Source organism: Acidovorax sp. FG60 (genome assembly GCF_057808995.1).
In genome coordinates, this window is the sequence record NZ_JBMDJC010000032.1 from 1 (window position 1) to 46,658 (window position 46,658).

Genomic DNA, 46,658 nt, shown 5'->3' on the forward strand with positions numbered 1-46,658 from the left:
GGCGGTCCAGCAGCAGGCGGCGGTTGGGCAGGCCTGTGAGGGCGTCGAAGAAGGCGAGGCGCTCGATTTCTTGTTCTGCGCGCTTGCGGTCTGTGATGTCGCGGCACACCCCCAGCACCCCCGTCACCCGGCCGGTCAGGTCACGGATGGGGGTCTTGATGGTCTCGAACTGGCCTCGGTAGCCATCTTCGGCAAAGGTCAGTGTTTCTTCGTAAACCAGCGGCTGCCAGGCCTGCATGGCGCGTTGGTCGTATTTGCGAAAGCGCTCAGCCTCGGCGGGGGCCACCAGGTCAAAATCGTTGCAGCCCACGATCTGCCGCTCCGACCTGCCCGCAAATCGCTCGAACACCGGATTGACGGACAGGTACACGCCGCTGGCATCCTTCAAGAACACCATGTCAGGCATGGCGTTGACCACGCGGGCCAGATGGGCCTTCTGGTCGGCCAGCTCGGCCTCCACGCGCTTGAGCCCGGTCAGATCGTAGGCAAACAGCACAACGGCAGGCACGCCTTGCTCGGTAACGCTCTCGGGCGCGATGGTGGTGTGGCGAACCTGCAGGCCGTCAGGCCCGTCCATGCGGTTCTCGAACACGGCCGTCTCGCCCGCAAAGGCCTTGGCGAAATGGGGTTGCATGCGGGCGAAAACATCGGCCGGGATCACCTCCTGCAGCAGGCGGTCTTGCAGCTCCTCGGGCTTGCGGTAGAGCCAGCTGGCCTGCTGCGCATTGACATACAAGACGCGCAGATCCCGGTCCAAGCGCGCCACACCGCCGGGCACCTGGCGCAGCATGTTGGCCATCAGGGCTTCGTGGGCATGCGCAGCCTCCTCGGCCAGGCGGTGGGCCGTGATGTCGGTCTGTACACCATCCCACAGCACACGCCCGTCGTCGAGCAGACGGGGCGATGAACTCAGGTGCATCCAGCGTATCTGGCCATCGGTGCGGCGCACGCGAAAAACGGCCTCCATGCTGGTCATGGTCAGAAAAGACTGCCGCTCGGCCTGTCGCAGGCGGTCGATGTCTTCGGGCAACACCTGGCGATACAACACCCGGAAATCGGCCATGACCTCTTGCACCGTCACCCCATTGAGCCGCTCGATCGCATCGCCCATGTGCACAAAGTGTGAGCTGCCATCCAGCTCGCGCACCACCTGGAACAACACGCTGTGGGGCAGGTTGCGCCCAAGCAGCGACAGACGCCCTTCACTCTCGCGCAGGCGCCGCTCGGCCTCCTGCACACGGGCGAACGGCGCCCGTATGCCCGCATCAAAAACGGCCTGGTACAACAACGCATACGCCAAAACCCGCAGACCGTGCGCCAACGGCCCCCCGATGGACGAATGCCCACCCATCAGGCCCACCACCAGCTCCCCCCCCAGAAAGGCCACGGCTGCCCAGGCAAACACCCGTTCGCGCCGGCCCGGATTGCGGTGGAGCCATACTGCGGCTACGCCCAGCGCCACCACGAGCACAAAGGCCAGGTATTGCCGCAATGACCCGCCCGCTGCAGCGGCAAACCAGCCCGGCAGGGGCCCCATGGCCGAGCCCACCAGCAGCAGCGCCACCACACCCGAGGCGGCCAGCCAGACCTTGGCCGGGCCGGGCATTGCCAGCCGCGCGGCTGTGAGCAGCAGGGTGACGACTTCGACCACCCGCGCCCAGCTGCTCAGCCACAGTGAGATGTGGGCCGTGCCCGATGGCATGTGCACGGGCGTGGAATGTGCCAGCACGCCGTGCAGAAAATTGCACACCGCCGCGACACCAAAGCCTGCCACCAGCACATTGGCCCGGGCCTGCTCGGACGGGTCCAGTGTGTGCAGGGATACCGATACCACCAGCAACCCCAACAGCACTGCCACCAGTTCCATAAATGGCTCCAGGCCGTGCTGGGAACCCGCCCCCGGCCCCAGCATCTGGGCCACTGGCACGATCACCAGCGTCAATGCTGCGACCACCAGCACCACCGTCAGGGCGGGCGCATCCGCCCACGGTGAACGCGCAGGCGGGGTGCGGGTGGGAGAGGACGACAGCGGCATGGTCTGGAGTGTTTCTACCGGGTTCTACATAGCGTCACAAGTGTATCGACGAGTAAGGCGCGGGGGTGCGTGTTTCCCCCCACCATCGGGCTCCATGCAAAACGGGGCCGAAGCCCCGTTGCCGACGATGCCGGTGCCCTGCACCGCCGACAGGGCAGTGTCACCCCTGCAACAACTGGCGCAGCACAAACGGCAGGATGCCGCCGGCCTGGTAGTAGTCCACCTCGATGGGCGTGTCGATGCGCAGCGTGACGGTGACTTCCTGGCGCGAGCCGTCCGCGCGGCGGATGACCAGTTGCGCGTCGCTTTGTGGCGTGAGCGCCGGGTCGGGCACCACATCGATCAGCTCATTGCCCGTGAGGCCCAGCGTCTCCCACGATTCGCCCGCCTTGAACTGCAGCGGCAGCACCCCCATGCCCACCAGGTTGGAGCGGTGAATGCGCTCAAAACTGCGCGCCACCACGGCCTTGATGCCGAGCAGCTGCGTGCCCTTGGCGGCCCAGTCGCGGCTGGAGCCGGTGCCGTATTCCTCGCCCGCAAAGATCACCGTGGGCGTCTTTTGCGCCATGTACTGCATGGCGGCATCGAAGATGAACATCTTCTCGCCCTGCAGCGCGCCTTCGTTCTGGAACACCGTCACCCCACCCTCTTCGCGCGAGCCGTCGGCAGTGGGCGGGATCATGAGGTTCTTGATGCGCACGTTGGCAAAGGTGCCGCGCACCATCACGTCGTGGTTGCCCCGGCGCGCGCCGTAGCTGTTGAAGTCAGCCTTTTGAACGCCATGCTGCCGCAGCCACTGGCCAGCGGGTGAGCTTTCCTTGATGGAGCCTGCGGGCGAGATGTGGTCAGTGGTGATGGAGTCGCCAAACAGCGCCATGATGCGGGCACCGATCACCGATGGAAGTTTGGCATCATTTTGGCCTCCAGCGCTTGATGGATCTGCGTTAACAGCTCCTTTTTCAAGAGCAAACTGTGCAAAAAACGGAGGCTCTGCAATGTAGGTGCTGGCGGGCCAGGTGTAGGCGGTGCCGCTCACGCCCTTGATCTTTTCCCACAGCTTGCCAGGGTCGGTGGCCACCTTGGCGTAGTTCTCGCGGAAGGCCTTGCCGTTCATGGCGAACTTGAGCAGGGCGTGCACCTCTTCGCTGCTGGGCCAGATGTCGCCCAGGTAGATGTCCTTGCCACCCTTGCCCTTGCCCACCGGCTCGGTCATCAGGTCCTTGAGCACCGTGCCGGCGATGGCATAGGCCACCACCAGCGGCGGACTGGCCAGGAAGTTGGCCTTGAGGTTGGGATGGATGCGCGCCTCGAAGTTGCGGTTGCCCGACAGCACCGCGGCACACACCAGGTCGTTGCTGGTGATGGCCTCGTTCAGCTCGGGCGTGAGGTCGCCCGCATTGCCGATACAGGTGGTGCAGCCGTAACCCGCCAGCGCAAAGCCCAGCTTTTCCAGGTAAGGGAGCAAGCCGGTCTGCGTGAGGTATTCGGTGACGATGCGCGAGCCAGGGGCGAGCGAGGTCTTGATGTGCGGCTTGACCTTGAGCCCCGCCTCCACTGCCTTCTTGGCCAAGAGGCCTGCGGCCAGCAGCACGCTGGGGTTGCTGGTATTGGTACAGCTGGTGATGGCGGCAATCAGCACGTCGCCGTTGCCCACGGTCACGTCACCCGTGCGGCTGGCTTGCTGGGCGGGGACTTCGGCATGCGCGGCCGCCAGCGTGGGCTTGTTCTGCTCCATCTCCACGATGAATCGCGGTGCACCCGATGGCGCTGGCACCTCTGCCGGAGCGCCCACATCGACAGGAGCATCACTGGCCCGGACATGGTGGCGCGTGTGCAGCAGCTCGGCCGGGCGGTTGAAACCATTTTGTGCATTGGGCTTGCTGAACAGGTCGGCAAACTGGCTGCAGACCTTGCCCAGCTCGATGCGGTCTTGCGGGCGCTTGGGGCCAGCCAGGCTGGGGGTGACGCTGCCAAGGTCGAGCTTCACCACCTGCGAATAGTCCACCTCGCCCGCCAGCGGCACGCCAAACAGGCCCTGGGCCTTGAAGTAGGCCTCAAACGCTTCGATCTCGGCCTTGGTGCGGCCCGTGCCCTTGAAGTAGTCGATGGTCTTTTCGTCCACCGGGAAGAACCCCATGGTCGCGCCGTATTCGGGTGCCATGTTGCCGATGGTGGCCCGATCGGGCAACGCCAGGGTGCGCGTGCCTTCACCAAAAAACTCCACGAACTTGCCCACCACCTTGTGCTGGCGCAGCAGTTCGGTCACCGTGAGCACCAGGTCGGTGGCGGTCACGCCCTCGCGCAGCTGGCCCGTCATCTCAAAGCCCACGACGTCGGGCGTGAGGAAGTACACCGGCTGGCCCAGCATGGCGGCCTCGGCCTCGATGCCGCCCACGCCCCAGCCCACCACGCCAATGCCGTTGATCATGGTGGTGTGGCTGTCGGTGCCCACGAGGGTGTCGGGGTAGTACACACCGTCCTTGCGCTTGTGCACGCCGCGCGCCAGGTATTCGAGGTTGACCTGGTGCACGATGCCAAAGCCCGGCGGCACCACGCCAAACGTGTCGAAGGCCTGCATGCCCCACTTCATGAACTCGTAGCGCTCGCGGTTGCGCTGGAATTCGAGCTTCATGTTCAGGTCGAGCGAATTCTTCTTGCCGTAGTGGTCGACCATGATGGAGTGGTCCACCACCAGGTCCACGGGCACCAGCGGCTCGATCTTCTTGGGGTTATTGCCCAGTTTCACGGCCACGCTGCGCATGGCGGCCAAGTCGGCCAAGAGCGGCACGCCGGTGAAGTCCTGCAGCACCACGCGGGAGACGACAAACGGAATCTCGTCCGTACGCGCGGCATTGGGCGCCCAGTGCGCAAGCTGTTGCACATGCTCGGCGGTCACCTTGCGGCCATCGCAATTGCGCAGCACCGATTCGAGCACGATGCGGATCGACACGGGCAAGCGCTGGATCTGGGGGAACTGCTTGGCCAGCGCGGGCAGCGAGTAGAACTGGCCTTCTTTGCCAGACGCTGTCTTGAAACTCTTGAGGGTGTTGGCAAACGCGTGGCGGGCGGGCTTGGGCGACAACTTGCGTGATACGGCCATGGCAAACTCCTGTGAAAGGCAACAAAGCCTATTCTGGCAGTCCTGCATGGCGGTGCAATCGTGGGGCTATGCAAACGCGGCCCCCAACCCTGTGCGGCGTGGTCGGGTCGCCCGATCCACGCCACCCGTGCCCGATATCGGCATAAAAAATGCCCCTGGCGCTTGATGGACAAGCGCAAGCAGCTATATTTTCAGGAGCACACAACCGATCTCCATCACGCCGCAGCCCAGGTTGGCAGGCGGCGCACGCCAAACCACTGCAGCTCGGCCAGCATGGCCACCGAGACCACATGCACCAGCAAATAGGCCTGGCCCAGCAAGGTGGGCGTGAGCGTGGAGCCCAGCAGCAGCAACAGGCTGGCCAACGCCCAGGCCAAGTTGCCCACGATCAGCACCCACAGCCAGCCACGCGGCATGGGCTCAGACCGGGCAATCGCTATGGCCAGGGCGGCATAGCCCAGCAGCATGGCGCCCGTCACCTGCAGCAGCCCGGGCGGCAGGCCCAGCCACTCGGCCAGGGGCGCTGTCAGCAGCAGGTGCAGGGCGCCGAGCAGAACCCCCGTGGAGGCATCGAACCAGACCACGGCACGCAGGAATCGGGGGGAGGACATCAGCTTGAACATGGAAAGCTCCTTGGTTGAGGAAGAAAGAAGGCTCCATCGTTCCCGCCCTGGCGCACCGCGTCGATGACCTGCCAGGTAATGGCCCGTGTGCGGTTAGCGCCTAGGATGGCGGCCATGACCTCCACCGCACCGTCCTCTCACCGCTCTCCGCGCCATCCTTTGCCGCACCGCGTGGCACCGGCGGGGCCCACCTCGTTTGGCGACCACCTGCGCACCTGGCGCCAGCAGCGGCACCTGAGCCAGCTGGAGCTGGCCGACGAGGCGGACATCTCCACGCGCCATGTGAGCTTCATGGAAACCGGCCGCACCAACCCCAGCCGCGACATGGTGCTGCGCCTGTGCGAGCGCCTGGCCATTCCACTGCGTGAGCGCAACGCCCTGCTGGTGGCCGCCGGCTACGCCCCCATGTACCGCGAACGCGCGCTGGACGACCCTGCGCTGGCCGCGGCGCGCCAGGCGGTGGAACTGGTGCTCAAGGGCCACGAACCCTGCCCCGCCATTGCCCTCGACCGCTGCTGGAACGTGGTGGCCACCAACCGCGCCGCGCTGGCCCTGCTGTCTGCCCACGTCAGTCCCGAACTGCTGGCGCCACCTGTCAACGTGTTCCGGCTGAGCCTGCACCCCCAGGGGCTTGCGCCGCGCATCGCCAATCTGGCGCAGTGGCGGGCGCACCTGTTTGAACGCCTGCGCCAGCAGATACAGGCCACGGCCGACCCGGCACTGATCGCACTGCAGGCAGAACTGCTGCAATATCCCGCCCCGCCGGAATCCGATGCCCTGGTACTGGCAGGTGAAATGCTGGGCGTGGTAATGCCGTTCTGCTTTGAAAGCGTGCATGGAATGCTCTCCCTCATCAGCACCACCACGATATTCGGAACGCCGGTGGATGTGACATTGCAGGAACTGGCTGTGGAATCCTTCTTTCCGGCGGACGATTTCACGGCACAGGTATTGCGCAAGATTGCTCAGGAAAACCCCGGGGTTGCAGAAGGCTGAACGTAATGCCTGTGCACTGTCAGGGTGCAATCAATGCGCGCAGTTCAAAATTAAAACGATGACCATCCGATTCACCAAATGGCTCCACAAAGCGCATTGCGCTGCCGATAAATCGCAGACACTGCGCACGAAGTTACCGCACATGCATTTCCTGTTCTTCGCACAGTGCGTACAGTTGTCGAGGCGCCACCCGCCTGAGCACCTTTTGTCCTGGCCAAGAGTAGCCCATTAAAAAAGCCCGCATCAGCGGGCTTTTTTAATGCAGGGCAAAGACCCTTAAATCACAAACTTTTCGCGGTTTTCGTTTTGAATCCACTTGGGAGCCTTGCCACGGCCTGTCCAGGTTTCGCCGGTGGCGGGGTTGCGGTACTTGGGCGCCACCTTGGTGCCGGCCGTAGAACTGCGACCTGTCTTGCCAGACGCCTTGCCGGTGGGGAACACGTCCTGGGCAGTCAGCCCATATTCGGCCACCAGTGAACGGACCTGCGACACAGCGTCCGACAGTTCCCGGCGCCGGGCTTCACTGATTTGTTGCTCAAGGGCTTCGCGCTGCTTCAACAGTTCTTTGTAGCTGGTCATGGTGTCTGGATTTTGGATAAGGGTGAAGACACGCGAATTATAAGAATAATGTGCCTTTTTTGTGCAACCACTTTCAGAATTTCATTAAAAATTCTTGGCATTAACCCCCAACACCCATTGATGCATGGTTTGCGTCTGGCTGAACAACCGGGGTATTGATGCTTGCTGGAGGCGATCGGGGTTCCGTCTTCTGGCTGGGGCAATACGTTGTCGATACGATTGCATTCCAGCGCCAGCACCTCAAATACCCAGCCCATGCACCGAATGCGGTCGCCCACTTCCATCAAATGCCCCGTTTCTTCCCTCAAACGGGCCGCCCGCGTGTTATAGCGACCACGGCCCTCACCCGGTAAATTGCGAATATCCAGGCGCGCCTTGAGTTCCGACACCGGTATCCAGGGATGACCTGCATAACTCCCCGCGGTCTGTGATAGCGCGGCCTCGGGCGGTTCGCTGCGTTGCTTTTCTTGCCAATAGCTGGGCTATTGGCAAGAAAAGACGCCTTGCGTCCCATCCCGATCCGCACTACCACCGCCTCGCGAGGGTTATGCAGGACATCCCCAGCCATCCAACAGCCAGCCTCCGTCATCGCGCTGCGGGGCCCAGGCATCGAGGCCCCCCGGGCTGCAATTCAACGGGAATGGCTTTCAGTAAATGGCGCGGGTCATGATGCATTGCGCCACACCATATTCATCGCCCACAACCACCATGCGCCCAGAACGGGCCCGTAACTGCTCCAGCAACTCCACCCCATTGAGGGTTTCGGGCAGAAATTTCGCCGCCCGTCCATGCGTACACAGCGCGTCCTCGGCCTCAATGACCAGCTCCGGCACATGCTGAGCAAGGTCGGCGACGCGATCAGCCGAAAATCCGTGCTTCACTCATAAAGATCACCATGGCGCTTTACTGTATCGGCGACATCCAGGGCTGCGACGCCGCGCTGGGCCGCCTGCTGGACACCATCGACTTTTCCCCTAGCCGCGACACGGTCTACTTGCTGGGTGACCTCGTCAACCGAGGGCCCGACTCGGCCGCCGTGCTGCGCCGCTGCATGCGCCATGGCGACGCCATCCGATGCCTGCTGGGCAATCACGACCTGCACCTGCTGGCCGCCGCACACGGTGCGCGCAAGCCCTCGCGGCGCGACACGCTGGGCACGGTGCTGGACGCTCCCGACCGCGATGTGCTGCTCGACTGGGTGCGCCAGCAGCCCCTGGCCCGCACCCACATGCATGCGGGGCAAACGCTGCTGATGGTTCATGCCGGTGTGCTGCCCACCTGGACGGTCGCAGAGACTCTCGCGTACGCGGACGAAGTACACGCAGCATTGCGCAGCCCCGACCTGGCCGGTTTTCTGCACACGATGTACGGCAACACACCCGACCACTGGCACAACGACCTGGTCGGCGCCGACCGCCTGCGGGTGATCGTGAACACACTCACCCGGCTGCGCTTTTGCTCGGCCGACGGCGTGATGGATTTTGAAAGCACCGAAAGCGCCAGCGCCGCCCCACCCGGCCTCATGCCCTGGTTCGACGTGCCAGGGCGGCGCACAGCGGACACGCTGATGGCCTTCGGTCACTGGTCCACGCTGGGCTGGCTCAACCGCAGCGATCTGCTCGGACTGGACACGGGCTGCGTGTGGGGCGGCTGCCTGAGCGCCGTGCGTTTTGGCGCGACGCTGGCCGAGCGTGAGCTGCTGCAGGTGCATTGCGAGCAGGCACAGGCCCCGGGCTGAATAAACCGCAGCAGGTTCAGGACGGCACTGGCTCCAGCAACGCCGACATGGCGGTGGACTGCCAGACACCACCGTCCTGCCCGGCGATCAGCACGGCCAGCCCCGGCATGCGCTGCGCCAGTGCCCTGCCCGCCTGCGGGCCCTGCACCATCAGCGCGGCGCCCAGTCCGTTGACAGCCGCCACGTCGCGCGCCACCAGGCTCACGCCATGCACGCCCGATGCCGGGCGCCCTGTTCGCGGATTGAGCACATGGTGCTGGCGCTGGCCTTGGTGGAAGAAGAAGCGTTCATAGTCGCCCGACGAGGCCACCACACCGGCGCCCGCCACGGCCACCACACCCAGCAGACGCTCGGGAGACCGTGGGTCGCGCAGCCCCACACGCCAGGGCCTGCCTTGCCACAGCCCGTGGGTCATCACGTCGCCACCGCCGTTGATCATGGCGTTCTCGACACCCTCGGAGCGCAACGTGTTCATGCCGGCTTCCAGGATCGGTAGTTTGGCGATGCCGCCCAGGTCCAGCGCCATGCCCTGGCGGGCCAGGAAGGCAGTGCCTGCTGCCACGTCCAGCACCAGGCCGCGCGCATCCACCAGCGGCAGTTGCCGCGCGATCTCGCTGGCGCCGGGCACCACCTTTTCGCCAGGGCCAAAGTTCCAGGACTTGAAAGCCCCCACGGTCACATCAAAGGCCCCACGGCTTGTTGCCGACACACGCTGCGCGCTCTGCAGCACCGCCATGACCTCGGCCGGAACCATCACTGGCGTCACGCCCGCTGCCAGGTTGATGCGACTGACCACGCTGCGTGGCTGGTAGCGGCTCATGAGCGCCTCCAGCCTCTGCATCTCTGCATAGGCCCGGTCCATGGCGCGGCGCAGCTGCGGGCCATCAACGCCCTCCACCGCCATATCCACCTGCGTTCCCATCAGGGGACGCGAGCTGCGTTCAGACACCACCCGTGCGCCCGCTGACGCGCCACCACCCCAGACCGCACCACCCAGCAAGGGCAATGCCATCACCATGCGACGGCGCGACAGACCCTGAGGGGGCAGAGAAGCTTGCTGCATGGCGCCTCCGCTCAGAGCGACTTGTCGGCCATGTAATCCACGGCGGCCTTGACCTCAGCGTCGGTCAGATTGGCGGAGCCCCCCTTGGCAGGCATCATGCCCTTCGCCCCGGTAAAGCCCTCGATCGCGTGCTTGTACATCGTGTCCTTGCCCTGGGCAATGCGCGGGCCCCAGTCGGCCTTGTCGCCCGGCTTGGGGGCACCGGCCACGCCAGCCGCATGGCACATGGCGCAAGTCTTGCCAAACACGCTCTTGCCCAGTTCATTTTCTGCGGCAGCCGGAGCGGCGGGGGCCACTGCGGGCGCTGGGGCCGTCACCGCAGCGGGTGCAGCAGCCGGTGTGGGCTCCGACTTCTTGTCGCCACAACCGGCCAGCAGTGCGGCCAAGATCGCTACGGCGACCATCACGGTTTTCTTTTGCATCGCATACATCCTGTTCTTGGGGGTTTAAAAATATCTGAGAGGGCCTGTGGCTGCGCGAGAAATGCGACGAAATGCGTCCAGCACCTGGCCCGAAAAACCCCTACGGGCATTGCACAGGCACCGCTTCAGACTGGTGCATTGACTGTAGGTGCAAGAGGCACTTTTGGGCAGATGCGAGCGCCGCCAAAGCATGATCCAGATCAAATTGATTCATATTATGTGAATCTATTATCCGTGCCATGCAAAGCCATCACAACCTGCGAACACTGCGCCTTTGGGTGCTGGCGTGGTTTGTCATGGCGCTGGCTGCTGCGGTGGCTTCACCGCTGGTAGTGCCGCGAAGCATGGAGCTGGTCTGCTCCGGCACAGGCAGCGCCAAGCTGGTGGTGAAGACCGCTGAGGGCCTGGTAGCGGCAGACGCCACGGGCCTCGATTGCCCTGTGTGCCTCGCGGCCGACACGCCACCCACCACCCATCTCGCAGCGGCAACCACTGCTGCAGCCCCCACCTTCCAGCCCCGTTTTCACACACCACTTTTTCCACGCACAGGGGTGGCGTTCAGCCCCCCTGCACGCGCACCACCCCTTTTCAACTGAGCGATCCCAAAGAGGAAAACCATGACCGAGAGAAAAGACAGTCCCCTTCCCGCTGCTGGCCTGGGCCGACGCAGCTTCATCAACACGGCGGCCCTGGTCGGGCTGACTGCAGGCGTCGCCGCATGCAACGAAAAGCCCAGCGCTGCAACGCCTGCGGCCCCCGCCCCTGCAGCACCTGCGGCCAGCCATGCCGCCGCTGGCGCCAACGTGCACCTCAAGCCCGGCGAGCTGGACACCTACTACGGCCTCTGGAGCGGCGGCCACACGGGCGACATGCGCGTCCTGGGCCTGCCCTCGGGCCGCGAGATCACCCGCATCCCCTGCTTTGTGCCCGACGCCCTGGTGGGCTGGGGCATCACGAACGAATCCAAGGCAATCATGGGCACCAAGGCCGATGGCAGCCTGAAGTACACGGTGGCCGACACCCACCACACACATGCCTCGTACAAGGACGGCAACTACGACGGCCGCTACGCCTGGATCAACGACAAGATCAACAGCCGCATCGCGCGCATACGCCTCGACTACTTCGTGTGCGACAAGATCACCGAGCTGCCCAACGTGCAGGGCTTTCACGGCATCTTCCCGGACAAGGCCGACCCGGTGGACCCTGCCATCAACTACACCACGCGCGTGTTCTGCGGCGGTGAGTTCGCCATCCCCCTGCCCAACACGGGCACGGAAGACTCGGGCAAATACCGTTCGATGTTCAGCTGCGTCGATGCAGAAACGATGGAAGTGCGCTGGCAAGTGCTGATCGACGGCAACTGCGACCTGGTCGCCACGTCATACGACGGCAAGCTGGCCGCCACCAACCAGTACAACGTGGAGATGGGTGCCAAGTACGAGGACATGATGTCCGCCGAACGCGATGCCTGTCTGTTCTTCAACGTGGGCCGCATCGAGGCTGCCGTGAAGGCTGGCAAGTTCAAGACCATCGGCACCAGCAAGGTGCCCGTGGTGGACGGCACGCATGAGGCCAACAAGGACCCCAAGACAGCACTCACTGCCTACGTTTCAGTGCCCAAGAACCCCCACGGCGTGAACGCCAGCCCCGATGGCAAATACTTCATCTGCGCCGGCAAGCTGTCGCCCACCGGCACCGTGATCGAGCTGGCCAAGGTGCTGGACTATTTCGAAGGCAAGCTCGAAAAGCTGGACTCCGCCATCGTGGCCGAGGTGGAGCTTGGCCTGGGCCCGCTGCACACCGCCTTCGACGGCCGTGGCAATGCCTACACCACCCTGTTCCTGGACAGCCAGGTCGTAAAGTGGAACGTGGAGGCCGCCATCAAGTTCCACGCGGGCGACAAGACCGCTAAGTACGTGGTGGACCGCCTCGATGTGCAATACCAGCCGGGCCACTTGAACGCCTCGCAGTCCGAGACCAAGGCCGCCGACGGCAAGTACCTGGCCGTGGGCTGCAAGTTCTCCAAGGACCGCTTCCTGCCCGTGGGCCCGCTGCACCCCGAGAACGAACAGCTCATCGACATTTCGGGCGAGAAGATGGTGCTGCTGGCCGACCACCCCGTGCGCGGCGAGCCCCATGACTTCATCATTTTCAAGCGCGACCTGGTGCGCCCCAAGCAGGTCTATACGCTCGACGAGTTCCCGCTGGCGGTCAAGGACCCCAAGGAGTCCGGCGTGTTCCGCAGCGGCAAGAAGGTCACCGTGAAGATGACCTCGCAAGCCCCGGCCTTCAGCCTGCGCGAGTTCAAGCTCAAGAAGGGTGACGAGGTCACGCTGATCCTGACCAACCTGGACAAGATCGAAGACCTGACGCACGGCTTTGCGATCCCGAACTACAACGTGAACTTCATCGTGAACCCGCTGGAGACCAAGTCGGTGAGCTTCGTGGCCGACAAGCCCGGTGTGTTCTGGTGCTACTGCACGCACTTCTGCCATGCGCTGCATTTGGAAATGCGCACTCGGATGATCGTGGAAGCTTGACAAAGCGATCCCCCTGAGGCGCTGCGCGCCTTCCCCCTTCTCTCGAATCGCTGCGCGATTCGGGAAGGGGGACGATGCACTCGCTGCGGGGCGGCCCTTGCTCTGCATCCCTGGTCTGGGGCGCGCCAGTTGTGACGACTGCGCCCCAATTTGAACAAAATTGGCCGCTAGCGCTTGATAGATAAGCGCGAACAGCTATCAAAAAGATAGTCTCATGATTTCCCTCCGTCGGCAGTTCGCCACGCTTCTTCTGGTCTTGCTGGCAGCACTTTGGCTGGCGCCGCGCGCGCATGCTGCAGCAGGCGCCTACGAGGCCGAGCTGCCTGCGGAACTCTCTACCGCGCGCGACATGTGCGCACTGGTGCCTTGCGCCGAAGTGTTTCCCGGCGCCCGCCATTTCTCAGAACGCAAGGGTCAGCCGCCCTACGTAGAGGCTTACGACAACGACTCCGCGCAAAAGAAGCTGCTGGGCTATGTGATGCTCTCCACCGACATCACAGACACCCCCGCCTACTCCGGCAAGCCTGTGGTCACGCTGATCGGCATGGACACGCAAGGCCGCTTTGTGGGCGTGAAGGTGCTCAAGCATTCCGAGCCCATCCTGCTGCTGGGCATTCCCGAATCCGCACTGCTCAAGTTCAACGCCCAGTACCTTGGCAAGTCGGTGGCCGACAAGATCGAGGTGGGCCAGTCGCGCCCCGATGAAAACGTGCTGGGCCTGGACGCCATCTCGGGCGCCACGGTCACCGTCATCGCGCAGAACCAGGTCATGATGGCCTCGGGCTCGGCCGTGGCGCGGCAGGTGGGCATCCTCGCGCCCACGGTGCGCGAGCCCGCACGCTATGCCGAAACCGGCAAACGCCTGAGCTGGGCCGAACTGGTGCAGCAAGGCACCGTGCAGCGCCTGCGGGTGGCGCCCGAACAAGTGGGCCTGGACAAGGGCCCCGACCCGTTCATCGAGCTGTGGTTTGGCGACCTGAACCACCCCGACATTGGCAAGAGCCTGCTGGGCGAGAACGGCTGGAACAACCTGCGCCTGCAGCTCAAGGAGGGCGAACACGCCTTCTTCATCATCCGCACCGGTGGCAAGGAATCGTTCAAGGGGTCGGGCTTTGTGCGCGGCGGCATCTACGACCGTGTGCAAGTGCGCCAGGGGGCGGATTCATTCACCTTCCGCGACCTGGACGCGCTCAACCTGTATGGCATCGAGGCCGCAGGCGCGCCCAGCTACAACGAATCGGTCATCTTCATCATCCGCTCACCCGCGTTCTCGGCCGCCTACCCCTGGAAGCTGAGCTTTCTGGGCAACCGCGTGGACCGTGCCACGGGCACGCGCAGCTTCACCAGCTTTGACACGCCCTACTGGCTGCCCGCCGCCATGCTGCAAGGCGGGCGCCCCACCATCAACGAGCCCGACGCCCCCTGGGTGCGCGTGTGGAAGTCGCGTGCGGTAGAGATTGCGATGTTCGCCGCGCTGCTGATTGCCGTCACCGTGGTGTACGCCCTGCGCGAGAAGCTCACCCGCCTGTCCACCCACAAGAACAAGTGGCCGGTCAACGCCTTCAAGTACAGCTTCTGGGCCCTCAGCATCGGCTGGATCGGCTTTGGCGCCATGGCACAGCCTTCCATCACGCAGGTGCTGACCTGGTTCCACGCGCTGCTGTTCCAGTGGACTTGGTCGCTGTTCCTGTCCGACCCGTTCATCTTCCTGTTCTGGATCTTCATCATCGTCACCGTGTTCCTGTTCGGGCGCGGGTTGTTTTGCGGCTGGATGTGCCCGTTTGGCTCGCTGCAGGAGGGCATCTACAAGATCGCGCGTGCGGTGGGCTTCAAGCGCTTTCAGACGCAGCTGCCGCAGAAGTGGCACGACCGGCTCAAGTGGGTCAAGTACGCGGTGTTCTTCGGGCTGCTCGCGGTGTCGATGTTCTCCATGGGCCTGGCTGAGAAGCTGGCCGAGGTGGAGCCGTTCAAGACGACCTTCCTGGTCGGTGTGATGAACCGCGCCTGGCCCTATGGCCTGTTCGTGGCGGCCATCCTGGGCGTTTCGATCTTCATCGAGCGACCCTACTGCAAATACATCTGCCCGCTGGGTGCCTCGCTGGCCATGCCCAGCACGTTCCGCTGGTTTGGCCTCAAGCGCAAGCAGGACTGCAACAGCTGCAAGGCCTGCGCCGTGGGCTGCGGTGCACAGGCCATCGACGCCGACGGCCGCATCGACCACCGCGAATGCCTGCACTGCCTGGACTGCATGATTCTGTACACCGACACCAAGGGCTGCCCGCCCCTGGCCAAGGAACGCAAGCGCCGCGAGAAAGATGGTCTGGAAATCACGCCCGTCGGCAAGAACGGTTATTTCATCCCGATCCACCCTGCCACGGTGCAGGACCAGATCTCGGCCAAGGCCGCGAAGGGGCCGGACCCACGCTGGCCTACGGCGCCAGTGCTGCCGCAGACCAAGGCAGGCTCGCGCGGCCTGCGCTGGATGGCGAAGGAGCTGGTGGACCATCTGTGGCCCTGGAGCCGCGAAGGCTGGGCGTCGCGGCGCGCGCTGCAGATCGCGGGCTTCTCGCTCGCCCTGGCTGCCAGCGTGGCCTGGGTGATGACCGCCCTGGGCACGTTGTCGTCGGGCGCCATCATCGGCTGGTGGTTTGGCTGGAGCGTGTACGAGGTGCTGATCCGCCTGTCGGGCAAGCGCTATGTGAAGGACGGCCCGTGGTGGCGCGACCAGTACCACCGGGCGGGCGTGATGGACATGCTGAGCTACGTGGGCTTCAAGAACCTGCTGATCGGCGCAGCACTCTTCCTGGCAATCAAGGCCTTGGTGGGACTGGCGTGATGAAGTCCCCTCTTGCTGCCACCGCATTCACCGCACTCGTGGCGCTGGCTGCGTGCCTGCTGGCCCTGCCCGCCCACGCTGCCACCGTGCAGGTGCGCCCCGGGCAAGACCTGCAAGCTGCCATCACGGCCGCCAAACCGGGCGACACGGTGGAGGTGCAGCGGGGCTTTTACCGCGTGAACCTGCGCATCGACAAGCAGCTCACCCTGCGCGGCATCGACCGCCCCACGCTCAGCGGCGGCCAGACGGGCGACACCATCCGCGTCACCGCGCCCGACGTGGTGATCGAAGGCCTGATCGTGCGCGACTCGGGCACCAGCTTGAAGGACCAGAACGCAGGCATCTACGTGTACCCCGGCGCGCACCGCGCCGTGGTACGCCACAACGACCTCACCTACAACCTCTTTGGCCTGTGGATCGAGAAGGCCAACGATGTACAGGTGCTGCACAACACCATCACCGGCCTGCGCGATGTGAACTCGTCGCAGCGCGGCAATGGCGTGCAGCTGTACAACACCACGGGCGCACGCATCGAGCGCAATCACATCAGCTTTGTGCGCGACGCGCTGTATGTGGACGTGTCGCACCACGCGGTGTTTCGCGGCAACCGGCTGCACCACAGCCGCTACGGCACGCACTACATGAACTCCTACTACAACCTGTGGGAAGACAACGATACCTACCTCAACCGTGGCGGCCTGGCGCTGATGGAGGTGCGCGACCAGATGGTGCGCAACAACCGCGCCTGGGGCAACAGCGACCACGGCATCATGCTGCGCACCTTGCAGGACTCGGTGATCGAGAACAACGTGGTGGCTGAGAACTCCCGGGGCTTCTTCATCTACGACGTGGAGTACATCACCCTGCGCGGCAACCTGGTGACCCGCAACACAGTGGGCGTGCACCTGTCGGCCGGCTCCAAAAACAACAAGGTCGAAGGCAACGACTTCATCGGCAACCGCGAGCAGGTGCGCTATGTGGGCGCCCGCGACGAGCGCTGGGGCACCGAAGGCGGCAACCACTGGAGCAACTACCTGGGCTGGGACCGCGACGGCAACGGCGTGGGCGACGTGCCCTACGAGGCCAACGACATGGTGGACCGCCTGACCTGGCGCCACCCCGCCATCAAGCTGCTGCTGGCCAGCCCGGCCGTGCAGGCACTGCGCCTGGTGGGCCAGCAGTTTCCGGTGCTGCGCGTGCCCACCGTGGTGGACCCAAAGCCCCGCATGCAACCGAACCAACCCCAACGGAATTTTCAGCGTGACACGCAACCCTCCCCCCATTGACCTGAGCGAGTCCCCCGCCATCGAGGTGCGGGGCGCGCACAAGCACTACGGCGCACTGCACGCCGTGGACGGCATCGACCTGCGCATCGCGCGCGGCGAGATCTTCGGCCTCATCGGTCACAACGGCGCGGGCAAGAGCACGCTGTTCAAGATGATCCTGGGCCTCACGCCCGCCACCTCGGGCGAGATCCGGGTGGGCGGCGCCACGGTGCAGGGCCGCGACTTTCGCGCCGCCCGCCGCCACCTGGGCTACCTGCCCGAGAACGTGGTGCTCTACGACAACCTGAACGGGCTGGAAACGCTGCGGTTCTTCGCCCGCCTCAAGGGTGCGCCCCTCGCGCAATGCCCCGCGCTGCTGGAACGCGTGGGCCTGGCCCACGCGGGCAACCGCGCCGTGCGCGAATACTCCAAGGGCATGCGCCAGCGCCTGGGGTTTGCGCAAGCCCTGCTGGGCGAGCCCCAGGTGCTGCTGCTCGACGAGCCCACCAACGGCCTGGACCCACAGGCCATCCGCGACTTCTACGCCACACTGCGCGAGCTGCAGGCGGGTGGCGTGACCATCGTCATCACTTCGCACATCCTGGCCGAGCTGCAGGAGCGCGTGGACCGCCTTGCCATCCTGGCCTCCGGCAAGCTGCAGGCCCTGGGCAGCGTGCAGGCGCTGCGCGAGCAGGCGCACATGCCGCTGACCATCCACCTCACCCTGGCTGCGGCCGACCGGCCTGCCGCGCTGGGGCTGCTCTCTGCAGTGCCCGGCATCACCGCAGCGGAAACGCCGGAAGGCCTGCATGTGGACTGCCCGCGCGGCAGCAAGATGGCCGTGATCGGTGCGCTGGCACCGCTGGGCGCGGCGCTGCAGGACCTGCAGATCCAGGAACCCTCGCTTGAGGATGTGTACTTTGACCTGCGCAAGGGCTAGCCATGGAATTTCAACAAATTTTCACCATCGCGGGCAAAGAGTTCCGCGACCGCATGCGCAACCGCTGGGTGCTGGCCGTGGCGCTGGTGTTCACCGTGTTCTCGCTGGCCATCGCCTACTTTGGCGGCGCGCAGCAGGGCATGGTGGGTTTTCGTTCCATCGAGTTCACCATCGCCAGTCTGGTCAGTCTGGTGATCTACCTGATCCCGCTGATCGCGCTGCTGCTGGGCTTTGACGCCATCGTGGGCGAACGCGAGCGCGGCTCGCTCGACCTGTTGCTGTCGCTGCCCATCACGCGGCTGGAGCTGCTGCTGGGCAAGTACCTGGGGCTGGCGGCGGCGCTCACGCTATCGACGCTGGCGGGGTTCGGTCTGGTGGCCGTGCTGCTGGTGCGGCAGTTCAGCGGGGCTGCGCTGTTCCACTACGGCGGCTTCATGCTCAGCTCGGTGCTGCTGGGGCTGGCCTTTTTGAGCATGGCGGTGCTGCTGTCGGTGCTCACGCACGAGCGCACACGCGCCTCCGGCCTGGCGATTGCCGCCTGGTTCTTTTTTGTGCTGGTGTTTGACCTGCTGCTGCTGGGCGCCCTGGTGGCCACGGGCGGCAGCTATGGCGGCGAGGCCATGGCCTACCTGCTGCTCTTCAACCCGGCCGACGTTTTCCGCATCCTCAACGTGTTCTCGCTCGATGACGTGCGCACCCTGTACGGCCTGACCAGCATCGTGCCCCCTGCCCTGGCCAAGCCATGGCTGATGGGCGCGGTGATGGCGGGCTGGATCGTGGTGCCGCTCGGTCTTGCAAGCTGGAGATTCAAACCATGAACCATTCTTACCAACCCCGGTGCGGCTGCACCACGCGTCGGCAATTGCTGGGCTGGGCCGCACTCGCTTCGCTCGGCACACTCACGGGCCTGACTGGCCTCACGGGCTGCAGCCAGGCGGACAACAGCGCGCAATCTCTCCAGCCCCAGGAGATCGACCGCACCACCAGCTGCGAACTCGACGGCATGCTGCTGGCCGACTACCCCGGCCCCAAGGCGCAGGTGCGCTTTGCGGGGCAGGACAAGCCCTCGTTCTTCTGCGACACGGTGGAGCTGTTCAGCACCCTGCTGGCCGGCGAACAGGTGCGTGCCGTGCAGGCCGTGTATGTGCAGGACATGGGCCAGGCCGACTGGAATGCACCGCAGGGCCACTGGATCGACGGCAAAAGTGCGATCTATGTGGTGGGCGGCAAGCGCCACGGCTCCATGGGTCCCACCATCGGTAGCTTTGCGCAAGAGGCCGACGCGAAGAAGTTTGCTGCTGAATATGGCGGCAAAGTGTTGCGCTTTGCCGAGATCACGCCCGCCATGGTGGACCTGAGCGGCGGGGCACTGCACGACACGCGGATGTGAGCCGCCCATGCTTGCGCTGATGCCCCGCCCACACGCAGCCACCCGGCGCACAGCCCTTGCAGTCCTGCTGCTGGGCTCGGCAGGCCTGGTGGCATGGCAATGGCCCCAGCGCACTCCGCCCCGCCCATCCGGCAACGCCGCCCTGGAGGGCATCGGCGACGATGTGTGCGTGGTGGCGCCGCCCACGCCCTACGACCCTGCGCTGGGCCAGCCCCTGACCGCCGCCCGCGAGGTGCCCGCCGACGCACGCTGCCCGGTGTGTGGCATGTACCCGGCCCGCGCACGGGTGTGGGCGGCGCAGGTCATTTTTGCGGACGGGGATGCGTATTTTTTTGACTCACCGCTCAGCCTCATGCTGTACCTGGGCAACGTGGCCCACTACACGCGGGGCCGCACGGCCGACGCCATCGTGGCCCGGTATGTGACCGATACCGATTCGGGTGGTTGGCTGAACGCGCAGGAGGCGGTGTATGTGACAGGTTCTTCGGCCATGGGGCCGATGCGGGCGGGCAATCTGCCCGCGTTTGCCGATGCGGAGGCTGCACAGGCGTTTGTGCAGCAGCGTGGGGGGCGGGCGGTCCCCTTCGGCGCCATCGATGTGGCCTTGCTGCGCAGGCTTGCCCCAAACCTCCGGGCCGACCACCGTTTGCATTCAGACTGACGGGGCCTCGGTTGCTATTGAAAATATAGCTTCTTGCGCTTATCCATCAAGCGCTACAGGCCTAAAAAGGCCTGTATTTCATCACTGCACCGAAGTCTCTGGCTGGGCAGCCTTGAACAGCGCTGCCACCTTGCGCTTGGGCTTGATGTTGGCCGACACGCTGCTGCGCGGGGCCGACTTGGCAGCTTCCCAGGCGGGGGTTGCGTCGGCAGCTGCGCTGGCCTCATACGGCTTCTCAAAGAAGGGGTCGCGCGATGCCACGGCCGGGCGAAAGCCCCGGTGTTGTTCGCGCCCCTCGCGCCCGACGCGCTGGTCACGCTCGCGCCGTGGCGCGGCGGGGGCGGCCGGCAGCGCATCGCGCCCGTCGCCCGTCTCACCGGCTTCGCGCCAGGCACGGCGGCCGTCGTTGATGCGGCCACGGGGCTGGTCTTCTTCGTATTCGATGGCTTCGAGATCGATCTTCTTCTTGATCAGCTTCTCGATGTCGGCCACCAGGCGGGCATCGCTGCCCGACACCAGCGTCACCGCCAGGCCCGAGGCGCCCGCACGGCCCGTGCGGCCGATGCGGTGCACATAGTCTTCGGCGTTGAATGGCACGTCGAAGTTGAACACCGCAGGCACGTCCTTGATGTCCAGGCCGCGCGCGGCCACATCGGTACACACCAGCAGATCGACCTCGCCGCTCTTGAAGGCTTCGAGCGCCTTCAGGCGCTCGTCCTGGCTCTTGTCGCCATGCAGCGCGGTGGTCTTGAGGCCTTCGCGCTCCAGGCTGCGCGCCAGACGGGCACAACCGAGCTTGCTGTTCACGAAGATGAAAGCCTGCTTGATGCCGCGCGTCTTGAGCACCTGGTGGATGGCTCGGCGCTTGTCGTCATCATTGGCGCTGTAAAAGCGCTGCTCCACCGTGGAGGCCGTTTCGTTCGGGCGGGCCACCTCGATGGTGATGGGGTTTTGCAGGTAACTGCTGGCCAGGCGCTTGATCTCAGGCGAGAACGTGGCACTGAACAGGAGCGTGGTGCGCTGCTTGGGCAGGTAGCTCAGGATGCGCTGCAGGTCGGGCAGGAAACCGATGTCCAGCATGCGGTCGGCCTCGTCGAGCACGACGTACTCGACCTGGTTGAGCACCGCATTCTTGGCTTCGATGTGGTCCAGCAGGCGGCCTGGTGTGGCCACCAGCACTTCGACGCCTTTTTTCAGCTCGATGGTCTGGGGCTTCATGTCCATGCCGCCAAACACCACGGTGCTGCGCAGCTTGGTGTACTTGGCGTACAGCGCGATCTGCTGGGCCACCTGGTCGGCCAGCTCGCGCGTGGGCAACAGCACCAGGGCACGCACGGGGTGGCGGGCGGGGGATGTGGAGCTGCTTTCGTGCTTGAGCAGGCGCTGCAGCAGGGGCAGCGAGAAAGCCGCCGTCTTGCCGGTGCCGGTCTGGGCTGCGCCCATCACGTCTTGCCCTGTGAGCACCACCGGAATGGCCTGCTCCTGGATGGGCGTCATGGACTCGTAGCCCATTTCGGCTACGGCGCGCGCGAGCGGTTCAGCCAGCGATAGATTGGAAAAGGAACTTGTCATTTAGCCCTCTATTGTCGCACCGGTGGCCCAAAAAGCGATTTTTCACCATGGGGGCGTGGTGCAGAGCGCATTTATTCATTGAGCAAGTCACAGCAATAAGCTACATTTTTAATAGCTATCAGCGCTTATCCATCAAGCGCTAGTGGCACTTTTTATTCAAAATTACTCCAACACCGCCCGCAATTGGCGTGTGGTCACCGCCAGACGCCTCGCCCCGATTTGGGCGAGGTTATTCATCACGGTGAGCGCTGCCTCGGGGTATTGCCGGGCCCAGGCATCAAAGTGCGCCCGCGACAGGCGCACCAGGTGCGCAGGCCCCCGCTCAGACCCCGCACAAGCGCTGCGCGCAGCGCCGTTGAGGAACGCCATCTCGCCAAACGCCATGCCCGGCCCGACCGTGGCCAAGCGCAGCCCCTTGTCGGGCGGCCACTGGGTCACCAGCGTGATGTGGCCCGACTTCACCACCAGCAGGTCGTGGTCGGTGTCTCCCGCGCTGAACACCACCCCGTGGGGCGGCACGGCCAGAGGCTCCAGCAAGGCCATCAGGGCATTGGCCGCCGCCCGGGGCACGCCCTCGCCGATCTCGCCCAGCAGATCCCTTTCGGGACGCGCGGGGCGTTGCTCAATGGGGCGTTGCGAGAGGATGCCGGCCTCGGCCCATTCCAAGGCGCGGTCCAGGTCGGCAAAGGCGCGTACCTGGTCGCCTGCATGTTCAGCGGCCACAGGATCGAGCGCGGCCACGGCAGCGGCAATGCCCTGCTGGCCCAGGTCGCGCACCAGCGCGCGCAGTTGCGCCAATGCGGTGCTGTCCCAGGCGGGCACGCGGCCCGCATCCAGAATCACCCAGCGGTGGCGCGGCTGCAGCAGCAAACGCACCTGCTCGGCCAAGTGGGCCGCCACGCCGAACGACATCACGCCCTGCAGTTCAAACACAGCCACCTGGTTCATGCGCGGCGAGAGCCAGGTGTCCGACCCCGCGCGCCGTAGCCGGCGCGAGCGCAGTTCGCCATCGAGCCGCACATGGCGCAGCACCTTGGCGGCGGAGTCGTGCAGCAACACAAAGGTGGCCACCACCAGGCCCGCCACCAGAGCCCCCACGCCGCCCATCACGGCAAACACCAGCGCCACCAGCCAGCTTTGCGCCCAGGTCACCCGCGAGCGCTGCGCGTAGCGCAGCGACCACATGAGACCCGGCACCTGCATGAGCCCGGCCAGCACCAGCCCACCCGCCAGGCAGGCCATCGGCACCCAGTGCAGCCACCAGGCGCCCGTCACTGCCACGCCCAGCATGATGCCGGCATGCCAGCGCGGAGCGTCGCGGGAGGGGCCCGCCTGCGCCAGCACAATGCGCGAGCGCGATGCGCTGGTGGATGCAGGAATCATCCCGGCCAGCCCGCACAACACGCCCAACAGGCTCTCGCGGCGCAGGGTCAGATTGGCGTTGTCACGCAGACCGTGGTCCAGCTCCAGCTCCTGGTTGAATACCAGTATCTCCAGGCTGTTGACCAGCGCCATCAACAGCGCCAGCACCACCAGGTCCGACCCGTGCTGTTGCGCCAGCACCATCCAGGGGACACCCGTCCAGTCGGGCCACAGCGGGCCGGCAAACTGGCTGGGCTGCACGGCGGGTGCAAACACATCCCCCAGACCACCACCCCACACCCCCGCCACCGCCACGGCCAGCGCCACCAGGACCACAGCCGACAGCAGCCCCGGCATGCGGGGCCAGCGCCAGCGCAACGCCCAGGCCAGCCCCACCACGGCGAGCGCCGCCAGCAGGTGCCAGCCGGTGCGGACGTTCCACAGGGCGTCGCCCCCCGCGCCAAAGCCGTTGCGCACCTGGCCCACCACCATCGACAGCCCCACCCCGGCCGCAAAACCATGCGTCACCGAAACGGGCAGGAACCGCGCCACCGAGGCCAGCCGCAGCACCCCCAGCAGCCACTGAAAAACAAACGCCAGCGCCACCGTGGCCCCGCTCACGGCCAGCACCTGGCGCGCACTCAGGCCCAGCGCAGGGGCCGCACCATGGGCGGTGGCCAGCACGGCCGCAAACAGCAGCGCCACCACCGTGGTGGGCGCGTAGACCACCCCGGCACGTGGCACCACCAGCGTGAGCAGCAGGCCCGGCAGGGCCGCCGACCACAGCGCCAGCGCTGCGAGGGAATGGTCGGCCGCCAGGGGTGCAAAAGCCAGCAGGCCCAGGCCGACGGCATGCGGCACCGTGACAGCCGCCGCCGACCACGCGGCGGCGATGCCCGGCGACCGGAGAGGCTGCAGGGACTCAGCAGGGGACATCTCAGTTCTCCATAGCGCCGTAGGTCACCCACACCCCACAAAACCGGCGCGGCCCATGCCCGTGCAGCCGCACAAGGGCCGCCCCGCCGCGCTGGCTGCGTCCCCCTGCCCGCAACGCGCAGTGTTGCGAGAGCGGGGGGAAGCCGCGAAGCGGCTCAGGAGGGTGTTTCAAAGACTCCGCGCCGCGAAGGTATCGCAGGCTTTGACGCTGCCATTCTGCAGCCCGTTGTGAAACCAGCGCTGCCGCTGAGCACTGGTGCCGTGGGTGAAGCTTTCGGGCACCACCGCTCCGCCGCTCGAGCGCTGCAGGGCGTCGTCACCAATCTTGGCCGCTGCGTTCATGGCCTCTTCCACATCGCCCTGCTCCAGAATCTGGCGCGCGTTCTGCGCATGGTGTGCCCACACCCCGGCAAAACAGTCGGCCTGCAGCTCCAGCCGCACCGAGAGCGCGTTGTACTCCGCCTTGCTCACGCGGCCACGCATCTGGTCCACCTTGCCGCTGATGCCCAGCTGGTTCTGCACATGGTGGCCCACCTCGTGGGCAATCACATAGGCCTGGGCAAAATCGCCGGGCGCGCCCAGGCGGTTCTTGAGGGTTTCATAAAAGCCCAGGTCGATGTAGACCTTCTGGTCCGCCGGGCAGTAGAACGGGCCCATCGCCGCCTGCCCGGTGCCGCAAGCCGTGGCCGTAGCGCCCCGAAACAGCACCAGACGCGGCTCCTGGTAGGTGCCGCCACCCTGGCGGAACACGGCCTGCCACACGTCTTCGGTATCGGCCAGAACGGTCGATACAAAACGGGCCATGGTGTCGTCGGCCGGGGGGCGCTGGGCAGGCCCCTGCGACTGCACCTGCGCGGGCGGCCCACCGCCACTGAGCAGCCCCAGGATCGTCAGCGGATTGATGCCCAGCACCCACCCGCCCACCAGTGCGATGACGATGGTGCCGATGCCAATGCTGCGCCCTCCGAAAATCGGCGAGCCGCCGCCCCCACCGCGCCGGTCTTCCACATTGTCCGACTCGCGATTGCCTTCCCATTTCATGCCGTATCTCCAGCGCCCTCACCGTGCGGAGGGCATGGCGCATATTACGCGCGGTGCAGGAACCGGAGGGGCCGATTACGATGGCCTGCCTGTCGGCGCCCGCTGACACGATTCCCCCCTTCCACGCCCCACCCGAACCGCCCCATGCTCCACGACGCCTCGCACTACGCCCCCATCGGCGACAAGGTGATTCTGATCACAGGCTTTGACCCCTTTGGCGGCGACAGCCTGAACCCCAGCTGGCTGGTGGCCCAGGCGCTGGACGGGCAGCGCATCGCGGGCCACCGCGTGGTGGCGGCGCAACTGCCCACCGTGTTTGGCGAATCGCTGCAACAGCTGCGGGCGCTGGCCACGGCCCACCGGCCCGCGCTGACCGTCTGCCTGGGCCAGGCAGGGGGGCGCAGCGCGCTGTCGCTGGAGCGGGTGGGGATCAATATCAACGACGCCCGCATTCCCGACAACGTGGGCGCCCAGCCCATCGACACGCCGGTGGTGCCCGGCGGGCCTGCCGCCTACTTTGCGAGCCTGCCACTCAAGGCCATGCTGCGCTCCGTACAGCAGGCTGGCGTGCCCTGCGAGGTTTCACAAACAGCGGGCACCTTTGTCTGCAACCATGTGCTGTACGGACTGATGCACATGCTGCAGGCACAAGGCGTTGGCCCTGCGGGCGCCCGGGGCGGATTTGTGCACGTGCCCTGGCTGCCCGGGCAAGGCACACCCTCCCTGGCACTGCGGGACATGGTGCGCGGCATCCACGCAGCCCTGTGGGCCGCTGTGCTTCACCAGAGCGACATAGCGCTCGGGGCGGGTGCCACGCACTGAAATCATGGCCTTGGACTGGGGACTTGCCCGCTCCCCGGCTCCGCCCTCGCTGTGTAAAGTCGGCGCATGTCCTTCACCTCCCTCTCCCCGGCCCCCGGCACGCTGGACGCAGCAGCCACAGCGGCGTGTCTGCCATGGGACGCGCTGGCCACCGAGATTGCGGCCCTCTTGCGGGACAGCACCGTCTCGGTGCCTGCCCGCACGGTGCTGCCACTGCCCCAGGGCGGCAGCCTGTTTGTCATGCCTGCCACCGACAGCCGCGTGGCGATGGCCAAGCTCATCACGCTGACCCCTGCCAACACGGGCACCGGCCGCCCCGCGATCCAGGGCGACGTCGTGGTGTTTGACGTGACCACGGGCGAACGCCGCCTGGTGCTGGACGGCCCCACCATCACTGCACGGCGCACAGCGGCGGTGTCGCTGCTGGCGGCACAGCATCTGGCGCCGCAGGCCCAGGGGCCGCTGCTCATCGTCGGCGCGGGCGTGCAGGGCCTGGCCCACCTGGAAGCCTTTGTGCAGGGCCTGGGGGTGCGTGATGTGTGGGTGGCCTCGCGCAGTGCCGCCAGCGCCAAGGCCCTGGTCCTGCGGGCCCAGGCGCTGAGCGCCCAGGCACGCACGGTGGCCGATGCAGACGCTGCGGTGCCCCATTGCCCGCTGATTGCCGTGTGCACCCCGGCGCACAGCGTGGTGCTGAGCGCGCCACCACGGCCCGACGCCTTTGTGGCAGCGGTGGGTGCCTTCACCCCGGCCATGGCAGAACTGGCCCCCGCCTTCTGCCGCCATGTGGCAGCACACGGGCATATCGTGGTGGACAGTGAAGACGCACGCCACGAGGCGGGCGATCTGCTGCAGGCGGGCCTCGACGTGGGCATGCTGCCCACACTGCGGGAAGCTCTGCAACGCCAGCGCGCTCCGTCCACAGGGCCGGTGCTGTTCAAGAGCTGCGGCTGGGCGGGCTGGGACCTGGCTGCGGCCCGCCTGGCGATGCGCCTGGGCACAGAGGGTGCCCCACCCTCGCAGGCCACGCCATGAGCCTGCTCCGGTTCTCGGACCACAGCCTGCGCTCGCAGATCGCGCTGGTGTTCGGTACGTTAGTGGTGGGCCTGGCGGTGTTGTTGTCACTGGGATTTGGCGAACTGCTCAAGCTGCGCATCGAGCGCGATGCCGGGACTGCCCTTCAGGTCATTGCCGAAAATGCAGGCAAGCTGCTGGCCAACGGCCTGCAGGAGCGCAGCCGCGAGGCCGAGGTCCTGGCGGCCGCCGAGGCCGTCTGGACCAAAGGGCTCGACAGTGCCGAAGCCCACCACATGCTGGCACGCAGTCAGGCCACCCACCCCCACAGCGCCTGGATCGGTGTGGCCGATGCCCAGGGCGTGGTGCGCGCCGCCACGGGCGGGCTGCTGGTGGGCCAGAGCGTGGCAGAGCGCCCGTGGTTCAAGGAAGGCCTGCAAACACTGCACGTGGGAGATGTCCACCCGGCCAAGCTGCTGGAGCAGCTGCTGGCCCCGCCGCCTTCGGGCGAGCCCTACCGGTTTGTGGATTTTGCGGCGCCCATTCGCCTGGGCCCGACCACCATCGGCGTGGTGGGTATCCACGGCAGCTGGGAATGGACCCATGAGGTCATGGAAAGCCTGACCCCGGCACGTACGGACGACAAGGCGGTAGAACTGTTCGTCTTCGACCGCAAAGGCGAGCTTATCTACGCCCCTGGGGGCCAGACCCGGGCCCTGCAAGTAGCCGGGCAGCGCCTGCCCGTCGAGGCCAACAACCCGGTGGCGTCTGACCGCGCCGCAGGCCGGGCCGTCGTGGCGAGGTGGCTGGATGGCCGCAGCTACCTCACGGCCACCGCACCGATGCAGGCACGCAACAGCACCAGCGACCTCGGCTGGCGCATTGTCGCCCGCGAACCCGTGGAACTGGCCTTCGCCGAGGCCCACCGCACCGTGCAACTGGCACTGGCCATCGGGCTCGGCGCCGCGCTTTTGGCCTCGGTGCTGGCGTGGCTGGCGGCACGCCGCCTGAGCGATGACCTGTACGCGCTGGCCGATGCCGCCAGCGCCGTGGAGGCCGACAAGCCCGGCACCCGCATTCCCCAGGCCCACAGCAGCCGGGAAGTGAGCAAGCTTTCAGGCGCACTGGGCCGCATGACGCACCGGCTTCTGACAGCCCACGAAGCCATGGAGGAAAAAGTGCGCCTGCGCACGCTGGAGCTGGAGGCTGCCAACCGCGCCCTGGACCTGCAGGCCCGCACCGATGCTCTGACGGGCCTGCTCAACCGCCGGGGTTTTGAAACCCAGATGGCGTTTGCCCTGGCGCTGGCGCGGCGCAGCGGCCGGCCGTTGAGCCTGATCACAGTCGATGTGGACCATTTCAAGCGCGTGAACGACACCTATGGACACGAAACCGGCGACGAAGTCCTGCGCCGGCTGGCCCGCACGCTGGAAATGCGCCTGCGCAACTCGGATGTGATCGCAAGGCTGGGGGGTGAAGAGTTTGTGGTGCTGCTGCCCGACACCGACCTTCTGGGGGCCCAAGCCATCGCCCAGGCCCTGGTCGAAGCCATGGCCGAACAACACGACCCGGTCGTGGGCCGCATCACCGTGAGCGCGGGTGTGGCCAGCATGCGCGGCCTGCAGGACAACGGCCTCGATATCCTGCGCCGGGGCGATGCGGCGCTTTATGAAGCCAAGGGGCAGGGGCGCAACAGGGTCTGCGTGGAGGCATGACCACAGTCCATGAACAGCGGTCAGCGCACAGCAAGGCCAGCGGCATGCAAGAAACCCGCCAGTAACCTGTTCTAAACCTCGCTGATCTCGGCCACCACGGCGCAGCCCTGGGGCGCGGCAACATCAAAATAGGCTTGCAGCCGCAAGGCCAGCGCATTCAGGCTGTGGTCCTGAATGGCCCGCGCCACGGCCAGCTGTTCGAGCGCGTAGGGCCGGTGCCCCAGCATCATGGCGGTATTCACACAGTGGCCCGTGGCGGCCATCTTCAGAACGAAAGCGTTGAGAAGCTCGCAGGGCCAATAGTGGGCGTGGGACACGGCTGCCGGGCGCAATGCGCCGTGGTCCGAGGCCAAGTCGCCTGTGGCACCTGCAGGGTCATGTAGAGAAAGCGCAGCACCCCGGGCCTTGGCGGGTGTGGTCATCGCAGCAAAGGTCAGCATGGTGGACTCCGTGACCACCGGAGGGCCCGGCGGCATGACACCATGCTAAGAACCTTACCTGCGCTTGCATTTCAGCCAACGGGCACTGGCGCTGTAGGACGCAGCCCCTGCGAACACGTTCCAGCGCATGCCGAAGGTCCGGCGGACGGGAGGTCAGGCCTTGGGCAGCGTCACGCCGACCTGCCCCTGGTACTTGCCGCCCCGGTCACGGTAGCTGACCTCACACACATCGTCCTTGTCGCTCTCGAAGAACAGCACCTGCGCGCAGCCCTCGCCCGCGTAGATGCGTGCGGGCAGCGGCGTGGTGTTGGAGAACTCCAGCGTCACATAGCCTTCCCACTCGGGCTCGAACGGCGTCACGTTGACGATGATGCCGCAGCGAGCATAGGTGCTTTTGCCCAGGCAGATGGTGAGCACGTTGCGTGGAATGCGGAAGTACTCCATCGTGCGGGCCAGCGCAAAGCTGTTGGGCGGGATGATGCAGCTGTCACCCTCGAAATCCACAAAGCTCTTCTCGTCGAAATTCTTCGGGTCCACCACCGTGCTGTGGATGTTGGTGAACACCTTGAATTCGGGTGCGCAGCGGATGTCGTAGCCGTAGCTGCTGGTGCCGTAGCTGATGATCTTGCGGCCCTCCACCTCGCGCACCTGGCCCGGCTCGAACGGTTCGATCATTCCGTGCTCGGCCGCCATGCGGCGGATCCACTTGTCGCTCTTGATGCTCATGGCTGAATTTCCTGCGCTGTGGCCCTGGCCGTCGGCAAACAGCCGGGCGCTATTAAATATGTAGCTATTAGCGCTTGATGATCAAGCGCTGGGGCCGTATTTTGCTTGAGAAATCACCGTTTGCTCCACCACACGGTCATCGCCCAGCACGATCAGCGCAAACAAAAGCTCGTCCAGGCTGCGCGCCTGGCAGGTCTTGCGCTCCAGCAGAGGCGTAGCCCGAGGGTTGAGCACCACAAAGTCGGCCTCGCAGCCCGGCTGCAAATTGCCCACCACACCCACCAGACCCAGCGCCTTGGCGGCCCCGGCCGTGTGTTGCCACCACAGCTGCTGCGGCGACAGGCTCAGCCCCTGCTTGGTCTGGCCCTCGCGGCCCACGTAATACGCCGCCAGCATGGTGTGGAACGGGCTGAAGCTGGTGCCCCCGCCCACATCGCTGGCCAGGCCGTAGCCAAAGCCCACGCGGTCGGCGCTGGCGTAGTCAAAAAAGCCACTGCCCAGAAAGAGATTGCTGGTGGGGCTGACCGCCGCCACCGCACCGGTGTCGCGCATCAGCGCGCGGTCGTTGTCATCAAAGTGGATGCAGTGCGCGTACACCGCGCGTTCGCGCATCAGGCCAAAGTCGTCGTACACGCCCAGGTAGCTGCGTGCGGCGGGGAACAGCTCGCGCGCCCAGCGGATCTCGTCGCGGTTCTCGGCCACGTGGGACTGAATCCACACATCGGGGTAGCGCGCAGCCAGCTCGCCCGCGCCGCGCAATTGTTCATGGGTACTGGTGGGCGCAAAACGCGGGGTGATGGCATAGCCCAGGCGGTCCACGCCGTGCCAGCGCTGGATCAGCGCCTCGGTGTCAATGAGGCTTTGTTCGGTATCGTCGCGCACTCCATCGGGCGAGTGGCGGTCCTGCAGCACCTTGCCGGTGATCAGGCGCATGTGCTGGCGTTGCCCCTCGGTGAACAAGGCATCCACCGAGGCGGGGTGCGAGGTGGCAAAAGCCAGCGCCGTGGTCACGCCATGGCGCAGCAGCTCGGCCACAAAGAACTCTGCCACCTGCGCGCTGTAGTCGGATGCGACAAAGCGCGATTCATGGGGAAAGGTGTAGTTCTCCAGCCAGGGCAGCAGACCATCCGCGGGCGAGCCAATCACGTCGGTCTGCGGAAAGTGGATGTGCATGTCCACAAACCCAGGGGCCAGGATGCGACCCGGCAGGTGCGTGACGGGCTCGTGGGCATACTGCGGCGACAGCGCCTGCCAGGCACCGGCTGCCAGCACCCGCTGGCGGCCCCGGGCATCCGGGCCAATGGCCAGCAGGCCATCTTCGTCATAGAGGGCGCGGCCATCGTCGGCAAATCGCAAAAGGGCGGAACGGTATACAGGCATGGTGCGCTAGCTTAGCGGCACCGCCTGGCGCCAGCATACGGCGCGCCCCATAGTGGCTATGGAAGGCAGTTGGCAGGGTACGGGAACGCTCAACGCGCCACCTTGCCCACCACCCCTTCCACCAGCCAGTTCATCTGCACGATCTGTGCATCAGTCAGCGCCTGGCCCGCAGCGATGCGCTCTTGCCCGTCGTTGTCGCGCACCGGCGCCTTGCCCGCGCGGAAGGGCTGGAGCTTGCCAGCACCGATGGCCTTTTGCGCATTCAGGACCTCCTGCTGCACGGCGGCAGGCACCTTGGGGCCAAAGTCGCCAACGCGGATCATGCCCTCGCGCACACCGCCCCACAGGTTGGCACTCTTCCAGGTACCGTTCTGCACGGCGCGCACGCGCTCGGTGTAGTAACTGCCCCACTGGTGCGTCACGGCCACGATCTGGGCGTCAGGCCCGGTCTTGCGCATGTCGGAGTGGTAGGCCACGGCCATCTTGCCGCGCTCTTGCGCGGCGGCCATCACGGCGGTGGAACCCGTGTGGAACGCAATCACGTCCACGTCCTGGTTGAACAGCGCCATGGCCGCATCACGCTCCTTGGGTGGGTCGAACCACACATTGAGCCACACCACCTTCACCGCGGCCTGCGGGTTGACCGAGCGCATGCCCAATGTGAAGGCGTTGATGCCCTGGAGCACCTCCGGGATGGGGAAGCCCGCCACAAAACCGGCCACGCCGGTCTTGCTCATGCGGCCCGCTGCAATACCGGCGAGGTAACGCCCCTCGTAGTAGCGCGCGTTGGCAGCGGCCACATTGGGCGTGGTCTTGTAGCCCGTGATGGACTCGAACTTCACGTTTGGATAGTCCTGCGCCACCTTGAGCGTGGGCTCCATATAGCCAAAGCTGGGGGTGAAGATGATCTGGTGGCCCGTGGCCGCCAGATCACGGATCACGCGTTCGGCATCGGCGCCTTCGGCCACGTTCTCGACAAAGGTGGTCTTCACCTGATTGCCCAGCGCGGCCTCGACAGCCTTGCGGCCTTCGTCATGCTGGCGCGTCCAGCCTGCCTCGGTGATGGGCGAGACATAGACAAAACCGGCTCTGACAGGCTCGGCCGTACTGCCCTTGGCGGGCGTGGTCTGGGAAAAAGCGGGAGAGAAAAAACAGGCGGCCACGAGCGTGGCTGCGAGGTTTTTGTACATGGTGTTCCTCTACATGGCCCTGATGGAATGGAACGGAAGCACCGCAGGACGACGGTGCCACCGGGAAGGTCAGACTGTGCGAAAACTACATGAAGCGATATTGCAAAGACTGCCGGAAAAAAAGCGCTTTCAAGCACGGGCGGGGCGCTGCGGCAGCGCGCAGAGCCCCGTGAGCAATTTCAGTTCAGCCGCAGCGCCTGCGGGCCTGCGCCCAGGCGGAAGGCACCCACCACCTCGGCAAGGCGCGACGCCTGGTCCTTCAGGCTTTCGGCCGCAGCGGTGGATTCTTCCACCAGGGCAGCATTTTGCTGGGTCATCTGGTCCAGCTGGGTCACCGCCACATTCACCTGGCCAATGCCCTGGCTCTGTTCCGACGCGGCTGCGCTGATCTCTCCAATGATGTCGGTCACGCGGCGCACGGAGCTTACGATCTCGCCCATGGTGGTGCCGGCGTTCTGCACCAGGGCAGCACCCGACTCGACCTTCTCCACCGACACGCCGATCAGCGTCTTGATTTCCTTGGCCGCCTGGGCCGAGCGCTGGGCCAGCGAGCGCACTTCGCTGGCCACCACGGCAAAGCCACGGCCCTGCTCGCCCGCACGGGCGGCTTCCACGGCGGCGTTGAGGGCCAGGATATTGGTCTGAAACGCAATGCCGTCGATGGTGCCGATGATGTCGGCAATCTTCTTGCTGCTGGTGTTGATCTCGTCCATGGTGGTCACCACCTGCGCCACCACTTCACCGCCGCGCTGGGCCACTTGTGCGGCCGACACCGCCAGCTGGTTGGCCTGCACGGCCGAATCGGCGCTCTGGCGCACGGTGCTGGTCAGCTCTTCCATCGAGCTGGCGGTCTCCTGCAGGCTGCTGGCTGTCTGCTCGGTGCGTGCGCTCAGGTCCTGGTTGCCGATGGCGATCTGGGTGCTGGCGGTGGAGATGCTGTCCACCACGCCCCGCACTTGCTGCAGCGAGCGGTGCAGAGCGCTGCGCATGGCATCCAGGGCGCGCAGCAAGTGGCCGGTTTCGTCATTGGCGTAGCTCGCCTGGGGGGCACCCGTCAGGTCCATGTTGGCGATGGTCTCTGCGATGGCCTCGGCCTGGCGCAGCGGGCGCGTGATGCTGGTGGTCAGCAGCCAGGCCAGCAAGGCGCCCAGCAGCAGCGACACGCCGGTGCAGATCTGCAGCAGCAGCGTGGTCTGGGCACGCAGCTCCTCGCTGCGCTTGCCGGCAGCATCGAGCTCGGCGCGCTGGCCATCCACCATCTGCTGCACGCCCGCCAGATAGCTGCGGGAGGTGGGCTCAAACCGCTCGGTGAAAACCTTGTTGGCGTTCTCGGCATCGCCAGCCTGTTTGAACTTGCTCACTTCCTCGCGGGCCGCCAGGTAGTCCTTGCGCAGGTCACCCACCTTGGCAAAATGCTGCTTCTTCTCCGGCGTGTCCATCTTGGACTCGATGAATTTCTGCAGCTCGTTGGTATCGCGGATCGACGCGGCCGTGGCGGGCGCAAAGTAGGGGATCAGGCTGGCATCACTGCTCTTGGCAATGGCTGCCGCGCGCTGCACGCCCGATGTGGTGTGGCGCAGCCAGTCCGAGCCAGCGCGCTCGGTCTTGATGTTGTCGTTGACCATGGCGTCGATCTCTTTGCCCAACTGGCTGAGCTTGACCACGGCCACCACGCTGCTGGCAAAAAACAGCGCCAGGATGAGGCCGAGCACCAGGGTCAGGCGCTTGCCAATGGAGATTTGACTGAGAAACATGGAAGGCTCCAAAAAAGGGGGCTACACGGCACCCGTGCACTCCGCAAAGGAGCGCTGGATAAGGGCCATGGTGGTGGATCACCCCGTGGGCCTGGGCCGGACGCAATTCGAACGAATACTTACTATTTTAAGGGTTTACCCACGCCGCCGCCCTGCCGCGCGGGTGACAGCGCACCAACCCATCGATTCGCACTGGCAATCCGCGCTATGCCCGCCGCACAAAGCTCAGTAGTCGTGCTCCACGCACCGCTCAAAGGTTTCCTTGAGCTTGTGCTCCCACACACGCTTGTCGGCATTGCTGGCAAAACTCGCCTCAAAGCTGTTGAACGCCAATTGGTAGGCGTGTTTCGCCGTGAGGCCCGTGGCGGCAAAAACCTGGGTGAAGTTCTCGTTCATGTAGCCGCCAAAGTAAGCGGGATCATCCGAGTTGACCGTGGCGGCCAGCCCGGCGTCGAGCAGCTTGCCCAGGTTGTGGTCCGCCAGGTTGGAAAACACGCACAGCTTCTGGTTGGACAGGGGGCACACCGTGAGCGCAATACGGTCCTGCGCCAGGCGCTGCATCAGGGCCGCGTCGTGCACCGCCTGCACCCCGTGGTCGATGCGCTCGACCTTGAGCACATCGAGCGCACTCCAGATGTAGGCAGGGGGGCCCTCCTCGCCAGCATGGGCCACCAGGTGCAGGCCCAGTTCGCGGCAGCGGGCGAACACGCGGGCAAACTTTTCGGGCGGGTGGCCCAGTTCGCTGGAATCCAGCCCTACGCCAACGATCTTGTCGAGCAGGGGCATCGCCTGCTCCAGGGTCTCGAACGCGGACTCCTCACTGAGGTGGCGCAGGAAACACAGGATGAGCGTGGCACTGATGCCCAGCTCCCTGCGTGCATCTTCACAGGCCCGGTACAGGCCGTTGATGACCGTCTCCATGGCAACGCCGCGTGCGGTGTGGGTCTGCGGATCGAAGAAGATTTCGGCGTGCAGCACGTTGTCGCGCGCTGCTCGCCCCAGGTAGGCGCGCGCCATGTCATAAAAGTCCTGCTCGTGCAGCAGCACGCTGGCACCCGCGTAGTAGATGTCCAGAAAACTCTGCAGGTTGGTGAACGCGTAGGCGCTGCGCAGTGCCTCCACACTGGCATAGGGCAAGGTCAATTCGTTGCGCTGCGCCAGTGCAAAGATCAGCTCAGGCTCCAGGGAGCCCTCGATATGGATATGCAGCTCGGCCTTGGGCATGGCGCGCAGCAGCGTGGGCAGGCGCTCGGCGGAAATAGGGGGCACTTTAAACATCAGCAGACTCCAAAGGTGATGCCGCTCTGGCGCAAGAAGCGGCGGTAGGCAGATGATGCCTTGTCGGCGGCGGTATGCAACTCCGCCCGCAGGTCCAGCGGCAGACACTGTGGCGTCTGCGACTCCAGCACGGGCTGGTCTTGCGTGAAGATGGTGTGCTGAAAGGCCTGCAGCTTCTCATCGGGCGAATCGAAATCTGCCACGGCCAAGCGAAACCACACGCGGCTCCGCACCGGGGTGATCGGGCAGATGAACAACGCTATGGACTCCCGCCAGCCATCCACGGCCGTGGTGCCCGCCTCGGGCACCTTGGTCAGCACAGCCGCGTAGGGTGCCGTGACTTCGTAGGTGTACTCCACCTGGGCCGGGGCGGTGGAGTGCAGGTTGGACTGGGGTTGCCAGGCCTTGCAGCCGGTGGCCAGCAAGCCAGTGGGTGTGGCCTCAACGCGGTAGTCATCAATGGCAGGGACGTCGCGGCTGCCCAGCCAGCCTTCGTGCACAAAACCAAAGTGCGACATGTCGAGGAAATTCTCGATGATGCGTGGCGCACTGGCGGCCACGTCGTAAGGGCCGCAGTTGAGCTTGCGCAAGCGCAAGTCCCCTTCGGCGGCGAATGGGGGCAGCGCTGCACTGCCCGGCGCAATGCGCACCCACACCAGGCCATGGGCCTCGCAGGCCTCATGGTGCCGGGCGCAGTGCGTGGTGGGCGGCACAAACGCAGGCAGTGCGGGCACATGCGTGCACTGGCCCGAGCCCTCGAACTGCCAGCCGTGGTACGGGCACTCCAGCCGCCCCTGCACCGTCACCCGGCCCAGCGACAAGCGCGCACCCCGGTGCGGACACAGATCGGCCAAGGCCTGCACCCCACCCAGGCCATCACGCCACAGCACCAGCGGCTGGTCCAGCAACTGCACGGCCAGTGGGGTGTTCGCCACATCACCCGCCAGTGCCACGGGGTGCCACAACGTCGATTCGACCATCGTCCCTGCTCCAAAAAAAGCACTCAACAATGAAAAAGGGCCACCCAGGAAGGTAGCCCTTTTGAACTGGCAGCCCCAAGAGGCTGCCTGATGACGGGTCAGAAGTGCTTACTTCTTCTCGCCGCCGGGGATCTTGCCTTCCACGCCCTTGACGTAGAAGTTCACACCGCCCAGAAACTTGTCATCGGCCACCGTGTCTTTGGCCAGCACTTCCTTGCCGTCCTGACCCACGATCGGGCCCTTCCAGATCTGGAACGACCCGTCGGCCAGGCCCTTCTTCACGGCTTCGACCTTGGCCTTGGTGTCGGCAGGCACGTCTTCGGCGATGGAGACGATGTCGATGGCGCCTTCCTTCACGCCCCACCAGCTCTGGCCCGTGGCCCACTGGCCTTCCAGTGCGTCCTTGGTGGCCTTGATATAGTACGGGCCCCAGTTGATGACGGCCGAAGCCAGGTGAGCCTTGGGACCGTAGGCGGTCATGTCGCTGTCCCAACCGAAGGCGCGCTTGCCCTTCTCTTGTGCGGTCTTGAGCACAGCAGGCGAATCGGTGTTCTGGAACAACACATCCGCGCCACCGTTGATCAGGCTGGTGGCGGCTTCGGTTTCCTTGGGTGGGCTGAACCATTCGTTCACCCAGACCACCTTGGTCTTGATCTTGGGGTTGACCGACTGCGCACCCAGCGTGAAGCTGTTGATGTTGCGGATCACTTCAGGAATCGGCACCGAGCCCACCACGCCCAGCGTGTTGGACTTGGTCATGGCACCGGCAATGATGCCCGCCATGTACGCGCCTTCATAGGTGCGGCTGTCGTAGGTGCGCATGTTTTCGGCCGTTTTGTAGCCGGTGGCATGCTCGAACTTCACGCCCTTGTTGTCTTCCGCGACCTTGAGCATGGACTCCATGTAGCCGAAGGTGGTGCCGAAGATCAGCTTGTTGCCCTGGCCGGCCAGGTCACGCAGCACGCGCTCGGCGTCGGCGGACTCGGGCACGCTTTCCACAAAGCTCGTCACGACCTTGTCGCCGAATTCCTTCTCGATGGCCTTGCGGCCGTTGTCGTGGGCGAACGACCAGCCACCATCGCCCACCGGGCCGACGTAGGCAAACGCGATCTTCAGAGGCTCGGGCTTGGGCGCCGGTGCTTCTGCCACGGGAGCCGGTGCGGGCGCGGGGGCCGGTGCCGGTTCTTCCTTCTTGCCACAGCCCACGAGGGCAGCAGCGGCCACGGCGGAGAGCGCTGCCACCTTGAGCATGGAGCGTTTCTGCAGATCAGTCATGTCGGTTTCCTTATTGAAGAAGTAAGACTTGCAAAGGTTGAGGGACGAAAACACTAATTATGGGGCGATCTACCACCGGGTAACCAGCAATTCTTGGGACCAGTGCTTGTTCACGAACCCGGATAAAACGGCTTGCCCAGCGATGCCGGCATGTTGATGCGGATCCACGCCGGATTGCGCGAGATCAGCGCCAACACCACGATGGTCGCCACATAGGGCAGCATGCTCAGCAACTGGCTGGCCACCTGCACGCCCGTGGCCTGCAAATGGAACTGCAGCATGGTCACGCCACCAAACAGGTAAGCACCAAGCAACACCCGTGCCGGGCGCCACGTGGCAAAGGTGGTCAGCGCCAGCGCGATCCAGCCGCGCCCGGCCACCATACCCTCCACCCACAGCGGGGTGTAAACGGTAGAGATGTACGCGCCGGCCAGCCCGCACAGCGAGCCACCGGCCACCACGGCGGCCAAGCGAATACGGCGCACGGGGTAGCCCAGCGCATGGGCCGACTCGGGCGACTCGCCCACCGAGCGCAGCACCAGCCCGGCGCGCGTGCGGTACAGGAACCAGATCATCCCCACCACCAGCAGCATGGTGATATACACCAGCGGGTGCTGCCGGAACAGCGCGGGGCCGAGCAGCGGCACATCGCCCAGCACCGGGATCACGTATTTGGGCAGCTCTGGCAGCTTGGCCTGGACGTAGCTGATGCCCGCAAAGGCCGAAAAACCCACGCCGAACAGGCTGAGCGCCAGCCCCGTGGCGTACTGGTTGGTGTTGAGCCAGATCACCAGCACACCAAAGATGGCCGCCAGCAGCGCGCCAGCGGCCATGCCCGCCGCAAACCCCAGCCAGGTGTTGCCCGTGTGTACCACGGTGGCAAACCCTGCAATGGCGGCGCAGAGCATCATGCCCTCGGCCCCCAGGTTGACGATGCCAGCTTTTTCATTGATCAAGAGGCCCAGGGCCGCGATGGCCAGAACGGTGCCCGCGCTCAGCGTGGCGCCAATCAGGAGTGCATAGGATTCCATTACTTGCCTCCCTTCGCGGCCACCCAGCGGATGCGGTAGGCGATCAAGGTGTCACAGGCCAGCAGCGTAAACAGCAGCAGGCCCTGGAACACGCCCGTGAGCGACTTGGGCAGGCCCATGCGCGACTGCGCCAGCTCGCCGCCGATGTAGAACATGCTCATGAGAATGGCCGACAAAATCATGCCCACCGGGTGCAGCCGCCCCACAAAGGCCACGATGATGGCGGCAAAGCCGTAGCCTGCGGGCACATACGGCGTGAGCTGACCAATGGGTCCGGCCACCTCCAGCGCGCCTGCCAGGCCCGCCGCGCCGCCTGAGATCAGCAGCGCCGTCCACAGTGCCTTGCGCGACGAGAAGCCCGCATAGCGCGCCGCAGCGGGGGCCAGTCCGCCCACCTGCTGGGCAAAACCGGCCCGCGTGCGGAACAGAAACACCCACAACGCTGCAGCACCCGCCAGCGCCAGCAGCAGCCCGATGGACACGCGCGAGCCCTGCATCAGGCGCGGGATCTGCGTGACTTTCTCGAACGTCTTGGTCTGCGGAAAGTTGTAGCCCATGGGGTCCTTCCACGGGCCATAGACCAGATAGCCCAGCACCAGCGTGGCCACATAGACCAGCATCAGGCTCACCAGGATTTCATTGGCGTTGAACTTGTCGCGCAGCAGGGCCGTGAGCCCCGCCCACACCATGCCACCCAGCACCCCGGCGAGCAGGATGGCGGGCACGATCCAGGGGCCGGTGGTCTTGTCGGCCAGCAGCGCCACGCCGCCCGCCACCACGGCGCCGATGACAAACTGGCCTTCGGCACCGATGTTCCACATGTTGGAGCGAAAACACACGGCCAGCCCCAGCGCAATCAATAACAGCGGCGTAGCCTTGACCATGAGTTCACCCACGGCATAAGGCGTCTTGATCGGCTCCCAGAAGAAGACCTGCAACCCGCGCACCGGGTCTTTGCCCAGCGCCACGAACAAGGCCACACCAATCAACACCGTGACGGCCAGCGCCAGCAGCGGCGAGCCATAGGTCCACCAGCCAGAAGCCTGGGGGCGCGGTTCCAGCTTAAGCATGCTGCACCTCCGCTGCCTTGGCCTGTTGTGCGAGGTGCGCTTGGACATCGGCATGCCACAGCCCGCTCATCCATTCGCCGATGCGCTCTACCGTGGCCTCGGCGCGCGGCACGGAAGGCGACAAATGCCCCTTGGCCACCACGTGCAGCCGGTCACAGATCTCAAACAATTCGTCCAGCTCCTCACTGACCACCAGTACGGCGCAGCCCGCATCACGCAGCGCCAGGATGGAGCCACGGATCTGTGCGGCGGCGCCCACATCCACACCCCAGGTGGGCTGCGAAACGATGAGCAGCTTCGGGTTGGCATCAATCTCGCGCCCCACGATGAACTTCTGCAGGTTGCCGCCCGACAGCGACTTGGCCGCTGCATTGGGGCCGCCCGCCTTGACGTTGAAGCGGGCAATGATGTCCACCGCATGCTTTTGCAGCGCGCCCACCTTGATCCAGCCACTGCCGCTGACGGAGTTGGTGCGCGTGAGCAGCAGGTTGTGCGCCAGCCCCATGGTGGGCACGGCGCCCCGGCCCAAGCGCTCTTCGGGCACAAAGTGCAGGCCCAGCGCACGGCGTTGGCCGGGGCCCATGCGGCCTGCGTTCTGGCCCGAGACCTGGATGCTCGCAGGCTCGGCCCGCTGGTCTTCCCCCGACAGCGCATACAGCAGCTCTTTTTGCCCATTGCCAGACACGCCGGCAATGCCCACCACTTCGCCCGCCTTCACCTCAAACTGCAGGTCGATCAAGTCCACGCCGAACTGGTCGGCACGCGGCAGCGACAGGCCCTTGACGCGCAGCACGGTGGCGCCGGTCTGCACCGCACGGTGCTCCAGCGCGGGCGGTTCGGCGCCGATCATCAGGCGCGACAGGGAGGCATTGGATTCCTCGGCAGGGTTGCACACGCCCGTCACCTTGCCGCCGCGCAGCACGGTGCAGGCAGTGCACAGCGCGCGAATTTCGTGCAGCTTGTGGCTGATGTAGAGGATGCTGCAACCCTCGCGGGCCAGCTTGCGCAGCACCACGAAGAGCTTCTCGACGGCCTGTGGCGTGAGCACCGAAGTGGGCTCGTCCAGGATCAGCACCTTGGGGTTGGTGAGCAGCGCGCGGATGATTTCCACCCGCTGCATCTCGCCCACGCTCAGGGTGTGCACGGGGCGCAGGGGGTCGATGTCAAGGCCGTATTCGGTGGCCTTGGCGGTGATGCGGCCGGTCACTTCGGCCAGCGTCAGGCTCTTGTCCAGGCCCAGCCACACGTTCTCGGCCACCGTCAGGGTGTCGAACAGACTGAAATGCTGGAACACCATGGCAATGCCCAGGGCCCGCGCTTCTTGCGGGTTGCGCACCTGCACGGCCTGGCCGTTGAAGAACACGCTGCCTTCATCGGGCTTGACCGAGCCGTAGATGATTTTCATCAGCGTGGACTTGCCCGCGCCGTTTTCGCCCAGCACGGCGTGGATTTCACCCGGCAGCACCGTGAGCGATACGCCGCTGTTGGCCACCACGGCCGGGTAGCGCTTGGTGATGCCCACCAGCTGCAGCCGTGGCGGCGCCGCACCAGGCGCTGAAGGATTGGGGGGAGAACTCATGCGGGGATTGTCTCTCAGTTTTACAACTTGTTATAAGAATGAAAATACCTCATGGCGCTTGTTCAGCATGCTCAAGCAGCTATTCTTTTCGTAGCGAAGCAGCCACGGTTTTCACGCAATCTCGCAGCCAGGCGGCCGCCGCCGAGTGGTGCGTGCGGGCGTGCCACAGCTGGTAGTACATGAGCCGAGGAAACGGCACCGGGCACGGCAATATAGCCAGCGGAAGTTGCTCCACATACCGCTCGCAGTACTGGCGGCCGGTGGTCAGCACAAGCAAGCTCGATGCCACGATGCTGGGGATGAGGCTGAAATGTGCGCAGCGCGCCGTGATGTGGCGCTGCATGCCCAGGCTGTCCAGGTGGGCGTCGATCACGCCGCGCGCGCCGGGGTGGGTGGGCGTGGGCGCGATGTGTTCGGCGGCCAGCCAGTTTTCCACGTCCCAGCCGCGCCGCACGGCGGGGTGGTCTTTGCCGACCAGGCAGACCACTTCGTCACCAAACAGGCGGCCCATGTGCAGGTCGTCCGGCGGCTGGGGCCAGTTGCCGATCACCACGTCCACCTCACCCTGCGCCAGGTGCGCGTGGTAGTGCGTGTCGGCCGACAGGGGCAGGATCTCGATGGGGCACAAAGGGGCCTCGACCTTGATGCGGGCCACGAGCTGGGGTAGAAAAAGGGGGTCGAGGTAATCGCTGGCGGCCACGCGGAAGGTGCGGGTGGCTGTACGCGGGTCAAACCCGCGTGCGTCTGAAAACAGCGCCTCGGCCGAGCGCAGGATCGCGCCCGCAGGCTCCACCATGCGCAGCGCAGCATCGGTGGGCATCATGCTGGCACCCGAGCGCACGAGCAGCGGGTCGCCCGCCAGGTCGCGCAGCCGCTTGAGCGCAGCCGACACCGCCGGCTGGTGCATGCCCAGGCGGACGGCGGCCCTCGATACGCTGCGTTCTGTGAGCACGGTGTGCAAGACCCTTATGAGATGGAGGTCTATCTTGTCGAAAAGGGCGTGGTCTCTCATAGCGGTGTGGGCATGGGTGCCATAAGCTTGCGCATATGCCGGTAACGGTACTGCGTTCTACCCTCTGCTGAACCTTTCCATCCAAGATCGAAGTGGCGTTTGTCATGACAACAAGACCCTTGCAATTCCTGCGCCGAGGCCAGCCCGTGGCGCTGGGCAATGTACCACCCGACCGAACCTTGCTGGAGGTGCTGCGCGAAGACCTGGGCTGCACCGGCACCAAGGAAGGCTGCGGCGAAGGCGACTGCGGCGCCTGCACCGTCGTGCTGGGCGAGGCGCGGGACGGCAAGCTGCACTACAGCGCGGTGAACAGCTGCATCCGCCTGGCGCATTCGGTGGATGGCATGGCGCTGTGGACGGTGGAGGACCTGGCGGAAGACCCGCTGATCCAGCCCGTGGGCGATGCCGCAACGGCTCCTGGTCAAACCATCACGCTCCATCCAGCACAAGAAGCCATGGTGCAGTGCCACGGCTCGCAATGCGGCTTTTGTACCCCCGGCTTCGTGATGAGCCTCTTTGGCATGTACCAGAACCATGTGTGCCATGGCCAACCCATCACCCGCGAGCTGGCGCAGGAAGAACTCTCGGGCAACCTGTGCCGCTGCACCGGCTACCGCCCCATCCTGAACGCCGCACAGCAGATGGCCGCCCTGCCAGCGATGGCGGTGAACGAGCCGCTTTTGCTACAAAAATTAGAGCTGCTTGCGCTTGACCATCAAGCGCCAGATGCCAATTCTTCTTATATTTCACCCACCACGCTGCCCGACCTGCTGGCCGCACGCGCCGCACACCCTGCGGCGCAGGTCGTGGCAGGCTGCACCGATGTGGGCCTGTGGGTGACCAAGCAGCACAAACAGTACGCGCAGATTCTGGATGTGACCCGCGCGGCAGAGCTGCGGCAGATCCAGCAGGACGCACACCACATCACCATCGGCTCCGCCGTCACGCTGACCAACGCCTTTGCGGCACTGACCGCACAGTGGCCACAGCTGCACAGCTTTGCCACGCGCTTTGCGGGCCTGCCCGTGCGCAATTCGGGCACGCTGGGGGGCAACGTGGCCAACGGCTCGCCCATTGGCGACTCGATGCCGCTCTTGATTGCACTGCGCGCCCAGGTGGTGCTGGCCAGCGTGCGCGGCGAACGCGCCATGGCGCTGGAAGACCTGTACACCGGCTACCGGCAGAATGTGATGGCGCCCGACGAACTGCTGGCACGCATCGTGGTGCCCAGGCCGGGTGTCACGGAAGTGCTTCGGGCCTACAAGATTTCCAAGCGCTTCGACGACGATATTTCTGCCGTCTGCCTTGTCATCAACCTGGACATCGAAGCCGACGTGGTGCGCCGCGCCAGCATCGGCGCGGGCGGTGTGGCTGCCACACCAGCCCGCGCGCGCCAGACCGAAGCCGCGCTGACCGGCCAGCCCTGGAATGCCGACACCATCGCCCGCGCTGCGCAAGCGCTGCAAGGCGAGTTCAACCCCATCTCTGACATGCGCGCCAGCGGCACCTACCGCCGCACGGTGCTGGCCAGCCTGCTGCAGCGCTTCTGGCTGGAGAGCCAGGGCGAAGAGGCCGTGAGCGTGGAGAACTTCCGACTGGAGGCTGCGGTATGAACCAGCGCGAATCTCTCCCCACGGGCCTCCCGGTGAGCCGCGACGCCGTGGACGACCCGGTGGCTGCCACCGCCGACGCCCACGCCGCCGAGCCCCAAGCCCCGCAGCAGACCAGCGCACCCGCCAGTCCCCGCGCCATGGGCCAGTCGCACATCCATGAAAGCGCGCGCGCCCAGGTGGCCGGTGCCGCCCACTACATCGACGACCTGCCGGAGGTGAAGGGCACGTTGTACGCAGCGCCCATCCTCTCCACGGTGGCGCATGGCACCTTGAACGGCGTGGATGCCAGCGCCGCCCTGGCCCTGCCCGGCGTGCGCGGCGTGGTGCTGGCGCAAGACGTTCCCGGCGACAAGTTGCTGGCCGCCTTTGCGCACGACGAGCCCGTTTTTGCAGTCGACACCGTGCAGCACATCGGCCAGGTCATCGGCCTGGTGGTGGCCGACTCGGTCATGCAGGCGCGGCGTGCGGTGCGTGCCGTGAAGCTCGACATCGCCCCACTGCCCGCCGTGCTTTCCGTGCACGAGGCACTGAAAGCCGAAAGCTACGTGCTGCCCCCCGTGTTCGTGCGCCGGGGCGACGCTGCGACAGGCCTGGCCCAAGCCGCCCACCGCCTCAGCGGCGCCTTTGAAGTGGGCGGGCAAGAGCATTTTTATCTGGAAGGCCAAATCGCTTACGCGCTGCCGCTGGAGCAAAAGCAGTGGTGGATCTACTCCAGCACCCAGCACCCCGGCGAGGTGCAGCACTGGGTGGCACACGCGCTGGGCATCGACAACCACGCGGTCAAGGTGGAATGCCGCCGCATGGGCGGCGGCTTTGGCGGCAAGGAGACCCAGGCGGGTCACCTGGCCGTGTGGGCCGCCGTGGCTGCCAATAAGTTCGGCCGCGCCGTCAAGCTGCGGCTGGACCGCGACGAGGACTTCATGGTCACCGGCAAGCGCCACCCGTTTGCGTACGAGTACGACGTGGGTTTTGACGACACCGGCCGCATCACGGGCCTGAAGCTTCAGATGGCCGCCAACTGCGGTTTCAGCGCCGACCTGTCCGGCCCCGTGGCCGACCGGGCCGTGTTCCATGCCGACAACGCGTACTACCTGAGCGATGTGGAAATCGCCTCCTACCGCTGCAAGACGAATACGCAGAGCCACACGGCGTTTCGCGGCTTCGGCGGACCGCAGGGCGTGATCGTGATCGAGGCCATCCTGGGCGACATCGCCCGCGCGCTGGGTCGCGATGCGCAGGACGTGCGGATGGTCAATCTGTACGGCAAGGATGCAGCGGATGGCCGCAACGTCACGCACTACCAGATGACGGTGGAGGACAACATCCTCCACGCGCTGATGCCCCAGCTGGAGCGCGATGCCAACTACCGCCAGCGCCAGACCGCCATCGCTGCGTGGAACGCCACAAGCCCGGTGCTCAAGCGCGGCCTGGCCATCACGCCCGTCAAGTTCGGCATCAGCTTCACCGCCACGCTGTTCAACCAGGCGGGCGCGCTGGTGCATGTGTACACCGACGGCAGCGTGCAGGTGAACCACGGCGGCACCGAAATGGGCCAGGGCCTGCACACCAAGGTGGCGCAGATCGTGGCCGACGAGCTGGGTGTGCCGCTGCACCGCGTGCTGGTCACGGCCAGCGACACCAGCAAGGTGCCCAACGCCAGCGCCACCGCCGCCAGCAGCGGCACCGACCTGAACGGCCGCGCGGCGCAGTTCGCAGCCCGCAATGTGCGGGACAACCTGGCCTCGTTCGTGTGCGGGCTCGATGGCTGCGGTGCGGGTGCCATCCGCTTCGAGGGCGGCCAGGTGATCTCGCCCAAGAAGGTGCGCGCGTTCGACGACGTGGTGAAGGAGGCGTACGCCAACCGCATCCAGCTGTGGAGCGATGGTTTTTACCGCACGCCAAAGATCCACTACGACAAGACCACGCTCACAGGACGGCCGTTCTACTACTTCAGCTACGGCGCTGCCTGTTCCGAGGTGGTCATCGACACGCTGACCGGCGAAAGCCGCGTGGCGCGCGTGGACATCCTGCACGACGTGGGCCACAGCATCAACCCGGCCATCGACATCGGGCAGATAGAAGGTGGTTTTGTGCAGGGCATGGGCTGGCTGACCACCGAGCAACTGGTTTGGAACGACAAGGGCACCTTGACCACCCACGCGCCGAGCACCTACAAGATCCCGGCGACGGGGGACATCCCCCAACACTTCAAGGTGGAACTGTGGCCCGAGGCCAACCGGGAAGACAACGTGGGAGGCAGCAAGGCGGTGGGCGAGCCGCCGTTCATGCTGGCGATCAGTGTGTACGAGGCGCTGCGCAATGCGGTGGCTGCAGGACGTGAGGGGCAGGACGCTGCGGAGCCCGTGGTGTTGATGGCACCGGCGACTGCGGAGAATGTGTTGCGCGCCTTGGGTAAATTGGGCGCGTGAAGGGCTTGCCTCCCGACCGCTTCACCGCACGATCCGTTCGGGCTGAGCTCGTCGAAGCCGGGGCGTCACCCTGACCGTTCGGGCCGAGCCTGTCGAAGCCAGGGTTTGAGCGCTGGATTTGCCGCATGCCTGGTTTCCAGGGCGGGAGCCGGGGTGTGCGCCCGGCGGCGCAGTAACTTTCTCTTGCGTCGCCAAGAGAAAGTCACCAAAGAGAAGGCGACCCTACACGCTGCGTCCCTTCGCTTCGCTGC

At 65.5% G+C, this 46,658-nt stretch carries 37 protein-coding genes and 1 pseudogene; 15 read left to right on the forward strand and 23 right to left on the reverse strand.

The window, feature by feature from the left end; translation table 11 throughout:
* The 3 genes from ACODS0_RS26475 to ACODS0_RS26485 all read right to left on the reverse strand — a co-directional run.
* Nucleotides 1-2,035, reverse strand: a 2,035-nt coding sequence (locus ACODS0_RS26475) for a PAS domain-containing protein (protein ID WP_488838173.1), incomplete at its 3' end; no start/stop codon positions are given.
* A gap of 160 nt (nt 2,036-2,195) precedes the next feature.
* Nucleotides 2,196-5,135, reverse strand: a complete 2,940-nt coding sequence (locus ACODS0_RS26480) for an aconitate hydratase (protein ID WP_488838175.1) — start codon at nt 5,133-5,135, stop codon at nt 2,196-2,198.
* 215 nt (nt 5,136-5,350) lie between these two features.
* A complete protein-coding gene (locus ACODS0_RS26485; RefSeq protein WP_121422602.1) occupies nt 5,351-5,758 on the reverse strand; it encodes a hypothetical protein in 408 nt (135 codons plus the stop codon).
* A gap of 114 nt (nt 5,759-5,872) precedes the next feature.
* Here ACODS0_RS26485 and ACODS0_RS26490 point away from each other — a divergent pair, with 114 nt between their 5' ends.
* A complete protein-coding gene (locus tag ACODS0_RS26490) occupies nt 5,873-6,754 on the forward strand; it encodes a helix-turn-helix domain-containing protein (protein WP_121508796.1) in 882 nt (293 codons plus the stop codon).
* Nucleotides 6,755-7,030: 276 nt separating this feature from the next.
* Here the strand turns inward: ACODS0_RS26490 and ACODS0_RS26495 are convergent, their stop codons facing one another.
* The 3 genes and pseudogenes from ACODS0_RS26495 to ACODS0_RS26505 all read right to left on the reverse strand — a co-directional run.
* Nucleotides 7,031-7,333, reverse strand: a complete 303-nt coding sequence (locus tag ACODS0_RS26495) for an H-NS histone family protein (RefSeq protein WP_055393525.1) — start codon at nt 7,331-7,333, stop codon at nt 7,031-7,033.
* On the reverse strand, nt 7,330-7,722 hold the full coding sequence (locus tag ACODS0_RS26500; protein WP_488838177.1) for a hypothetical protein: 393 nt from the start codon (nt 7,720-7,722) through the stop codon (nt 7,330-7,332). The genes ACODS0_RS26495 and ACODS0_RS26500 overlap by 4 nt, the downstream gene beginning before the upstream one ends.
* 174 nt (nt 7,723-7,896) lie before the next feature.
* A pseudogene (locus tag ACODS0_RS26505) lies at nt 7,897-8,115 on the reverse strand (hypothetical protein); the annotation flags it as partial.
* A gap of 113 nt (nt 8,116-8,228) precedes the next feature.
* Between ACODS0_RS26505 and ACODS0_RS26510 the strand changes: the two are divergent.
* Complete coding sequence (locus ACODS0_RS26510; protein WP_488838179.1) at nt 8,229-9,071, forward strand: symmetrical bis(5'-nucleosyl)-tetraphosphatase; 843 nt, start codon at nt 8,229-8,231, stop codon at nt 9,069-9,071.
* 16 nt (nt 9,072-9,087) lie between these two features.
* On the opposite strand, the gene ACODS0_RS26515 is transcribed toward ACODS0_RS26510, so the two are convergent.
* Complete coding sequence (locus tag ACODS0_RS26515) at nt 9,088-10,134, reverse strand: FAD:protein FMN transferase (RefSeq protein ID WP_121507258.1); 1,047 nt, start codon at nt 10,132-10,134, stop codon at nt 9,088-9,090.
* A gap of 11 nt (nt 10,135-10,145) precedes the next feature.
* Nucleotides 10,146-10,556 (reverse strand): c-type cytochrome, encoded by a 411-nt coding sequence (locus ACODS0_RS26520; protein ID WP_057229607.1) that lies wholly within the window; start codon nt 10,554-10,556, stop codon nt 10,146-10,148.
* Nucleotides 10,557-10,795: 239 nt separating this feature from the next.
* On the opposite strand from ACODS0_RS26520, the gene ACODS0_RS26525 reads away from it, so the two are divergent.
* From ACODS0_RS26525 to ACODS0_RS26560, 8 genes are all read left to right on the forward strand, one after another.
* Nucleotides 10,796-11,152, forward strand: a complete 357-nt coding sequence (locus ACODS0_RS26525) for a hypothetical protein (RefSeq protein WP_488838182.1) — start codon at nt 10,796-10,798, stop codon at nt 11,150-11,152.
* A gap of 21 nt (nt 11,153-11,173) precedes the next feature.
* Nucleotides 11,174-13,099, forward strand: a complete 1,926-nt coding sequence (gene nosZ / locus ACODS0_RS26530; RefSeq protein WP_488838184.1) for a TAT-dependent nitrous-oxide reductase — start codon at nt 11,174-11,176, stop codon at nt 13,097-13,099.
* A 214-nt stretch (nt 13,100-13,313) separates the two neighbouring features.
* The gene (locus tag ACODS0_RS26535; protein ID WP_488838186.1) at nt 13,314-15,935 is read left to right on the forward strand and encodes a 4Fe-4S binding protein; all 2,622 of its coding nucleotides are present in this window, start codon (nt 13,314-13,316) and stop codon (nt 15,933-15,935) included.
* A complete protein-coding gene (locus tag ACODS0_RS26540) occupies nt 15,935-17,221 on the forward strand; it encodes a nitrous oxide reductase family maturation protein NosD (RefSeq protein WP_488838188.1) in 1,287 nt (428 codons plus the stop codon). The genes ACODS0_RS26535 and ACODS0_RS26540 overlap by 1 nt, the downstream gene beginning before the upstream one ends.
* A complete protein-coding gene (locus ACODS0_RS26545; protein WP_488838190.1) occupies nt 17,196-18,140 on the forward strand; it encodes an ABC transporter ATP-binding protein in 945 nt (314 codons plus the stop codon). Before ACODS0_RS26540 ends, ACODS0_RS26545 begins: the two co-directional genes overlap by 26 nt.
* Before the next feature lie 2 nt (nt 18,141-18,142).
* Nucleotides 18,143-18,958, forward strand: a complete 816-nt coding sequence (locus tag ACODS0_RS26550; RefSeq protein ID WP_488838192.1) for an ABC transporter permease — start codon at nt 18,143-18,145, stop codon at nt 18,956-18,958.
* Nucleotides 18,955-19,530, forward strand: a complete 576-nt coding sequence (locus tag ACODS0_RS26555) for a nitrous oxide reductase accessory protein NosL (RefSeq protein WP_055393506.1) — start codon at nt 18,955-18,957, stop codon at nt 19,528-19,530. Before ACODS0_RS26550 ends, ACODS0_RS26555 begins: the two co-directional genes overlap by 4 nt.
* A gap of 7 nt (nt 19,531-19,537) precedes the next feature.
* Entirely contained in the window at nt 19,538-20,191 is a 654-nt protein-coding gene (locus ACODS0_RS26560; protein WP_488838194.1) for a nitrous oxide reductase accessory protein NosL, read from the forward strand.
* A gap of 81 nt (nt 20,192-20,272) precedes the next feature.
* On the opposite strand, the gene ACODS0_RS26565 is transcribed toward ACODS0_RS26560, so the two are convergent.
* The 3 genes from ACODS0_RS26565 to ypfJ form a co-directional block, all read right to left on the reverse strand.
* Nucleotides 20,273-21,763: a DEAD/DEAH box helicase gene (locus ACODS0_RS26565; protein WP_121422589.1), complete on the reverse strand. Its 1,491-nt coding sequence runs from the start codon at nt 21,761-21,763 to the stop codon at nt 20,273-20,275.
* Nucleotides 21,764-21,925: 162 nt separating this feature from the next.
* On the reverse strand, nt 21,926-24,061 hold the full coding sequence (locus ACODS0_RS26570) for a SulP family inorganic anion transporter (RefSeq protein WP_488838196.1): 2,136 nt from the start codon (nt 24,059-24,061) through the stop codon (nt 21,926-21,928).
* 168 nt (nt 24,062-24,229) lie between these two features.
* Entirely contained in the window at nt 24,230-25,102 is an 873-nt protein-coding gene (ypfJ, locus tag ACODS0_RS26575; protein ID WP_121422587.1) for a KPN_02809 family neutral zinc metallopeptidase, read from the reverse strand.
* Nucleotides 25,103-25,246: 144 nt separating this feature from the next.
* Between ypfJ and pcp the strand changes: the two genes are divergently transcribed.
* The 3 genes from pcp to ACODS0_RS26590 all read left to right on the forward strand — a co-directional run bounded on the left by pcp (nt 25,247) and on the right by ACODS0_RS26590 (nt 28,650).
* On the forward strand, nt 25,247-25,924 hold the full coding sequence (gene pcp / locus ACODS0_RS26580; protein WP_488838198.1) for a pyroglutamyl-peptidase I: 678 nt from the start codon (nt 25,247-25,249) through the stop codon (nt 25,922-25,924).
* A gap of 66 nt (nt 25,925-25,990) precedes the next feature.
* Nucleotides 25,991-26,956: a delta(1)-pyrroline-2-carboxylate reductase family protein gene (locus tag ACODS0_RS26585; RefSeq protein ID WP_488838200.1), complete on the forward strand. Its 966-nt coding sequence runs from the start codon at nt 25,991-25,993 to the stop codon at nt 26,954-26,956.
* Nucleotides 26,953-28,650: a sensor domain-containing diguanylate cyclase gene (locus ACODS0_RS26590; RefSeq protein ID WP_488838202.1), complete on the forward strand. Its 1,698-nt coding sequence runs from the start codon at nt 26,953-26,955 to the stop codon at nt 28,648-28,650. Before ACODS0_RS26585 ends, ACODS0_RS26590 begins: the two co-directional genes overlap by 4 nt.
* A 71-nt stretch (nt 28,651-28,721) precedes the next feature.
* Here the strand turns inward: ACODS0_RS26590 and ACODS0_RS26595 are convergent, their stop codons facing one another.
* From ACODS0_RS26595 to ACODS0_RS26650, 12 genes are all read right to left on the reverse strand, one after another.
* Nucleotides 28,722-29,090: a hypothetical protein gene (locus ACODS0_RS26595; RefSeq protein WP_055401424.1), complete on the reverse strand. Its 369-nt coding sequence runs from the start codon at nt 29,088-29,090 to the stop codon at nt 28,722-28,724.
* Between the two features lie 153 nt (nt 29,091-29,243).
* The gene (gene dcd / locus ACODS0_RS26600; RefSeq protein WP_055401412.1) at nt 29,244-29,816 is read right to left on the reverse strand and encodes a dCTP deaminase; all 573 of its coding nucleotides are present in this window, start codon (nt 29,814-29,816) and stop codon (nt 29,244-29,246) included.
* Nucleotides 29,817-29,897: 81 nt separating this feature from the next.
* Nucleotides 29,898-31,196 carry a guanine deaminase gene (guaD, locus tag ACODS0_RS26605; RefSeq protein WP_488838205.1) on the reverse strand — a complete coding sequence of 433 codons (1,299 nt, stop codon included), beginning with the start codon at nt 31,194-31,196 and terminating at the stop codon, nt 29,898-29,900.
* Nucleotides 31,197-31,285: 89 nt separating this feature from the next.
* Nucleotides 31,286-32,386 carry a BMP family ABC transporter substrate-binding protein gene (locus ACODS0_RS26610; protein WP_488838207.1) on the reverse strand — a complete coding sequence of 367 codons (1,101 nt, stop codon included), beginning with the start codon at nt 32,384-32,386 and terminating at the stop codon, nt 31,286-31,288.
* 179 nt (nt 32,387-32,565) lie between these two features.
* Nucleotides 32,566-34,140 carry a methyl-accepting chemotaxis protein gene (locus tag ACODS0_RS26615; RefSeq protein ID WP_431152152.1) on the reverse strand — a complete coding sequence of 525 codons (1,575 nt, stop codon included), beginning with the start codon at nt 34,138-34,140 and terminating at the stop codon, nt 32,566-32,568.
* Between the two features lie 225 nt (nt 34,141-34,365).
* A complete protein-coding gene (locus ACODS0_RS26620; protein ID WP_488838209.1) occupies nt 34,366-35,418 on the reverse strand; it encodes an adenosine deaminase in 1,053 nt (350 codons plus the stop codon).
* A complete protein-coding gene (locus ACODS0_RS26625) occupies nt 35,418-36,398 on the reverse strand; it encodes an aromatic ring-hydroxylating dioxygenase subunit alpha (RefSeq protein ID WP_488838211.1) in 981 nt (326 codons plus the stop codon). The genes ACODS0_RS26620 and ACODS0_RS26625 overlap by 1 nt, the downstream gene beginning before the upstream one ends.
* 108 nt (nt 36,399-36,506) lie before the next feature.
* Nucleotides 36,507-37,673: a BMP family ABC transporter substrate-binding protein gene (locus ACODS0_RS26630; RefSeq protein WP_055401936.1), complete on the reverse strand. Its 1,167-nt coding sequence runs from the start codon at nt 37,671-37,673 to the stop codon at nt 36,507-36,509.
* Nucleotides 37,674-37,783: 110 nt separating this feature from the next.
* Nucleotides 37,784-38,704 (reverse strand): ABC transporter permease, encoded by a 921-nt coding sequence (locus ACODS0_RS26635; protein ID WP_409883971.1) that lies wholly within the window; start codon nt 38,702-38,704, stop codon nt 37,784-37,786.
* Nucleotides 38,704-39,774 carry an ABC transporter permease gene (locus tag ACODS0_RS26640; protein ID WP_488838214.1) on the reverse strand — a complete coding sequence of 357 codons (1,071 nt, stop codon included), beginning with the start codon at nt 39,772-39,774 and terminating at the stop codon, nt 38,704-38,706. Before ACODS0_RS26640 ends, ACODS0_RS26635 begins: the two co-directional genes overlap by 1 nt.
* Complete coding sequence (locus tag ACODS0_RS26645) at nt 39,767-41,353, reverse strand: ABC transporter ATP-binding protein (protein WP_488838216.1); 1,587 nt, start codon at nt 41,351-41,353, stop codon at nt 39,767-39,769. The genes ACODS0_RS26640 and ACODS0_RS26645 overlap by 8 nt, the downstream gene beginning before the upstream one ends.
* A gap of 79 nt (nt 41,354-41,432) precedes the next feature.
* Nucleotides 41,433-42,365: a LysR family transcriptional regulator gene (locus ACODS0_RS26650; RefSeq protein ID WP_431152146.1), complete on the reverse strand. Its 933-nt coding sequence runs from the start codon at nt 42,363-42,365 to the stop codon at nt 41,433-41,435.
* A 104-nt stretch (nt 42,366-42,469) separates the two neighbouring features.
* On the opposite strand from ACODS0_RS26650, the gene xdhA reads away from it, so the two are divergent.
* Both xdhA and xdhB read left to right on the forward strand, forming a co-directional pair.
* Nucleotides 42,470-43,978: a xanthine dehydrogenase small subunit gene (gene xdhA / locus ACODS0_RS26655; RefSeq protein WP_488838218.1), complete on the forward strand. Its 1,509-nt coding sequence runs from the start codon at nt 42,470-42,472 to the stop codon at nt 43,976-43,978.
* Nucleotides 43,975-46,407, forward strand: a complete 2,433-nt coding sequence (xdhB, locus tag ACODS0_RS26660; protein WP_488838220.1) for a xanthine dehydrogenase molybdopterin binding subunit — start codon at nt 43,975-43,977, stop codon at nt 46,405-46,407. The genes xdhA and xdhB overlap by 4 nt, the downstream gene beginning before the upstream one ends.
* Nucleotides 46,408-46,658: the final 251 nt, after the last annotated feature.

Coding starts and splice junctions, on each gene's coding strand:
- ACODS0_RS26550 (WP_488838192.1), top strand. CDS start 18,143: ATGGAATTTCAACAAATTTTCACCATCGCGGGCAAAGAGTTCCGCGAC.
- ACODS0_RS26540 (WP_488838188.1), top strand. CDS start 15,935: ATGAAGTCCCCTCTTGCTGCCACCGCATTCACCGCACTCGTGGCGCTG.
- ACODS0_RS26585 (WP_488838200.1), top strand. CDS start 25,991: ATGTCCTTCACCTCCCTCTCCCCGGCCCCCGGCACGCTGGACGCAGCA.
- dcd (WP_055401412.1), bottom strand. CDS start 29,816: ATGAGCATCAAGAGCGACAAGTGGATCCGCCGCATGGCGGCCGAGCAC.
- ACODS0_RS26630 (WP_055401936.1), bottom strand. CDS start 37,673: ATGACTGATCTGCAGAAACGCTCCATGCTCAAGGTGGCAGCGCTCTCC.
- ACODS0_RS26595 (WP_055401424.1), bottom strand. CDS start 29,090: ATGCTGACCTTTGCTGCGATGACCACACCCGCCAAGGCCCGGGGTGCT.
- ACODS0_RS26615 (WP_431152152.1), bottom strand. CDS start 34,140: ATGTTTCTCAGTCAAATCTCCATTGGCAAGCGCCTGACCCTGGTGCTC.
- nosZ (WP_488838184.1), top strand. CDS start 11,174: ATGACCGAGAGAAAAGACAGTCCCCTTCCCGCTGCTGGCCTGGGCCGA.
- pcp (WP_488838198.1), top strand. CDS start 25,247: ATGCTCCACGACGCCTCGCACTACGCCCCCATCGGCGACAAGGTGATT.
- ACODS0_RS26535 (WP_488838186.1), top strand. CDS start 13,314: ATGATTTCCCTCCGTCGGCAGTTCGCCACGCTTCTTCTGGTCTTGCTG.
- xdhB (WP_488838220.1), top strand. CDS start 43,975: ATGAACCAGCGCGAATCTCTCCCCACGGGCCTCCCGGTGAGCCGCGAC.
- ACODS0_RS26560 (WP_488838194.1), top strand. CDS start 19,538: ATGCTTGCGCTGATGCCCCGCCCACACGCAGCCACCCGGCGCACAGCC.
- xdhA (WP_488838218.1), top strand. CDS start 42,470: ATGACAACAAGACCCTTGCAATTCCTGCGCCGAGGCCAGCCCGTGGCG.
- ACODS0_RS26515 (WP_121507258.1), bottom strand. CDS start 10,134: ATGCAGCAAGCTTCTCTGCCCCCTCAGGGTCTGTCGCGCCGTCGCATG.
- ACODS0_RS26610 (WP_488838207.1), bottom strand. CDS start 32,386: ATGTACAAAAACCTCGCAGCCACGCTCGTGGCCGCCTGTTTTTTCTCT.
- ACODS0_RS26625 (WP_488838211.1), bottom strand. CDS start 36,398: ATGGTCGAATCGACGTTGTGGCACCCCGTGGCACTGGCGGGTGATGTG.
- ACODS0_RS26485 (WP_121422602.1), bottom strand. CDS start 5,758: ATGTTCAAGCTGATGTCCTCCCCCCGATTCCTGCGTGCCGTGGTCTGG.
- ACODS0_RS26590 (WP_488838202.1), top strand. CDS start 26,953: ATGAGCCTGCTCCGGTTCTCGGACCACAGCCTGCGCTCGCAGATCGCG.
- ypfJ (WP_121422587.1), bottom strand. CDS start 25,102: ATGAAATGGGAAGGCAATCGCGAGTCGGACAATGTGGAAGACCGGCGC.
- ACODS0_RS26570 (WP_488838196.1), bottom strand. CDS start 24,061: ATGTCCCCTGCTGAGTCCCTGCAGCCTCTCCGGTCGCCGGGCATCGCC.
- ACODS0_RS26520 (WP_057229607.1), bottom strand. CDS start 10,556: ATGCAAAAGAAAACCGTGATGGTCGCCGTAGCGATCTTGGCCGCACTG.
- ACODS0_RS26620 (WP_488838209.1), bottom strand. CDS start 35,418: ATGTTTAAAGTGCCCCCTATTTCCGCCGAGCGCCTGCCCACGCTGCTG.
- ACODS0_RS26640 (WP_488838214.1), bottom strand. CDS start 39,774: ATGCTTAAGCTGGAACCGCGCCCCCAGGCTTCTGGCTGGTGGACCTAT.
- guaD (WP_488838205.1), bottom strand. CDS start 31,196: ATGCCTGTATACCGTTCCGCCCTTTTGCGATTTGCCGACGATGGCCGC.
- ACODS0_RS26525 (WP_488838182.1), top strand. CDS start 10,796: ATGCAAAGCCATCACAACCTGCGAACACTGCGCCTTTGGGTGCTGGCG.
- ACODS0_RS26635 (WP_409883971.1), bottom strand. CDS start 38,704: ATGGAATCCTATGCACTCCTGATTGGCGCCACGCTGAGCGCGGGCACC.
- ACODS0_RS26480 (WP_488838175.1), bottom strand. CDS start 5,135: ATGGCCGTATCACGCAAGTTGTCGCCCAAGCCCGCCCGCCACGCGTTT.
- ACODS0_RS26645 (WP_488838216.1), bottom strand. CDS start 41,353: ATGAGTTCTCCCCCCAATCCTTCAGCGCCTGGTGCGGCGCCGCCACGG.
- ACODS0_RS26510 (WP_488838179.1), top strand. CDS start 8,229: ATGGCGCTTTACTGTATCGGCGACATCCAGGGCTGCGACGCCGCGCTG.
- ACODS0_RS26495 (WP_055393525.1), bottom strand. CDS start 7,333: ATGACCAGCTACAAAGAACTGTTGAAGCAGCGCGAAGCCCTTGAGCAA.
- ACODS0_RS26650 (WP_431152146.1), bottom strand. CDS start 42,365: ATGAGAGACCACGCCCTTTTCGACAAGATAGACCTCCATCTCATAAGG.
- ACODS0_RS26565 (WP_121422589.1), bottom strand. CDS start 21,763: ATGACAAGTTCCTTTTCCAATCTATCGCTGGCTGAACCGCTCGCGCGC.
- ACODS0_RS26490 (WP_121508796.1), top strand. CDS start 5,873: ATGACCTCCACCGCACCGTCCTCTCACCGCTCTCCGCGCCATCCTTTG.
- ACODS0_RS26555 (WP_055393506.1), top strand. CDS start 18,955: ATGAACCATTCTTACCAACCCCGGTGCGGCTGCACCACGCGTCGGCAA.